Source organism: Variovorax raffinosi, assembly GCF_051216615.1.
Classification (GTDB): Bacteria; Pseudomonadota; Gammaproteobacteria; order Burkholderiales; family Burkholderiaceae_C; genus Variovorax.
Map to the genome: position 1 here is coordinate 54860 of NZ_JBPJZR010000020.1, position 54788 is coordinate 109647.

Sequence of the window (54788 nt, forward strand, 5' to 3'; positions counted from 1 at the left end):
GCAGCACAAGCCCCGGCCGCGCGACGAACCCGAAGCGCCCGTAGTAGGCCGGGTCTCCCAGCACCACGCATCCCGCGGCGCCCGCCTGCCGCAGGCGCTCCAGCGCGGACTTCATCAGCGCCGCCCCGACGCCCTTGCCCTGATGCCCGGGCAGAACGGAGATCGGCCCCAGCCCATGCCAGCCGGCCGTGCCTGAAGAAATCGACACCGGCGACACCGCCACGTGCCCCACGATCTGTTCTTCTTCGCCCACTTGCGCCACCAGCGACACCGTGAGCTGCCCCGCCCGTCGCAGCGCATTGACGATGAACTGTTCCGTATGGCTCGTGTGCGCCGCATTCGCGAATGCAGCCGTGGTGAGTTGCTCGATGGCCGCCGCGTCGCCAGGCCGCTCGTCGCGAATCAGCAGCGGCACGATGCGCCGCCGCGTGTCATCGTCGACCAGCGCGCGCAGGGCGCTGAACAAGGGCGTGGTGCCCGTGTGCTTCCTGCCGTAGCCGAGGTTGAAGGCGTAGTCGAAATCCTCGGGGTTGGCGCCCTGGTTGTGCTGCAGGATGGTTTCGAGCTTGTCGAGCGCCTTCACTGCCTTGGCTTCGGGGGAGGCGGCGTTTTCATACTCGTCCCACAGCGCCAGCAGCTCGCCGCGCAGCTTGCCGTCGAGCGGCGCCATCAGCGTGAGCAGGTCCGCGCGCTCGCGCTCGCTCTTGTCCAGATGGGCGCCCTGGCTCACCGCCGGAATGTCGCCGTGAATGGCTTCGCCCAGGTCGTGCACCACGCACAGCTTGAGCACCTTCAGCACGTCGAGCCCGGCCAGTTCTTCTTCGAACGCCATCGCCATCAGGCACAGCCGCCAACTGTGCTCGGCGGTGCTCTCGGCGCGGCCGGAGGAGGTGTGGCTGCTGCGCAGCACGTCCTTGAGCTTTTCCGTCTCGCGCAGAAAGGCGAGCTTGCCCTTGAGTTTCTCGATATTCATCGCGAGGGATCGTAGGGAGAGGGTGCGTGGCTGTCCACGCATGAGATATGCGCGTGTGGGGCGCCTCGGCGCCGTGCATGAATGGCCTAGGGTTTGCCCTAGATCCAGGGTCCGGCGGGCCGGACGGGCCGGTTGAGCCGCAGCCGGATCGTCGGCAACGGCATGCCCCTCGACCTGGCCCGGATCCTCATGAAATCAACGACTTGGCGCGTTTTTTCCACCTCCGGGCGCGTGGCATATCGATTGCTCAGTGACTGGGTCGCCCCATCGCTCGATGCGGGCGTCGGCATGCAGGCAAACAGCCGATGCCTGCAGCCGCCCCCTCACGCCGACCGGCAGGTACATGCCGCCAGCGTCTGAAATTCTTCAGGAGACATTCGTGGACCACACACCCGTACGCCAACCCTTCTACAAATCCCTGTACCTGCAGGTCATCACGGCCATCGTGCTCGGGGTGCTGCTGGGGCATTTCTATCCCGACACCGGCGCTTCGATGAAGCCGCTGGGCGACGGCTTCATCAAGCTGATCAAGATGATCATCGCCCCGATCATCTTCTGCACGGTGGTGGTAGGCATCGCCGGCATGGAAGACATGAAGAAGGTCGGCAAGACCGGCGGCCTGGCGCTGCTGTACTTCGAGATCGTGAGCAGCATCGCGCTGGTCGTGGGCCTCGTCATCATCAACATCGTGCGCCCCGGCGTGGGCATGAACGTCGACGTGAGCCAGCTCGACACCAAGGGCATCGCCGCCTACACCGGCCCGGGCAAGATGCAGAGCACGACCGACTTCGTGCTCAACATCATCCCCAACACGCTGGTCGACGCGTTTGCCAAGGGCGAGATCCTGCAGGTGCTGCTGATCGCCGTGATGTTCGGCTTTGCGCTGCACCGCTTCGGCGGCCGCGGCACGCTGGTGTTCGACGTGATCGAGAAGGGCTCGCACGTGCTGTTCGTGATAGTGGGCTACATCATGAAGGTCGCCCCCATCGGTGCCTTCGGCGCCATGGCCTTCACCATCGGCAAGTACGGCGTGAGCTCGCTGCTGCAACTGGGCCAGCTCATGGCCACCTTCTACGCCACCTGCCTGCTGTTCATCTTCGTGGTGCTGGGGGGCATTGCCAGGGCGCACGGCTTCAGCATCTGGAAGTTCATCAAGTACATCAAGGAAGAGCTGCTGATCGTGCTGGGCACCTCGTCCAGCGAATCGGTGCTGCCGCGCATGATGGCCAAGCTGGAGAACCTGGGCGCGAAGAAGTCGGTGGTCGGGCTGGTGGTGCCCACGGGCTACTCGTTCAACCTCGACGGCACCTCCATCTACCTGACGATGGCGGCGGTGTTCATCGCCCAGGCGACCAACACCGACATGACCCTCACCCAACAGCTCACGCTGCTGGCCGTGCTGCTGCTCACCTCGAAGGGCGCGGCGGGCGTCACGGGCAGCGGCTTCATCGTGCTGGCGGCCACCCTGTCGGCGGTGGGCCATGTGCCGGTGGCGGGGCTGGCGCTCATCCTGGGCATCGACCGCTTCATGTCCGAAGCCCGTGCATTGACCAACCTGATCGGCAACGGCGTGGCCACCCTCGTGGTCGCCAAGTGGACCGGTGACCTGGACACCGTGCGCATGCACCAGCACCTGAACCAGGAAAGCACGCTGGAAGCCAACGAGCCCGAGCGTGTGCTCGACGCCACCGACGCGCACATGCCCGCCGGCCCGGCAGCCGCGGCTGCTTCCCGCCAGGCCTGAGCCGGGGCTTGCGTGCCCGGCCCCGCGAAAGGGGCCATCGGGCTGCCACCGATGCGGGCGGCCCGACCTTGTGCAATAACGCTCCCATGATTTCAAGGGAGCCGGTCCGGCGTTTCGACATGCCTTCCGACAGCACAAAGGGATGGCGCGGCCTGCCGCGCTGGTGCGGCGCACTGGCCCTGGTGGCCGTGGCCGCCTTTGCCGGCCACCAGCTCGCCATGCAGGCCGGCCTGGCGCGCCTGCGCGAGGCGGCCGACCACCGGCTCGACATGCTCGCGACCGGGCTCGATGCTGATCTGGCCCGCTTCGACTACCTCCCCGCGCTGCTCGAAATGACGCCCATCGTGCCGGCGCTGCTCGGCACGCCCTCCGACCTGCATCTGCGCGATGCCGTCAATCGCTACCTCGACGGCGTCAACGCCACGGCGGGCGCCGAGATGCTCTATGTGATGAACGGCGCCGGCACCTCGCTGGCCGCATCAGACTGGGACAAGCCCGGCACCACGCTGGGCCAGGACCTGTCGTTCCGCCCCTACGTGATCGACGCGCTGGCACAGGGCAGGGGCCGCTTCTACGGCGTAGGCGTCACCAGCAACCGGCCGGGCTACTACCTGTCGTATGCGCTGCGGCGTGGCCAGCCCTCGCGCGGCGTGGTGGCCGTGAAGATCAACCTCTCCGAGGCCGAGCACGCCTGGCGCAAGCTGCCGGGCGACGTGGTGCTGATCGACCAGCGCGGCGTGGTGATCCTGTCCACGCGCGACGACCTCAAGTTCAGGCCGCTGCTTCCGCTCGACGCACTGCAGCGCGCCGAAGTGCTGCGCTCGCGCCCCTACGGCGACGCCAAGCTGCAGCCGCTGCAGTGGACGCAGAAAGAGGCGCTCGATCGCGACGTGCAGGTGATCTCGCTCGACGGCACGGACCAGCTCGCCACCGCCCGGACCCTGCGCGGCGCCCCGTGGCAACTCGTGGTGCTCGACGACCTGGCGCCGGTGCGCGTGGCCGCGCGCAACGCGGCCATCACCGCCAGCCTTGCGATGGCCGTGCTGCTGCTGCTCGCAGTTGCCCTGTGGCAGCGCCGCCGCGCGGTGCGCCAGAGGCTCGCCAACCAGGCCGCGCTACAGGCAGCGCACGACACCCTCGAATCGACCGTGGTGGCTCGCACCGCGCAACTGCGTGCCGCGCAGGGCGAGCTGGTGCATGCGGGCAAGATGGCTGCGCTCGGCCAGATGTCGGCTGGCGTGGTGCACGAACTCAACCAGCCCCTCACGGCCATGCGCACACTGTCGGAGAGCGCCGGCATCCTGCTCGACAGAAACCGCCTGGACGATGTGCGCGGCAACCTCGAACGCATCCGCCGCATGGTCGACCGCCTCGCGCGCCTGACCACGCAGCTCAAGACCTTCGCGCACAAGAGCGAACTGCCGCTGGAGCCGCTGCTGCTGTCCCAGGCCATCGCCGATGCGCAAGTGATCGTGGCCGAAGCCTCGAAAAAGCAGCGCATCGGCTTCGAGATCGACGTGCAGCCCGCCGCGCTCGGCGTCATGGCCGAAGAGGCCGCGCTGGGCAGCGTGCTCGTCAACCTCATGCGCAACGCCATCGACGCCATGCAAGACGCCCCATTGCGCACCCTGCGCCTGGAGGCACGGCAGAAAGACGGCCGCGTGATCCTGAGCGTGAGCGACACCGGCCCCGGCATCCACCCCGACGTGCTGCCGCGCCTGTTCGAGCCCTTCGTGACCGGCAAGCCCGCCGGGGCAGGGCTGGGCCTGGGGCTCGTCATCTCGGCACAATTGGTGCGGGCCATGGATGGCACACTGCGCGCGGCCAACCTCAAAGAAGGCGGCGCGTGTTTCGTGATCGACCTGCCCGCCGCCGTTGCCGAGACCCGCAACGCACCCGTTCCCTTTCTTTCCATTGCCCAACAGGAGTGACCCCCCAGTGAGCGAAGCCCCAGCCATCCGGGTGTTGCTCGTCGAAGACGACGAAGACGTCCGCATCAGCACGACCCAGCTGCTGACCCTGGCCGGTTTCGAGGTCGAATCCTTCGCGAGCGTCGAGCGCGCGCGCCCGCACATCGGCTTCGGTGTGCCCGCCATCGTGATCTGCGACGTGCGCCTGCCCGGCATCAGCGGCACCGAGTGGCTGCCCGAGCTGCGCGACACCGATGCCGAGCTGCCCGTGATCCTCGTCACCGGCCACGGCCACATCGCGATGGCCGTGCAGGCCATGCGCGAGGGCGCCTACGACTTCATCGAAAAACCCTTCAGCGCCGAACGGCTGGTGGCCATCGTGCGCCACGCCATCGAACGCCGGCAGCTCACGCTGCAGGTGCGCGCACTGCGCGACGCGCTGGAGAACTGGCAGGGCATCCAGTCGGTGCTGATCGGTCGCTCGGCCCAAATGCAGCAGGTGCGCCAGACCGTCAAGACCCTGGCCGAGACCTCGGCCGATGTGCTCGTCTACGGCGAGACCGGCACCGGCAAGGAACTGGTCGCGCGCTGCCTGCACGACCATAGCGCACGCCGCCGCCAGCACTTCGTGCCGCTCAATTGCGGCGGCCTGCCCGAAGCCCTGGCCGAGAGCGAACTGTTCGGCCACGAGGCCGGCGCTTTTACCGGCGCCAACCGCGTGCGCATCGGCAAGTTTGAATACGCCAGCGGCGGCACCCTGTTCCTCGACGAAGTCGAGAGCATGCCCATGGCCGTGCAGATCAAGCTGCTGCGCGCGCTGCAAGAACGCAGCATCGAGCGCATCGGCGCCAACAAGACCATTCCCTTCGACTGCCGCGTGGTCGCCGCGAGCAAAGAAGACCTGAAGGCCATGAGCGACCAGCAGAAGTTCAGGGCCGACCTGTACTACCGCCTGGGCGTCGCTTTCATCGAGCTGCCGCCGCTGCGCGAGCGGCGCGAAGACATCCCGCTGCTGTTCGAGCACTTCACCCTGCTGGCCGCCACCCGCTACGAGCGCGCCGCTCCGCTGCTGACCAGCGCGCAACTGGCCGACCTGATGGCCTACGCCTGGCCCGGCAACGTGCGCGAACTGCGCAACGTGGCCGACCGCTTCGTGCTGGGCCTGCTCGGTGAACGCCTGACACAGACGCGTGGCGTGGGCAGTAGCAGCAGTGCTGCTGCCGAAGGCGTGCCCGCCTTGCCGAACGGGCTGCCGCAGCAGGTCGCGTCTTTCGAGCGGGCGGTGATCGTTGAAGCGCTGCGCAAGCATCGGGGCGACCAGCCGGCGACAGCCACCGCGCTGGCGATCGCGCGGCAGACCTTGCATGACAAGCTGCGCAAGCTTGGGATTGCGGCGGACGAGTTCAAGTCCTGACGGGGCCTCCGCAGGCCTGCGTCAGCAGAGCGTTTCGACCAACCGCGCGGACGTGCCATCGGACAGCGTGAGCCGCGTCCACCGGCACAGGCTCTGCGCGATGGGCAGAAGCTGCGAATCGTTGGTGCCCGTGACGAACTCCAGAGAGGGCGGCGCGAGCGCATCGCGCCAGCCAATGTTTTCGAGCATCGCTTCCTTGCCCGCGATCTCCGGTGTGGCATAGCGCCAGAGCGAGCGGCCCAGAAGCGTGGAGAGCGGCGCGCCGAACTCGGCGGCCCTGCGCGCGGAGCAGGCCAGCAAGCGATGCGTGATGTCGCACACCAGATGCACCGGCCGCGGGCTCTCGTTGACCAGCCTTGCGAGCGCATGGTCGGCGGCTGCATCGAGCCGGGCCGACAACAGCGCCTCTGCGCGTGCGCGCTCGGCGGGCTCCATCGCCTGCGTGCCGGACTCCCAGCGCGAGATGGTCGATTGGTTGACGTTGAAGAGTTCGGCGGCGTGCGATTGCTTCACGCGGTGGAGCAGGCGCCAGCGCTTGAGGGCTGGGCCCAAGGCGGGGGTGATGAGGACGTCTTGCATATCAATGCGTAGTGGGCCAGTACCGTGCGACTGCGATCGATGGCGGGCTTTCGTCTAGAGTGTGTGATGTTCGCCGCGCAGGTGCTGGATATCAAGAGGGGCGGACAGTAGATGCCGCGCGCTTGACCGTGAAAATGCCAGCGGGGTGAAGCTGGCTGCTGATCCATGACGGAGCGAACCTCGATTCGACCCCTGGTGAAGCTTTGATGGAGTTGCGCGATGTTGCAGAAAAAACCGATGAGTGACGTTGAGTTGACTGCCTTCGAAGCGGGCCAGGACTTCGAGGCGTTGCTTGGCCAGTCGGCACGCGAGATGAGGGCTGGCAATGCGCGCAGCGTCTCCAGTCCCGTTGTTGTCGTGCGCAAAAAAACAAAGTCATCGCAACCCGATAAACGCGTCGAAGACGTTGACCACCATCACAGAAAAGATGGCTACGGAGTCGACTGAAAAGAACTGCGTCAAAGTCGATGCGAACCACAATTTGTTTGCTGCGCGGGGCTTCCGTCGGCGCGTTTCTCTTCTTACATTCAAGGCACTTCTGAAGGAGCCTAAATCTCTTGCTGAACGACCGCCGAGCCTCACGGCGGGACATCGAATGCACGCCGCAACGATGTCGATGTGAGGCAAAAAAGGCGACGGCCAAGGTGCGCTAACACCATGGCCGTCTGACCACCCAACGTGCAACAACTTGACAGGAGAGCACATCGAATGGCTAATCGAATTATCACCGGGCAAAACACGCCCACTTCCCCCGACGCAACCCAGGGGCCAGACGCGTCGGACACTCTTGAGAACAAGTTGACCCAACTGCGGTCCTTGCTGAACTGCTGCTACGGGGATGAACAGGAATTGTTTGAGGCGATTGGGGCGAGGCATCGGGGCAACATCATGTGGATCGCGGCTGACCTTCTGGCAGAGGCGATCGAACTCTCACAGACACTGCTGAAAAGACTCAGGGCACTGGACGGGCTGGAGACTTGAGTTCGACTCGAGATTGAGCCGTGATGCGGAAGGTGGCCGAGGCCGCCTGACCGCTCGAATCCCCGACAGCAGCGCCGGCGCCTCTGCTCTCTAGAATGCGGCGTCCGGCCCGCAGCATGCAGATCCGCGCCGATCCCTTCCAGAAATTCGAATGCCGATTCCCATCATTGATCTTTTTGCGGGCCCAGGAGGCTTGGGCGAGGGCTTTTCAGCTCTCAAGGACCACAAGCAGCAACCTGTCTTCGAAATTGGCCTCTCCATCGAGAAGGACGCCATTGCACACCAGACGCTCACGCTGCGTGCGGTGTTTCGGAAGCTTCGGGGTACGAAGGATGTGAGGCACTACTACAGCTACATCCGGGGCGAGATCGACGAGGCCACGTTCCGACGGCAGCCTGTTGTTGCCGAGGCCTTCGTTCACGCGGAGCGAGAAGCCCGCTGCCTGGAGTTGGGGAAGTCCGACGAGACCGGCATCGACGACGAAATTCGAGCGGCCCTCAATGGCCGTGATACATGGATATTGATCGGCGGGCCGCCGTGCCAAGCGTACTCACTCGCGGGGCGGTCGCGACGAGCGCATGACAAGAGCTTCCAGAAGGACGAGAAGCATTTTCTGTACAAGGAATATCTTCGGATCATTCAGGTTCATCGGCCGACCATTTTCGTGATGGAGAACGTGAAGGGGCTGCTTTCTTCGCAGCACTCCGGCAGTTCGATGTTCGAGAGGATCATTGAAGACCTGTCCAAGCCCGCTGATGGGGTGGAGTACGAGATTCGATCCTTCATCAAGAAGGGTGACAGCAACTCGCTGGAACCGTCGGACTTCATCATCCAAGCCGAGCACTACGGCATCCCACAGAGCAGGCATCGGGTGATCCTGCTTGGCGTAAGAAAGGATGTGGGAGCCTCGCGGCATGAGCTCTTGTCAAAGGTCACGAAACCTGTGACCGTAAAGCACGCAATCGATGACTTGCCGCGACTGCGAAGCCGGTTGTCGAAGGCCGATTCATTGGAGGCCTGGAGAAGTGCGGTACAGGTGGCTCCCTCATTCATGGAGGGATGGGAGGTGGAATACGAGTCGGATCTGACCGAGTTGATGCGTGTATCTGCTACCGCAGCGCGGAGTTTTAACATCGGTGAAGCCTTTGTTCAGAAGAGCTACAAAAAGCCGAAGCAACCGAGTGAACTTCAGCTCTGGCTGCACGATGAAAAACTGGACGGGGTTTGCCAGCACGAAGCGCGGTCACACATGGCATCCGATCTGGCCAGGTATCTCTTTGCCGCCAGCTTCGCTCAGTCGCAGGGCTATTCCCCGCGATTGGATTGCTTTCCGCCCAAGCTGCTGCCCAACCACAAGAACGCGGCGAGCAACAGCACAACCGGGGTCATTCCTTTCAAAGATCGATTCCGCGTGCAATGTGCGGGTGGGCCATCCACAACCGTGGTCGCGCACATCGCGAAGGATGGGCATTACTACATTCACTATGACCCTACTCAGTGTCGAAGTCTGACAGTGAGAGAGGCGGCCCGGCTTCAGACTTTTCCAGACAACTACTTCTTCGCGGGAAACCGGACCGAACAGTACACCCAAGTCGGAAATGCAGTGCCGCCGCTTCTGGCTCACAAGTTGGCCAAGATCGTTCGTGGCCTGCTCGCGAGGCTCAATCGCGAGACCAACCGACGCACTGGCTCGAGATTGGGCAAGACGCAGGAGCACTCCGAAAACGCGAGCTCCCCCAGATTCCAAGCCTCGCTGGATCTGGTGCAGGCGGAATAGTTATTCGACGACCCGCTCGGCTCCTGCCCCTTCAGCCACGGTCCGACAATGCGGAGAAAGTCGGCAAGGGAGCGCTTCAGCGCGGATTCCCAGACAACGGCCGCGCGCCGATCTTGCTCCCGGAGTAAGGATATTGGTGCATTCCGGCTGATGTTTCCCTCAAACTTCAAGCGCCGGAACTCGCTGCTCGCATTTGGCGATGCGCTGAACCTGCAGGTTGTACGGCGATGTCAAAAGCATCCGTGCACAAATGGGCTGCCCGATGCTTTAGCAAGAGCAAATTCGGGAGATCCTGGGAGTCCGCGTGCGTGCTCCTGCAACAAAATCCGGCGGCAAGCGTCGGAAGATCTAGCATTCGTCCATGCGAAACAGGTAGATGAGTTGGACGCGCTCTTACGCACTCAGGACGTGATCTTGCGCCAGTAAGCAGTCATGTTGGAGGCCGCCAAAACGTACCATGCCGAGGCGACTGCAGACCGCTACGACGCGCTGCGATACATCTCTAAGTTGAGGGGGCGTATTACGACGATCGAGGCCGCTTACCAGCGGCAGAGTGCTCGCAGCGCTGCCCTGGATGAGTTTCGCAGGATAGCCCTCGAAGAGATGGACGGCCAAGTGGAAACAGAAACCTCTCACTCCTATTGCCATGTACCTTCGGACCTGAGGCGCAGCAGCAACTTCATCAACTCCTTGGCTTGGCGATCGGTCGGAAGCCATTTGGGATTTGATGCGACACGCAGGAGCCCATCTTCACTCGGCGTTGTGGCCTTTGTCGCGACGGTGTGCAGCCGTAGCTTCGTCCAGTTGTCGGCTCCAAACGCAATCACCTCCTGCAGTGCATCCAGGCCAGCATCGATTTTGGCCTCGGACTTGGCCGAACGTCGCGCCGAAACCGCTTCCTCCGGGGCGACTAGCTCGGCTTCGAACTCTGCGATGAAAGACACGTTCGTTGACTTCATCCGTTGCCATGCAAGTTCCTTCTTGCACCATTCCGTCACGTTCTGTATTCCAGCCTCAGGTCGAATGATCACCCCATACGCCGCCTTCGCGATCAAGCGAAGCTGTTCTGCAAGTGCCGTCGAAATTTCCTGCGCTTTCCATGTCTTCTGGAAGTTGAACTTCGAGGCGTCAGCACGACTCTCGACCATGTGAGCGAGCTTGGCCAACGCGAAGGTGACGATGTTTGCCCGATAGCCGCCATCGTACCAATCCTCCTTCGGTACGATCCTCTCGAGGGTCCGGAACATCAGTGCCTTGACGACGAGCTGTCTGAAATACTCGTCGTGGAAGAGTTCGGGATCTCGTTCCCATTCGGCCGTGATGTGTTCGGCGAAGCGGATGAAGTTCTTCTGCGCGCCGCGACTGACCTCATGGGGAAGTTGGCGCCAAGAGTTCTCGAATTTCGCCAGATCTGTCTTCGTGATGATCTGCTCGCGCGGAGATTCGATCTCGAACCGTTTCCGTTCTCCGACGGAAAGCCGTCCCAGTTCAACTGCATACTGACCACGCGCCCGCTCATAGAACCAGAAGCTCTCGACCTGGGTGCCCTTTTTTGCGGGAGCCCTCAGTCGACGTGAGATTTTCTCGATCCGTCGATGAAATTCGTGATTTGCGAAGAAGTCTGCGTCCGATACCTTGTTCTGGGAGTTCGAGAAACGTGAGATTAGCGGAATGAAAGTGCCGGCGCGTTCGTCATCCACAACGGACAGCTTCATCTGAACCAGCACGTCGGATAGATCAAGATCACCTTTACGCCTGGCGTAGGACATGGACGCCGTCGTCTGCCCCCCGTTGACGATCTGAAAATCCGCGGCCGAGACGATGTGCTGACCGTGTGCCGCTTCGCTGATCAAGACGCTGGATGCTGTCGCTGCGATGCCATTGTTGTAGGCGAAGAACATGTCGGGCTCTCGCTGCAGCGTCTGTTGAATGCCCTTGTTAACTTTGCCTGTGGTGCTCAGGAACGCTCGCACGTTGCCTTCCAAGAGCCGGCTTCCATGCTTGTCGTAGATGTCGGCAAGTGCGGCGCCTGGTATGACGCATAGATACCCTTCGTACGAACCGGAGCTCATGCTTGCAGGAAGGCATGGCAGTCCGCCCAAGGGCAGGCTACTGAAATCGATGACTAGTTCGTCTCTGCCCGAACGGGACAGGTGGGCTCTGTGAAAGCGCGAGAGGTCCCAGATGTGGAATTCGACGGGGCAACCTCCTATAACTCCCTCCGGCCAGTCCTTGATCGTGGTGCTGAGTGGGCGGTCGCTGGCAAGGTATAGCCTGTAGCGCGACGTCTCTGTTGCCCGCGCACGGAGGTCTCGTGCAAGTCCGTGCTCCGGAGAGCTTTCTTCCGACATCTCGGCAACTGTGCCGGCGAGCGACTCCTCGACGAAAGCCTGCAACTCCGCGAAAAGCTTGCGAGCCTCAACCCCAGTGAGATTGCCCGGGAATTCCACCCCTGAGAAGTCCACGACCATCATGCGCGCTGACTGATCGGCTTCATCGAAGGCGTAGCCATCCACCGACAGCTTTCGGGATCCGGACTTCGAATGGCGGAAGAAGCACGGTGTGAAGTCGCTGAACTCCTCGGCTTCCTCCAGAAGCTCTCCGCAGAGTTCGACAAAGGCCGCGTAGCCAAGATTCTTGTCTGCGCTTGCACGCACAGTTGCGCGTGCAAGCAGCTCGCGGCGGAACTCTTCCGGTGAATCCATGGCTAAGCTTCCCAGGAAGTTTCGAAAGGTTCGAGGCTCTCGAGCAGCAATCGGTACTTTCCGGCCGATACCGCCTGAGGCAACTTGCTGCGCTGCAGTCTGGGGAATTCTGCAGTCACTGAAAACCAGCGCGTGCGAAGGAGACGAAATTCTTCCTGAGCGTACTCCGAGCGATCGGTGAAGCCTGCCTGACGCAGCAAGCCTTCGAAGGTGTCGGCGACTTCGGCATGATCGACGACTCGTTCTCGTACCATGGAAACAAGCGATGCAAGGCTGTATCCGCCCGTTCCTGCGGAGCAAGAAGCAAACTCGCAGACCGCCAGCGTCAGCGCATCGGAGGAGATGTCGAGCTGCTCGAGAGAGCTGATTCGTATCTCACTTGAGCCGTTGCGGATCGCCTTTACTTCCACGAATCCGCTGGGAAGCAGGAAGTCCTGCGGCGCGTCAAGTGGGCCGAGCCAACCCTGAATCGCCTGCTGGGATCCAAAGCGATGGATGGCTTTCGAAAGCACTGCCAGTTCTCCGAGCAGTCCCAACCTTGCTTCGGAGGACAGCAGGCCGTCTGGCCCGAGCGCCAGAAGTCTCTGCCATCGTGCCAGGAGTTGAAGAACGAAACCGCCTGCCTGCACTCCAGCTTTTGCCTTCATTCCTTGCTGCACGATCTCATCGCACATCGCCGCGAACATCGGCCGCAGGATGGGTTGCTTCAGGGATATTGAAGTGGCCCATTTTCCGTCTGCTCGCAGACCCACGCTGACATCCACTGCCGCGTAGGTGGGTACCGTGCCTGGGGTCTCTTCGGAAATGGCGAGTAGACCTACTCTTTCCTGCGAATCCAGTTGGGCAAACAGATCAAGAGGGTGATAGGGGGAAACTCGGCGATGGACAGGCAGGGGTAACGCACCCACCAATTCGGCCCACTGGCTCTCAATCATCGAGGTCTTCTCCATCGTCGTCGTCCTCGTCGATGGCGTGATCGCGCAACCAAGTGGTATTCACACGATAGGCCACCGTTTTCGTAAGCGTCTTGTCGTCAAACTGAGGAAAGCTCAGACCATACGCCACGAAAATGTCGTCTTCGGCCAAGCCTTGCCATACCTTTTCATCACCGGCGTGATGAGGAACGACCGCATAGATAAGAAGCAGGGGGCGCTCACGCCGGGCTCGAAGCATGTGATCGGCAACGTTCTTGCCTCTCGCCTTTGCTTCCGCGACCAGTTCATCCACAACGCTCTTCGGGATTCCCTCACGCTCCACGCCCCGCGAACCAACGCGGGCCTTTGCTCCTGAGATGAGCACAGTCTGATCACTGTCGGATGTGGTGACAACCCGCCGTACTGGATTCAGCTCGATCCCGCTGCCCAGAAATTTCCTTGTTTCCTGCTCACCCTGCGGAAAGACTACGTCCCAGAACTGAAGCGACTCTTCGGCAGTCTCGGCAATGAACTTGCCCAGTCCGAAGTCGGCCTTCTCGTCGTCGGCGACGTAGAGCTTGAAGTTATGTGGATGAACTTCGAATGAGTCAATGAACTTTGCAATCACCCCCTTGGGGACGTTCCGAGCGATTGGATTGCCCCACTCGGACTTGATGACTGGAATTTCATGATCAGCCAGCGACCTGATCAGGGTCTGCGTGGTACGCCCGTTCGCCCCATTCGATCTTGCACGGAGCTTGGTGGTCTCTGCACCTTCCGCACTCCAGGAGATCTGCTTGATCACCGTCTGCGATTTGCGCATCTTGTTGCGGGCCGTGACGATCAGGGTATCCGGATGCGAGCGAACCTTGAGTCCGAAATCCTTCGGTGTCAGATCGAGGCGGCGCATTCGGCGGACCTCATCCCTCAGTTCCTCGGTAGCTGACGCTACATGCGAGTACCACTGTTGCGCATCGGCAGTGATCCACAGTCGGCAGAGGTCGTCGTACCCCTTGCGATAACCGAACCATCGACCCATCTGAAGCAGTGTGTCGTAGGCTTGTGGATTCCTGTGAAAGTAACTGACGCACAGGCCCTCGAGCGTCAGGCCGCGAGAAAGACTGTTGCCGCCGACTGCAATGACGCGCAAGCCAGTATCCTCATGCTTGGCATAGTCAAGGCTGGCCGCGCCGGACTTCTGGTTGACCGACCTGACGACGATGGGGGCAGTGGCTTCGAAAAGCGCCGTGCGCACCTGCTCCCATGTGTAGCCACAATCCGTGTACTCGACGGCGAAGAGTTCGCACAGATCCTTCAGCACCGAACTCTGTTTCCAGGCATCGTCATTGAGCCTGCTGAAGTTGCGGATGTGCTGCTTCGCATGCTCCGTCACCGCATCGACCATGTCCCGAACGCCATCTTGGACGGTGGTGAACCGACTGACGTTGATGAGCATCGATCGGTGCGACGTCATGTCACCGCGCAGATCTCGGACGGCGTTCGCGATGAGGAACTGCAGCACCGCCGTGTGGAGACTGTCCGGCAACCGGTCGAGCGGCAGACTGTTCTTGTGCTTCAGCGGAAATACTTCCTCTGCATCCTCGAGATTCTTGATGAGTCCAGAATCAACGTCTTCGCCGAAGATGCGACTCGCCCCGACATAATTCGTTGGTGCATCGAGGGCGTAGATGAAATCCCTCGGAAACAGCTCTTCCTTGTGGAAGTCATCATCCGAGGTGTCCGGATCGATGAAGACGTTGGCGAATGGCGTGGCCGTGAAACCGACGTATGTACTGCGCGTGAAGATGTTGAGAAGGCCCCGGATGCTCCGATTGATCGCGGTGGGATCCTTGTCTTCATCGTTGGTGTTGACCGAAGCATTGTCGGCCTCGTCGTCGATGAGCAGCAGGCTCTCCCTGATCCTGCCGCTGGTGTCGGCGTTGTAAGCCTGCAGCCATGTGGCAAGGTTCTCGATGATGCTCTTGTGCTTCTTCACAACGAAGAGCACAGGCTCTTTTACGGCGCTCAGTGTCAGCTGGCGTGAGTTGAGGACATCCTTGTTGAAATCCCGTGTTCTTGATGTGAAAACAGCGGCGAATCGCTTCTGGTTGTCCAGCCCAGCTCCCACGGCGCGGGACTTCCAGCCGTCCTTGCCTTTGGTCGGCAGGAACTCCGAACTGTCCAGCCCCGCAAATCCTTCATCCAGACGTTTCTGTGTCTGACGCCTGAGGCTTTCCAGGCTACCTGCAAGCAAGACGATGACTTGGTAGCCGGCGTCTGCTGCCTTGCAACAGAGGGCGGTGTAGGTAGCGGTCTTGCCTGACTGCACGTCTCCGATCACCAGTCCTCGGCGCTTCCACTGATCTTCCGGTGCTGCGGGGTTGCCGCACAGATCGAGGATCGCGTCGGTGACCTTGTCGAAATTGCGGAGGACCGGAGATGGCCACTCCTTCTGAAGGTGATTGCTGAAACGGGTCCAGTAGAAAGGATCGATGGTTGCGCGCCGGGAATCAAGCCATGGCTTCAGATCTTCGGCCTTCAGTCCCGCTCCGATGTCCATGCTGACGCGTAACCGCGCCAGCAATTCCCTGAGGACGTCGTCCTGCTCGTCAACCGTGGTGCCCTGCCCAATGGACTGCAGAAACGGAGCAAGTTGTGTCATCCTTTCCTTCAGTTGGGGTTCCGTCGGTACAACATCGTCTTGAAACGATTTGACAACGTAGTCCGCCAGCATCTGGGCATTGCGCGAAAGTTTCATCTGAGCTTTTCCTTGATCTTCGTCGTCATTTCGGGATGCTTGTTGAACGGTTCCAGCAAGTGAAGACGTTCAAGCATTGCGTTTCTTGCTTCTGGAGAACTGGCCAGAACGGCGAGCAGATGCCCGGCGATTTCCAGCAGACGATCTTCGACTTCGTCGGCCTTTTCCAGAGGCGCGGTGCGTCGGTCCGAAGCCATGTCCGCGTAAACGGCGTCGAAGGGGAATGATTCTTCGATCATCTGTACGAAGCGTTCGAGCAGGGGAGCTGCATGCTCCGGCACTTCCCTTCGAAGGGCACCGAAAAGGTCATGTTGACGATTGACTTCGTACCGAACGTTCCGGTCGCGCAGCTCAAGCCTTTTCCAGGCAGGAACAAGATCAGCATCCCATCCGCGGTTGCCTCTGAAGGTGTAGACGCGCCGACTGCGGTCCGCAATGCGCTCGACGATCCTGGAGAGTCCCTGCCGCACTTTTTCGGGAGGATGAGCCGCGGATTTCTTGACATCGAGCGACCATAGATGGTCAAGAGAATTAGGGATGTCGACCATCACCCGCGCAAGCTTGGTCATCTCTTCCTGCTTCGCGAGTCTGAACCAGGTCCCCCATGTGATGAGACGTCGATTTCTGTAGACGTAGAAGCCTTGGTTTCGCCTCAGTCCCTCCTCACCCCCGGCGAGTGCAATCTCTTGAGCGCTCAACTTTGAGACGTGAGGCAGGATGTGTGCTTCGACACGTACCGCATCGTGTTCCACTTGAAGCGTCTCGGGCGGCAGAGCCTGTCTGCCTTTCGCGTTCATGAGAAACGGATCGAGAGCCCGCACTGGGAGGCCATTGATCGTGATCTTGAGCGCGGGGGATGTGCCTTGAAGGAACCTATGAAACACGAGGGCGAGATGGTCCCTCGCTCGATCCATCAAGCCCATCAGTGCGTTCTCTGAATTCGACTCGCCTGCCAAGGCCCTGTCCAGGTTTCGCCAGACTACTAATGTTCCAGCTTTCTGTTTCCGAAGGGGCGTGACGTGCGGTACAGCGTCGATGTCCTGAGAGTCCAGTTCAAGGAGCATCCAGTCCGCACAGTCGTCAAGGTCCCATGCGGCACCCGTGATCTGACCATGGGAAAGGGACACAACCGTCATGCGACGACATTGGGAGAGGCTGGCTGTCTTCAGACCCAAGCCGAACCTTCCCAGATCGTCGCTGTGACGTTCTTGCTGAGGATTGCGACTGCCGTGCCTCATCGCGGCGAACACCTGTTCGGCATCCATTCCAGTGCCGTTGTCACTGACGGCGACATACGCCGAGGAGGCCGCAGAGAACATCACGTCGACTTTCGTGGCTGCGGCCGCGATGCTGTTGTCGATGATGTCCGCCAGTGCGGTTTCGAATGAGTAGCCCATGGCCCGCATGGCTTCGAGCAGCGTCGGCGCCAGCGGAGGTGTGTACCGCTTCTTCAAAAAGACTCCTCCGATTTTTCTTGCCGTAACGTAACACAATGGTTACCAGCATTCCGAGATTCACTTACTTCTGGTGCCGAAATCGGGTGCGTCGACAAGGGAGGCAGTCTGCGATTATCTGCGCATGCGAGTTTCCCCAACTCCACAACGCAGTCGGATGATGGCAAGCATTCGCGGAAAGAACACGCGCCCGGAACTCTTGCTCCGTTCTGCAATGTTTGCCGCCGGATTCCGATACAGACTGCATGTGCGCGGTCTGCCCGGATCCCCCGATTTGGTGTTCCCGAAATACCGAGCAGTGCTTTTCGTTCATGGCTGCTTCTGGCATCGACATGACAACTGCCGGTACACCACGTCCCCGAAATCGAACGAGGATTTCTGGCGTGTGAAATTTGAAGGGAACGTCAGCCGGGACGCACGCAATGTCGCTCAGTTGATGGAGCAGGGCTGGCGCGTCGCCACCGTTTGGGAGTGTGCACTGAAGCGGTCGGTCGAGGACGTCACCCTCACGGCAGGAGAATGGCTACGAGGGAACGGTGCGACTCTGATTGTCGAGTGATTCCGCCTGAACCAGATCAAACTGAGCCTGATGCTCGCTTGGGATCGTCCTGTCGGGTGGATCCAGCTTCGCCCCAGGAGCAGACTTCGCTTTCCGTCTGTTTCCGCGGTTCAAGCCGGCAAGCGGTCACGTACGATCTTTACCAGCTTTTTTGCGAGGAGCGGAGGGGTTGCGTTGTCGACCTGGGTTTACTGTTCGGTCCGATTCCCGGCGAACAAGTAGTTGTTCGGCAAGGGCTGCTGCTTGGCAGTAGTGACCATCCTTGTCGATGTGCGAGACGATCGTGGTGGCCGAGTCGGTCGCGCGCTGCACTCGTTCTTGCCTTGAAATTACCTCTGCCAAAGAAAAAGCCCCGTTGCTATCGGCTTGATAGCAACGGGGCTTTTGATTTGGTGCCGGAGAGATGAATCGAACACCCGACCTTCTCATTACGAATGAGCTGCTCTACCGACTGAGCTACACCGGCGAAGCCTCAGATTATAGCCACGTCTTCAGGCCTTTTCGGCGTGGTACTGGGTCAAACGCTCAACTTCGTTACGTGAACCCAACATCACGCTCACGCGCTCGTGCAGCTTGGTGGGTTTCAGGTCCAGGATGCGTTGCTTGCCGTTGGTGGCCGCGCCGCCAGCCTGCTCGACCAGCCAGCTCATCGGGTTGGCCTCGTACATCAGGCGCAGCTTGCCGGCCTTTTCGGGCTCGCGCTTGTCCCACGGGTACATGAACACGCCGCCGCGCATCAGGATGCGGTGCACGTCGGCCACCATGCTGGCAATCCAGCGCATGTTGAAGTCCTTGCCGCGCGGGCCTTCCTTGCCGGCCAGGCATTCGTCGATGTAGCGCTTCATGGGCTCGTCCCAGTGGCGCATGTTGCTCATGTTGATCGCAAATTCTTTCGTATCCGCCGGAATCTGGATGTCTTCCTGCGTGAGCACAAAGCTGCCTTGCTCGCGGTCGAGCGTGAACATGGCCACGCCGTTGCCCACGGTCAGCACCAGGGTGGTCTGCGGGCCGTAGATGCAATAGCCGGCGGCCACCTGTTGCGTGCCGGGCTGCAGAAAGTCGCCTTCCTGCACGCCGGGGTGTTCGTCGGGCTTCTTCAGCACGCTGAAGATGGTGCCGATGCTCACGTTCACGTCGATGTTGCTGCTGCCGTCGAGCGGGTCGAACATGAGCAGGTATTCGCCCTGCGGGTAGCGGTTGGGCACCACGTAGATACTGTCCATTTCCTCGCTGGCCATGGCCGCGAGGTGGCCGCCCCATTCGTTGGCCTCAATGAGCACTTCGTTGGCGATGATGTCCAGCTTCTTCTGGATCTCGCCCTGCACGTTCTCGCTCTCGGCCGTGCCGAGCACGCCGCCCAGCGCGCCCTTGTTGACGGCCTGGCTGATGCTCTTGCAGGCGCGGGCCACCACTTCGAGCAGCAGGCGCAACTGGCCGGGAATGAGGCCGTCGGCGCGCTGTTGTTCGACGAGGTAGCGGGTGAGGGAAATCTTTTGCTGTGCCATAGGTTTCTGTTTCCTGGATGGGGTTCGGTTCGTTGGGTTCGACGTGTCGTGGTGCCGTGCCGTAGAGAGAGTGGGGCGCGTCAGTCGGCGGTGTTGTCGTCTTCGGGCCAGGGGGCGCCGAGGTCGTAGGCAATGCGCACCGCGATGTCGGCGGTCGCCTTGGTCAGCCCTGCCTGCAGCAACTTGCCCTGGTCGGCCAGCCAAAGCGCGCGGCGGGTGCTGCGCTGGGTGTTGGCGTCCTTGCCGCGCAGTTCCTGCTTGAGCGAAGGTCCGACAAGGTCCGACAGGCTCACGGTCGAGCGGTACGAATACTCGTGCCACAGCGTGCGCTTGTCGGGGGAGCCGATGCGCACGTTCGCGCGCACCACGGCTTCGTCCTCGTCGTCGGAAACATTGGCCCAGCCTTCGACCACGGTCTGTGCGCTGTCGGGGTTGAGCGGGCTGCCCCTGAACATGCTGGTGGCGGGCTCGCGGTAGGTGGCGCCCTTGTAGTTGGGGCTGGTGCGCAATGCCTTCTCCAGGCGCGGGCTGAGCAGGGGTGCCAGCTCGTAGTTGCCCATTACCGCCAGATAGAGGGCCGAGCGTGACTGGATCTCTTGCTGTGCCGAGGCCTGGTAGCTCTGGTTGGCCGCACCGGTCGCGCCGCCGAGGGCGATGGCGCCGAGGATGCCCACGCCGGGAATCGCCGACATGCCGGCGCCGATGACGCGCATGCGTTTGAAGCTGGCGTCGGGGTCGCTTTCCACCTCGACGCCGATGCTGGGCACGACCACCTGTACGGTCGAGCCGGGCAGGGAGGCGAGTTCCGATTTCTTGATCCACGGCTGGCGCGAGCTGCCGCCGGGGCCGCCCGCACAGCCGGCGAGCGCCGCGCAGAGCAGCAGCGCCGTCGCCAGCGCGAGCGTCGGCCGCTTCGGGTGGCGTCGCTCAGTTGCCAGCGAGTGCACGCGTGACCACCTCATGCGTGTCCTTGCTCAGGTCGGGCTTGGCGGCCACGCGGGCAATGGCTTCGCGCGCTGCGCTGCGATACGGCTCGGCCAGCTTGCTCCAGCGGTCGAGCGCGCGCGCAAGGCGTGCGGCCACCTGGGGGTTGATGGCGTCGAGCTCGATCACGCGGTCGCTCCAGAACACGTAGCCGGCCGCGTCGGGGCGGTGGAAGGCACCGGGGTTGGCGCTGCAATAGGCAAAGATCACGCTGCGCGCGCGGTTCGGGTTCTTGAGCGAGAAGTCCGGGTGCTTCATCAACTGCTTGACCAGCGGCAGGATGTCGCCGCCGCGGTCGCCTGCGCCGGCCTGCAGCGAGAACCACTTGTCGATGACCAGCGCTTCGTCCTTGAAGATGGCGTGGAAGCGCGCCAGCGCCTGCGCCGCGAGCGCTTGGCCCGACAACACCAGCGCGTTGAGCGCGTTGAAGCGGTCGGTCATGTTGCCCGCGTCCTTGAAGCGCTGCAGCGTCTTGCCGGGCCACACGGTGTCGCCCGAGGCGCGCGCCGCCAGGCACAAAAAGTTGAGCGCCATGCCGGCCAGCGCGCGGCGGCCCGACGAGGTCGGGTCGGGGCTGTAGGCGCCGGTGTCGTGGTTCTCTTCATACGCCCACTGCCAGTCGGCAAAAAGAGCGGTGGCCAGTTGCGCGCGCATGGCTTCGCGCACGAGGTGCACGCGCTGCGGGTCGACCACGTCGAGCTGCTCGGCGATGTAGGTTTCCGACGGCAGCGTGAGCACCAGTTCCTTGAAGGCGGCGTCGAGCTGCGGGTTGCGCAGCACGCTGCGCATGGCGTCGATGTAGGCGTCGTTCAGCACCGGGGTGGTGTCGGTCGCCAGTGCGGCAATGCCTTGCAGCGCGGCGCGCAGGCCCAGGCGCTGGCCGGCTTCCCAGCGGTTGAACGGGTCGGGGTCGTTGGCCAGCAGGGTGAGCAGCTGGGCGTCGGTGTACTCGAAGTCGAGGATCACCGGCGCGCTGAAGCCACGCAGGATCGAAGGCACGGGCTCGGCGTCGAGGCCCACGAAGGTGAGCTGTTCGCCGGCGCGCGACAGCACCAGCGTGCGCGTGCCGCGGGTCACTTCGCTTTCGCCTTCGAGCTGCACGGGCAGTTCGCGGCCGTTGGCATCGAGCAGGCCGATGTTCAGCGGAATGACGAAGGGTTCCTTGGTCGGCTGGCCCGGCGTGGGCGGGCAGCTTTGAACCACGCTCAGCGTGTAGCTGCGGTTCTGCGCGTCGTACACGCCGTGCGCGGCCAGGCGGGGCGTGCCGGCCTGGCTGTACCAGCGCTTGAACTGCGGCAGTTGGCGGGCCAGTTCCGAATCGGGGTTGGCATCGGCAATGGCCTGTGCGAAGTCGTCGCAGGTCACGGCCTGGCCATCGAAGCGTTCGAAGTAAAGGGTGATGCCTTTCTCGAAGCCCTTGCGGCCGACCAGCGTCTGCATCATGCGGACGACTTCGGCGCCCTTTTCATAGATGGTGACGGTGTAGAAGTTGCTGATCTCGATGTAGCTGTCGGGCCGCACCGGGTGGGCCATGGGGCCGGCGTCTTCGGGGAACTGGGCGGTGCGCAGCACGCGCACGTCCTCGATGCGCTTCACGGCGCGGGCCGAGGCGTCGGCGCACAGGTCCTGGCTGAACTCCTGGTCGCGGAAGACGGTCAGGCCTTCTTTCAGCGAGAGCTGGAACCAGTCGCGGCAGGTCACGCGGTCGCCGCTCCAGTTGTGGAAGTACTCGTGGCCGACCACGCTTTCGATGTTGCTGTAGTCGGCGTCGGTGGCGGTGGCCTGGTTGGCCAGAACGTACTTCGTGTTGAAGATGTTCAGGCCCTTGTTTTCCATCGCACCCATGTTGAAGTCGCTGGTGGCGACGATCATGAAGCGGTCCAGGTCGAGCGGCAGGCCGAAGCGGGCTTCGTCCCACAGCACCGAGTTGATGAGCGAGTTCATTGCGTGCTCGGTCTTGTCGAGGTCGCCGGCGCGCACGTACACCTGCAGCAGATGCTCTTTGCCGTTGCGCGCCTTGATGCGCTGCTCGCGCGCGACCAGCTTGCCCGCCACCAGGGCGAACAGGTAGCTGGGTTTCTTGAAGGGGTCGACCCACTTGGCGAAGTGGCGGCCTTCGGGCAGGTCGCCTTGTTCGACGAGGTTGCCGTTCGACAGCAGCACCGGATAGGCGGCCTTGGCGGCGCGCAGCGTCACGGTGTACATCGCCATCACGTCCGGACGGTCGAGGAAGTAGGTGATGCGGCGGAAGCCCTCGGCCTCGCACTGCGTGAAGAAGGTGTCTTCGCTCACGAACAGGCCCATCAGCTTGGTGTTCTTGATGGGGCAGCAGGTGGTGAAGATTTCGAGTTCGAAGGCGTCGGGCAGTCCGTCGATGACGAGCTGGTCGCCCTCCATGCGGAACGACGCGCCCTGGCCGTTGACCAGCACGCGCGCCAGGTTCAGCTCGTCGCCGTGCAGGCGCAGCGGCTCCACCGGCACTTCGGGGTTGCGGCGCATCTGCATGCGGTTGAGCACGCGGGTCTTGGCGGGGTCGAGGTCGAAGGTAAGGTCGACGGTGTCGATCCAGTACGCCGGAGCGGCATAGTCTTCGCGGCGAATGGCAATCGGTTGCCCTTGAGCGTCACGCAGCATCATCGAGTGTCTCCAGAAAATTCGAATGGGCAAGTTCGTTGTAGTCACGAACCGCGGCAATCACATGGGGGCCGGCAAGCTCGGCGGCGGTATGGGTGCTGCACACGGCCACGGCACGCATGCCGCCACGGCGGGCGGCTTCGATGCCGAAGGGCGCGTCTTCGAAGACGATGCAGCGCTCGGGCGCAACGCCGATGCGGCGCGCGGCTTCCAGAAAGATCGCGGGCGTGGGCTTGCCGCTGAAGCCATCGTCGCCACCGACGATGGCGAGCGGCAAAGGGTCCATCTTCAGGCGCGACATCGCAAATTCGATGTTGTGCTTGTCGCCGGCCGTGCCCACCGCGATCTTCAGCCCGCGTGCAACGGCGGCCTTGGCGAAGGCGGTAAAGCCCGCGACTTCGGTGAAGTTGTCGCTGAACATGGCACGGTAGATCTCTTCCTTCTCGTGCACCAGGGCCTGGCACTCCTCGTCGGAAAGTTCGCGGTCGAACAGCTCGCGCATGCACTCGGTGCCGGTGCGGCCCGTGGTGCGCGCCAGGATGTCGCTCACGTCGAGCTTCAGCCCGTGGCGCGCCACGAATTCGACCCACGAACGCGCATGCCAGGGCATGGAGTCGATCATGGTGCCGTCCATGTCGAAGATGAAGGCTTCGACCTTGCCGTGCGTCAGGCTCATTGGATTTACACGCCTTGCTTCAAAGAGGCTTCGATGAACACATCGAGGTCGCCATCAAGCACCTTCTGCGTGGCCGAGACTTCGACGTTGGTGCGCAGGTCCTTGATGCGGCTGTTGTCCAGCACGTAGCTGCGGATCTGGTGGCCCCAGCCCACGTCGGTCTTGCTGTCTTCCAGCTTCTGCTGTTCTTCCTGGCGCTTGCGCATCTCGTGGTCGTACAGGCGCGAGCGCAGGCGCTTCCACGCCACGTCGCGGTTGCTGTGCTGGCTGCGGCCGTCCTGGCACTGCACCACGATGCCGGTCGGGATGTGCGTCAGGCGCACGGCCGAGTCGGTCTTGTTGATGTGCTGGCCGCCCGCGCCGCTGGCACGGAAGGTGTCGGTGCGCACGTCGGAAGGGTTGATGTCGATCTCGATCGAATCGTCGATTTCCGGGTACACGAAGATGCTGGCAAAGCTCGTGTGGCGCCCGCCCGACGAGTCGAACGGCGACTTGCGCACGAGGCGGTGCACGCCGGTTTCGGTGCGCAGCAGGCCGAAGGCGTAGTCGCCCTCGACCTTGATGGTCGCGCCCTTGATGCCGGCGGTGTCGCCGGGCGTCTCGTCTTCGATCTGCGTCTTGAAGCCCTTGCGCTCGGCGTACTTCAGGTACTGGCGCAGCAGCATGCTGGCCCAGTCGCAAGCTTCGGTGCCACCGGCGCCGGCCTGGATGTCTACGAAGGCGTTGAGCGGGTCGGCCGGGTTGTTGAACATCCGGCGGAATTCGAGCTGCTTGATGTCGGCTTCGAGCGTGGCGGCGTCATCGGCGATGGACTGCAGGCCGTCCATGTCGCCGTCTTCCTTCGACATTTCGAAGAGTTCGGTGTTGTCCGAGAGCCCGTTGGTGAGCCGGTCGAGCGTGACGACCACGTCGTCGAGCGACTTCTTCTCCTTGCCCAGTTCCTGGGCTTTCTTCGGGTCGTTCCAGACGTTCGGGTCTTCGAGCGATGCGTTGACTGTCCTCAGTCGTTCAGCTTTGGCATCGTAGTCAAAGATACCTCCGTAAATCGACCGTACGGACGCTCAGGTCCGCGAGCATTGCGCCGATTTGGTTGATTTGTTCTGCGTCCATGGGGTGTCCTGACTGTGTTCGGGGAAACCGGGCATTTTCTCATGCTCCGGCGACCGGCCGAGGAGCGCCCCCGTATTGCGCCTTCCCCCTCTGGGGGAAGGTTGGGATGGGGGCTGCTCCCGCATTCAGCGCGGCGCTTGGGTTGGCGCCGTCGTGCCCCCACCCCGGCCCTCCCCCGGGAGGGGAGGGAGAAAGTCATCAATCAGAACGCGGGGACCAGCGAACCCTTGAACTGCGTTTCGATGAAGCTCTTCACCTCGGGCGACTGGTAGGCCGCCACGAGGCGCTTGGCCCAGGGCTTGTCCTTGTCGGCGCGGCGCACGGCGATCAGGTTGGCGTAGGGGCTCTTCGCCGCTTCCTTGATCACGGCGTCCTTGTTGAGCGATAGGCCGGCCTTCTCGGCGTAGTCGTTGTTGATGGCGGCAATGGTCAGGTCGTCGAGCGAGCGCGGCAGTTGAGCGGCGTCAAGCGCCACCAGCTTCAGCTTCTTGGGGTTGGTCACCACGTCGAGCGGGGTGGCGGTGTTGTTCTTCACCGCGTCGGGCTTGAGCGTGATGAGGCCGGCCTGTTGCAGCAGCAGCAGGGCGCGATTGCCGTTCGACGGATCGTTCTGGATGCCGACCGAGGCGCCGTCAGGCAACTGGTCGATCGACTTGATCTTGCGCGAGTAGAAGCCCAGCGGTGCGGTGATCGTCAGGCCCACGGGCACGATGTCGAAGCCGCGCGCCTTGTTCTGGTTGTCCAGGAAGGGCTGGTGCTGGAAGGCATTGGCGTCGAGGTCGCCCGAGGCCAGCGCCGCATTGGGCAACTGGTAGTCGTTGAACACCACGACCTGGATGTTCAGGCCGTCCTTGGCGGCGACCTTCTTGACCACTTCGAACACCTGTTCGGCGCTGCCGACGGAGACGCCGACCTTCAGGGTGTTCTTGTCCTGCGCGAAGGCCGGGCTGCCGGCGAAGAGGGCGGCGGCCAGCGTGGCAAGGGCGAGGGTGCGGCGGCGGAAAGTGGTGTGCATGGTGACGCGAAATCAAAAAAATGAAGGCGCGAATGTGGCACCGCAGCACGCGATTGGGAACGAACGAATAGGCATATCGATATGGCGTGTATGGCTCGCGTTCGGGTTTTCTTATGTCTTTGCGTATATAAACACCATCCTTTTTCTTCGTTCCCTTTTGCCGCTTTTGTTTTCATACTCGGCACCTTTTTCGCGAACCTTCGTGTCCGGTTTTCCTGCTGGCCGCGCTTCTTCCCAATGAGCCAATCTTCGTCCGACGCGGGCCGCGACAACGCGGCGCCGGTCATCCGTCTTCAATCGGTGCAGAAGTCCTTTGCCCTGCCCAGCGGCGAGGTGTTCGACGCCGTGCAGTCGCTCTCGCTCGACATCCACCAGGGCGACGTGTTCGGCCTGATCGGCAAGAGCGGCGCCGGCAAGTCCACGCTGCTGCGCCTCATCAACCTGCTGGAGCGGCCCGATGCGGGCAAGGTCCTTGTCGGCGGGCGCGACCTCACCACGCTCTCGCGCAGCGAGCTGCGCGACACGCGCCAGAACATCGGCATGATCTTTCAGCAGTTCAACCTGCTGCAGAACGCCACGGTGTTCGACAACGTTGCCTTCCCGCTGAAGATCCACGGCCGCCACTCCAAGGCTGAGATCAACACCCGGGTGCGCGAATGCCTCGACCTCGTCGGCCTGGCCGAGAAGATCGACACCTACCCGGCCCAGCTCTCGGGCGGCCAGAAGCAGCGCGTGGCCATTGCCCGCGCGCTGGCGCCGCGCCCGCAGGTGCTGCTGTGCGACGAGCCCACCTCGGCGCTCGACACCGAAACCACCCGCTCGCTGCTCGAAACGCTGCGCGACATCAACCAGAAGATCGGCGTGACCATCGTGATCGTCACGCACGAGCTGTCGGTGGTCGAGGTGCTGTGCCGCAACGTGGCCATTCTTGAAAAAGGCCGGCTGATCGAACAGTTCGCCGTCGATGCGCCGGGGCCCGAGCGCAAGACCGCGCTGGGCCGCGAAATCGACGAGCTGGTGCGCCGCCGCGAACGGGACGTGCGCGAAGCCCGTGAATCCGCCGCACCCGGTGCCTCGCTGAACCTCAATGCCCAGGAGCCGGCTTATGTTTGAAAACATCGCTCCCATCCTCCCCGAGCTGTGGGTTGCCACGGGCCAGACTTTCATGATGCTGGCCATCGGCCTGTCGGCCGCGGTGCTGATCGGCGGGCCGCTGGGCATCCTGCTGTTCTTGCTGGGCCCCGGCCAGTCGCTGGAAAACAAGCCGGCGTTTCTTGTGCTGAACTGGATCGTGAACACGGTCCGTTCCTTCCCCTTCATCATCCTGCTGGTGGCGCTGGTGCCGTTCACGCGGGTGATTGCGGGCACCTCCATCGGGCCGCTGGCGGCCGCGGTGCCGTTGTCGTTCGCGGCCATTCCTTACCTGGCGCGCCTGGTTGACCAGTGCCTGCGCGAAGTGCCGCGCGGCGTGATCGAGGCGGCGCATGCCATGGGCGCTTCAGAAATGCAGATCGTCTGGCGCGTGCTGTTGGTCGAGGCCCGCTCGGGCCTGGTGCTGGCGCTGACCGTGCTGGCCGTGAGCTTTCTCTCGTACTCGGCCGTGGCCGGCGTGGTGGGCGGCGGCGGCATCGGTGACCTGGCGATCCGCTACGGCTACTACCGCTTCCAGACCGACGTGATGGTGCTCACAGTGGCGCTGCTCGTGGTGCTGGTGCAGATCCTGCAGTTCGTGGGCAACACCACGGCGCGCCGGCTCGACAAGCGTTGATCCTTTCTTTCCCCTTCTTCTTCTTCTTCTTCATCTTCATCTTCATCTTCTTCTCTCTGCTCATTTCATGAAAACCGCATTGCTGCGCCGTTCCGTTCTCGCCCTGTCCCTCGTTGCGCTGTCGTTCGGCGGCCTCTCGCTGCAGGCCCACGCGCAGGACCCCGCCAAGAAGAACCTCGTGATCGGCGGCACCGCCGGCTCCAACGCCGACCAGCTCAAGGTCGGCATCATCCCGATCCTTGAAAAGAAGGGCTACAAGGTCAAGCTGGTCGAGTTCAACGACTACGTGCAGCCCAACCTCGCGCTGGCCCAGGGCTCGCTCGACGCCAACTTCTTCCAGCATCAGGTCTACCTGAAGAAGTTCGCGGCCGACCAGAAGCTCGACCTTGCCGAACTGGTGCAAGGCCCGATCGCCCCGATGGGCGTGTACTCGACCAAGCGCAAGACGCTGGCCGACGTGAAGGAAGGCGACCGCGTGACGCTGCCGAACGACCCGAGCAACCTGGCCCGTGCGCTGGTGCTGCTGGAGCAGAACAAGCTCCTCACCATCAAGACCGGCATCGACCCGCTGCGCGCGTCTGAAAAAGACGTGGCCGAGAACCCGAAGAAGCTGAAGTTCATTCCGCTCGAAGCCGCGCAACTGCCGCGTTCGCTGGGCGACACCGAGTACGCCATCGTCAACGGCAACTTCGCGATCTCGTCGGGCCTGAAGCTCACCGAGGCCGTGGTGCTCGAAAAGACGCCTGACTACTACCTCAATGTGGTGGCAGTGAAGACGGCCGACAAGAACACCCAGTGGGCCAAGGACATCGCCGACGCTTACCGCTCGAAGGAATTCAAGGCGGTGGTCGACAGCAAGTTCCAGGGCTACGCCAAGCCCAGCTTCCTGCAGTAAACACACTCACCAAGCAAGGACGCCCACATGCCCGTGCTCGCCGTATTCGATGCCCAAGGAAGCTGGCGCGACACGCATGTGTGCGACGGCTGGATCACCGAACACCTGGCGCAGCAGGGCGTGAGCTGGGGGCGCGGCAAGGCCACGGGGCAGCGCGCGCTCGACAGCGCGGGGCTGTTCTATCTGTCCACTGCCGAGGGTTACCTGGGCATGTTGTTCGAGGCGGGCGAGTGGGTGAGCTTGCCGTCCGACAGGCCGCATTTCTTCGATGCGGGCGAGGCGGAGTCTTTCGACGGCCTGCCGGCTGCGTTGCCGCTCTTCGAGGCTTTTGTCGAAGAAGTGCTGTCCATGACGGGCAACGACGCTGACGAAGAGTGATGTGGCGCGGCTCTTGCGGTCTGCGCTAGGGCCTCTCCGATGCTTGCTGGGTTGGTCGTGCGGTGCGGTGCGGGTTCATTCGGAGCGAGTGCGAATGACACCAGGAGCTCCCCTCCGCGAATGTCCCCCGCTTCGCTCCTCCTTTATTTCGCTGCGGGGAGCACCTGGTGCCATTCGCACAGGGACGCGCTGCTGGTGAATCGCGGATCAACGACTGCTCTGTCCAACGCTCGCGCCGACACGGTGCTCTTTTTCGCGAAATAAAGGAGGAGCGAAGCTGGGGACATTCGCGAAAAAGAGCACCGTGTCGGCGTGAGCGTCGCCCCGAACAGCAGCACCCGAGCAGTCAGGCCGCCAGCCGCTGCGCCGCCCGTCCGCCGGGCCGTGCCAGCCCCAGATGGTCACGCAGCGTGCGCCCCTCGTACTCGGTGCGGAAGATGCCGCGCTTCTGCAGGATCGGCACCACGCCGACCACGAAATCCTGCAGCCCATGCGGCAATGCATCGGGCATCAGGTTGAAGCCATCGGCTGCGCCGCCCTTGAACCAATGCTCGATGTCGTCGGCGATCTGCTCTGGCGTGCCGACGATCACACGGTGACCGCCGCCGCCCGCCAGTTCGCGGATCAACTGACGCACCGTGTAGCCGTGCGTACGGCCCGCCGCCACCACCGCGTTGAAGAAGGTGTGATTGCCGTTGCCATTTCCGGGCAACGGCAGGTTGTCGGGCAGGCGCTCGTCGAGCTTCAACCGGTCGGGTGTGATGCCCAGCGTGCCTGCGAGGCGCGTGAGGCTGTAATCCCACGGAATCAGATCGACCAGTTCGTCGCGCCGGCGGCGCGCTTCCGCTTCGGTGCTTCCGACGATGGTGGTGAGCCCGGCCAGCACCTTCACCGCATCGGGGCCGCGGCCCAACTCGGCCGCGCGGGTCTTGAGGGCGCGCGCATAGGCCAGCGATTCCTCGAAGGACTGCGACGCCGAGAACACCGCCTCCGCATGGCGTGATGCCAGCTCGCGTCCATCCGCTGACGCACCGGCCTGCACCAGCACCGGATGGCCTTGCGGTGGGCGCGGAAGATTCAGCGGCCCCTGCACCGCGAAGTGCTCGCCACGGTGCGCAATCGCGTGCACCTTCTCCGGGTCGATGAAGCGGCCCGTGGCCTTGTCGCCGATGAAGGCGTCGTCTTCCCAGCTGTCCCACAGCGCCTTCACGATGTCGGTGAACTCCGAGGCGCGGGCGTAGCGCTTCGAATGGTCGGGCGTGGCGTCGAGGCCGAAGTTGCGCGCCGAGGGCAGGTCGGCGGTGGTCACCACGTTCCAGCCTGCGCGGCCGCCGCTCACATGGTCGAGCGTGGCGAAGCGCCGCGCGATGTTGTAGGGCTCGTTGTAGCTGGTCGATGCGGTGGCGATCAGGCCGATGTGCGTGGTGGCCGCGGCCACGCAGGCCAGCAGGATGGTGGGCTCCAGCGCGGTGATCGGCCGGAAGTGGATCTGGTCGACGATGGCCGCGTTGTCGGCCAGGAAGATCGCATCGAGCTTGGCCGCTTCTGCAATCTGCGCCGTGCGGATGTAGTGCTGGATGTCGGCAAAGGCCCACGGGTCGCTCTCGGGCAGGCGCCAGGCCGAAGGCACGAAGCCCGAGTGCAGGATGTTGACGTTCAGGTGCAGTTGCCTGCGCGGGGCGGTTGTGCTGGTGCTGCTCATTGACTTACTTGGCGAAGTAGTCAGGCAGCCGATAGCCCGCCCACACGGGGTTGGCCTTGAAGAACTGCTGGAACTCGGCCGACTGGTAGGCGGCCACGATGTCTTTGGCGAACTTCGCGTTCTCGTTGCTGCGCTTGACCGCCACCACGTTCACGTAGGGCAGCGTCATGTCTTCGAGCTTCAGTGCCTCGGTGAGCTTCAGGCCCGAGGCCACAGCGAAGTTGCCTTGCACGGCCGCAAGGTCAGCATCGGCCAGCGAGCGCGGTGCCTGCGCGGCATCGAGTGGCACCAGCTTCAGGCGCTTGGGGTTGCTGGCAATGTCGCGCTCGGAAACGCTCAGCGGACTCACGCCCGGCTTGAGCGTCACCCAGCCGATGGCCGCGAGGATGTTGAGCGCGCGCGCCGCGTTCACCGGATCGGCCGGCAGCGTGACCGTGGCGCCATCAGGTACCGTGTCGAGCGACTTGTGGCGCTGCGAGTACAGGCCCATCGGCGGCGTGGGCACATGCACCACCGGCACGAGGTCGAAGTTCTGCTGCTTGTTGGTGGCGTTGAGGTACAGCGAGTGCTGGAAGATGTTGGCGTCGATCTGCCCGCGCTCGACCGCGTCGTTGGGCTGCACGCCCTGGCTGAACTCGACGTACTTGACGGTGTAGCCGAGCTTCTTGAGTTGGGGCTCGATGCCGTTCGTGAAGGCATCGCGATAGGGGCCGGGCATGAAGCCGACACGCAGGTCGGCGGCGTGGGCGGAAACGTGAAGGAGCAGGCTCAGTGCAAGGCCGCCGAGCAGTGGCACGGACCAGCGCGCCAGCGAGGGCGCGCGCGAAGAAAAACGCATCAAGGGCAACTCCGGAGGGTGCAGCAAAGGGAGTTGCGCACTCTAGGTGGCGGTGTGCGCCCGACGAACGAAGATTTGCGTGCTTGGTTATCCGCTGGACGGATATCGCGCCAAGTTTGTACGATGCCGCCATGACCCAGCACATCGGAATCGTCGGCTGCTCCGCCGAAGGCGCGGCGCTCTGCTATCAAACCATCTGCGTGGAGGGCGTGAAGCTGCTCGGCCCGCATGCGCACCCTGAAGTCTCGATGCACACGCCGTCGCTGTCGGACTACATGGTGCACATCTACCGCAATGACTGGCAGGGCGTGGGCGAGGTGATGCTCGCCTCGGCGCACAAGCTCGCGAAGATCGGCGCGGACTTTCTGGTCTGCCCCGACAACACGATTCACCAGGCCTTGCCCTTCATCGAGGCGCGCTCGCCGTTGCCGTGGCTGCACATCGCGGGCTGCGTGGCCGACGAAGCGGCGCAGCGCGGCTTTCGGCGCATCGGCCTCACCGGCACGCGCTGGCTGGTCGACAGCGAGGTCTATCCCGAGAAGCTTTCGGCGCGCGGGCTGGAATACGTCCGCCCCTCCATCGAGGAGCGCGACGAGATCGCCCGGATCATCATGGACGAGCTGGTCTATGGCGTGTTCAAGCCCGAGGCGATCGCGACCTTCCAGCGCGTCATCCAGCGCATGAAGGACGAAGACGGCTGCGACGCCGTCGTGCTCGGCTGCACCGAGATCCCGCTGATCATGAGCGACGCGAATTCGCCGCTGCCTACGCTGGACTCCACCCGCCTGCTCGCGCGGGCGGCGCTGCGCCGGGCGACTGGTGGCGGCTAAGCTCGTGCGCGTCTTCGCGCTTTGCCTGGCGACGGTGTGCCTGCTGCTCGCGAGCGCGTGCACGACGCCTTCGGCCGGCCATGGCGGTGCCGCTGTCTTCCCGCTTTCGTCGTGGGAGATCATTCCCCCCGCGCAGCTCAGTACCGCATGCAACCGGCAGCTCGATGCAGCCCGCGAGTACCTGAGGACACTGGACACAACCGCCGTGATGGCGGTGCAGGACGGTCGCGTGCTGTTCAGCAACGGCCCGCTGGACACCGTCAGCATCGTGTTCTCCGTGCGCAAGAGCCTGCTGTCGATGATGTACGGCAAGTACGTGGCGGACGGCACCATCGACCTCGACCGGACACTGGCCGACCTGGGCATCGATGACCTCGGCGGCCTGCTTGCAAGCGAGCGCGAGGCGCGCCTGCGCGATCTGCTGACCGCGCGGTCCGGCGTCTATCACGCGGCGGCCAATGGCGGGGACGATCTTGCGTTCGCGCCCGCGCGCGGATCGCAAGCGCCCGGCAGCTACTTTCTGTACAACAACTGGGACTTCAACGCCGCAGGAACCGCCTTCGAGAAGTTGACGGGCCGCAGCATCTACCGGGCCTTCGCCGACGATCTGGCGGCGCCGCTGATGCTCGAGGATTTCAATGTGGCCCGCCACAAGCGCAGCGGCGACAGTGCGAAGTCCGCGCACCTGGCGTACCCCTTCTTCCTGTCGACGCGGGACATGGCGCGCCTGGGCTACCTGATGCTTCGCCAGGGCAACTGGCGTGGGCAACAACTGGTGCCAGCCGCATGGGTCGCGCAGATCACGCAGCCGGTGACAACCTCCGCGCAGATGCATCCGCCCCATGTGGCGCGGCGCGGTTTCGGCTATGGCTACCTGTGGTGGCTTCTGGAAGAGCCGCCGGACTCCGCGTTGAGCGGGGCGTACATGGCGTGGGGCGTGCACGGCCAATACATCCTGGTGATTCCGAAGCGGAACATGGTGATCGCGCACAAGCGCCAGGTGCCGGTGGCAGGCAACTGGAACCCGAGCACGGTGGTGCCGGGCGACTTCCTGCGCGCGGCAAGGATGATTGCGACGGCTCCCTGCGGCTGAGCCTGCGCGCCCGCGGCGGCGGCGTTCAGGTCGCCAGGAAGTCCTCGATCATCCGCGCCACCTGTTGCGGTTGGTCGTGGTGCAGCATGTGGCCCGCATCGTCCAGCCGCTCGATGCGCACCGAGGGCACGGACTTCAGGCGCTCGTGGAATTCATCGAGCGTGAAGCGGTTCTTCCACCAGCCTTTCAGGCTGTCGTCGGAGGCCTCGACCATCAGCAGCGGCGCCGTGATGCGCGCATAGAGCGCCAGTGTTTCGTCGACGCGGAAGATGTGGGCGTTGACGATCTTGTGCGCCGCTTCGCCGAGGATCTGCCAGCGCATGCCGCCGTCGGGCTGCGCGTGGCCGGCCGACCAGTGGCTGGCCAGCCAGTCGGCCTTGTCCTGCGACAGGCGCGGGTTGGTCTTCATGAGCCGGCGCGCCACGCCGTCCACCGCCGAGTAGCCGGCCAGCGCCATCTCGCCGCGGTGCAGGCGCTTGAGTTCGTCGATCCACTGGCCGTAGCGCGCGGGCGCTTCGTCGGGCCTGCGCATGGGCATGCCGAAGCCTTCGAGGTTGACGAGGCGGCGGATGCGTTCGGGCCGCACGCCCGCGTAGTGCATGGCGACGTTGCCGCCCATGCTGTGGCCGACAAGGTCGATCTGCCGGGGGCTTTCGCCCTCGCGCACTTCGCCCACGTAGTGGTCGAGCAGCCATTCGAGATCGGCGAGGTAGTCGGCCAGCCAGTAGTTGTCGACGCCGCCGCCATCCGTGAGGCCGAAGCCGCGCCAGTCGGGCGCGATGATGAAGCGGTCTTGCGCCATGGCATCGACCACGAACTGCCAGGAGGCGGCCACGTCCATCCAGCCATGCACGAGCACCAGCGGAGGGCGCGCGTCCGAGGGCTGGCCCCACAGGCGCACGTGGTAGCTGAGATTGCGCACGGGCACGAATTCGCTGCGGGAGGGGCGGAGGGCTTGGTACATGGCGACCGATGATAAGGACGCGCCTGCATCGGCGCAGTCCGGCACAGGACAGACAGGCGTCGTCGGGCTTTTCGGATGCGGCCAGCACATGGCCGGGCAGGGCGGTAGCATCCCGCGCATGAAAAAGATCCAACTCGGTCAAAGCGACCTGCACGTCACCCCGATCTGCCTGGGCACGATGACCTTCGGCGAACAGGTCGACGAGCCCACTTCCCATGCCATCCTGAGCCGCTCGCTCGAACGCGGCATCGACTTCATCGACACCGCCGAGATGTACTCGGTGCCCACGCGCAAGGAAACCTACAGCGTCACCGAAACCATCATCGGCAACTGGTTCACCGCCAACCCCGGCGCGCGCCGGAAGCTCGTGCTCGCCACCAAGGTGGCCGGCCCGTCGCGCGGCATGCCCTGGGTGCGCGAAGGCAGCGGCATGACGCCCGAGGACATCGAGGCCTCCTGCAATGCCAGCCTGAAGCGGCTGAAGACCGACGTCATCGACCTGTACCAGATCCACTGGCCCGAACGCCATGTGCCGTTGTTCGGCAACATGTACTACGACCCGGCCAAGGAAACATCGAAGACGCCGATCCACGACCAGCTCGAAGCACTGGGCAAGCTGGTGAAGGCCGGCAAGGTGCGCACCATCGGTCTGTCGAACGAAACGCCGTACGGCGTTCATGAATTCGTGCGGCTGGCCGAGCAGCACGGGCTGCCGCGCGTGGCGTCGGTCCAGAACGTCTACAACCTGATCGGCCGTGGCCACGAGAACGCGCTGGACGAGACGATGCACCGGCTGGGCGTGTCGTTGCTGGCCTACTCGCCGCTGGCCTTCGGCCTGCTGACCGGCAAGTACGATCAGAGCGGCATCGAAGGACCGGATGCGCCGAAGGGCGCCCGCATTTCGAGCTACGAGTCTGTGCGCAAGCAGCGCTGGGGCCGCCCCGATTCGCTGCGCGCGGCCAAGCGCTACAACCAGCTGGCACGCGACAACGGCCTGACGCCGACGCAGCTTGCGCTGGCGTTCTGCTACACGAAGTGGCAGGTGGCGAGCACGATCATCGGCGTGACGTCGGTGGCGCAACTGGAAGAAGACCTGGACGCGTACGGCACCACGCTGTCGCCCGAGGTCCTGGCCGAGATCGACAAGATCCGCTGGGAAATTCGCGACCCCGCGGCCTGATCGATCAGCGCGCGCATTCGCCGCTGGCGGCGGCGAGGGCCAGGGCGGGCAGGCTCAACAGGCCCATGTTGTTGCCCTTGAACTGGCCTTTCATGCAGTCGCCACGGGCTGCGCCTGCAACGCTGGCACCCAGGCGGGATTCGAAGGCTGAACCCGCCGGGGCACTGATGTCCTGATTGGCGCGGTCGGCGAACGAGCGTTGACGGGCCACGTCACGCAAGGCGCGGCGGGTGGCTTCGGAGTTCAGGATCAGCGGGGCGGGCGAGGGGCCTGCTGCCTGCGTCGGCGCTGCGGGGTCCACCGGCGCGGCGGGCGCGTTGGGCGATGCGGTGATGGCGTCGCTGCGAGTCGCAAGTGGCGTGCGTCTGGCCGGCGCACGTGGCGCAACGGGCGTTGGCGCGGCTCGCGAGGCGGCTGTCGGCGCCGCGGGAGGTTCGGCCTTCAGCACAGGCGCGATCTGCACGACTTCCATCGCAATGCGTTTCGCCGTGCCGATCCGTCCGACGTGCGGCTGCGAGGCCACCAGCATCAGCCAAAGCACTGCTGCATGCATGGCCACCACGGCCAGCACCAGAGCCATCAGGCCGCGACGCGGCATCAGGGCTCGGAGGTGGGCGAAGAAGGCTGCCACTCGAGCAGGTCGCCAGGCTGGCACTGCAGCGCTTCGCAGATGCGCTCCAGCGTATCGAAGCGCACGCCGCGCACCTTGCCGCTCTTGAGCAGCGACAGGTTCTGCTCGGTGATGCCCACATGTTCCGCCAGCTCGCGCGAGCGCATCTTGCGCCGGGCGAGCATGACATCGAGGTTCACGACGATGGGCATGGCGCGTTCAGACGAAGCCCGCGTTGTCGTCGGCCAGGCGCCGGGCCTCGGCCATCACCCGCGCGATGGCCACGAGCACCGCGCCGAACAGGATGTGCAGGCAGTCGAACCACGCGATGGTGATGGACATGAAGCGATGGCCCGGCGGGTTGCCGATGCTGAGCGCCACGGTCATGAGGCCACGCGCGAGCGGCAACAGCAGCGCGAGCAGCAGCACCGCCCAGGCAAAGCGCACCAGCGCGTCTTGCGCGGTCTTGCCGAAGACCCGGCCGTGCCCGTACTCGCCGAACAGCCGCCACAACTGCCGCAACGCATACAGGCCGCCGCCGACCGGCAGCAGGCTGACAAGGGCGGTGCGCCAGCGCGCCGGGCCATCGGCCGGTGGCGTGGGCAGGCCGAGGAAGCTGCCCACGCCGAACATGTCGAGCCACGGGCGCTCGAACGCCAGCAGGAGCAGGGGCTGCACCACCAGCAGGACGACGCCCGCAAGAATCAGCACCTGCACGACCTGGGCGTGTCGCTTCAGGTAGAACGAAGGCGTGGCCGGCAGGGCTGGCGTATGCTGCATGTTCGGGTCGTTATTTAATGTAAAACGACCAAAGTTTATCGTAAAACAATAAGTAATTTCTGAAGACGGACTGCCAGCAAGATGGCCAAGAAAAGCACCCACACCTCCGAGACGCCTGCGACGCAACTGCTGCGTGCCCACAAGATCAGCTTCACCGAGCATCCCTACGAGTACATGGAGCACGGCGGCGCGCAGCGCGGCGCCGAGATGCTCGGGCTCGATCCGTTCACCGTCATCAAGACGCTGGTGATGCAGGACCAGGACGCCAAGCCGCTGATCGTGCTGATGCACGGCAACCGCACGGTGTCGACCAAGAACCTCGCGCGGCAGATCGGCGCGAAATCGGTCGAGCCCTGCAAGCCCGAAGTGGCGCAGCGCCACAGCGGCTACATGGTGGGCGGCACCTCACCGTTCGGCACGCGGCGCGAGATGCCGGTCTACATCGAATCGACCATCCTCGAGCTGCCGGGCATCGTGCTCAACGGCGGCCGGCGCGGCTACCTCATCGGCATCGATCCGCAGGTGTGCGTGACGCTGCTGGAGGCCAAGCCGGTGCAATGTGCGCTGGCAGAATAGCCGGCGCCATGAACCCATCGCCCTCCGATTTCTTTCCTTCGCGCATCGCCGGCAACCCGGGCCAGGGTGCGACGTTCGAGATCTCGTTTCGCAACGACGAGCGCACGTGGGCCGAAACCATCGACCTGACGGCGCTGCTGCTTGAAGCGCTTGCCGCGCGCGGCCATGTCGGCAAGCGGGAGCGCGAGGGCTGGATCGTGTTGCCCGACGGGCTCTGGCTGCTGCCGCAGATACTGAGCCTGTCGGTTCCCGCAGGCGGCCACGCGAGCAGTTCCACCACCATCGAGGTGGCGCACGAGCGGCTCCTGCCGAACGGCACTTTCGAGTTCCAGCATTCCAACGGCGGCACGGCGGGCGAGTCTCTCTCCAGCGGATTCGACCTGTGGGCCCAGGTGGACCTGGTCGTGTTCCAGGACGCCTTGCGCAGCCAGCTCGCCCATTGCACATCGATGGGCCTGAACTGGGCCGTCGAAGAGGGCGCGCGGAGCGGGCGCGAGCGGCGCGTGCTGTTCGGCCCGGTGGCGAGCCGTGCGATGCACGCGGCCACGGAAGACGAAGAGCATCCGTTCTGCCCCTGCTGCCTGTTCACCAACACCTGGGAAGCCTTCCAGCCACTGATCGAATCGGACGGTGTGTTCGGCTTGCGGCTCTACGCAGCACGCGATGCCCAGGGCGAAGTGCAGGCCGACTGCCGCGTCAACGGCGAAGACTGGCCGGCCGGCGCCGATGCCTTGCGCGCCTATGTGCGGCAGTGGCCCGATCGCGGGCTGGAGTTTCGCAAGCAGTACGTTGTGATCCAATCGCCGCCCGAGACCTGACGACGGCACGCCCTCGTCACCAAAGAAAAACAACCATCCCCGCGGAGCGCCGTCTTGAGCTTTCATTTGCCATCCCTCATCGCCATCGTGGCGTCGTACCTGATCGGCTCGCTGTCTTTTGCGGTCATCGTGAGCAAGTCGCTCGGCATGGCCGATCCGCGCAGCTACGGCAGCGGCAACCCCGGCGCCACCAACGTGCTGCGCTCGGGCAACAAGGGCGCGGCGCTGGCCACCTTGCTGCTCGATGCGCTCAAGGGCTGGCTGCCCGTGTTCCTGATCCATCAATTCGGCGCGCAGTGGGGCCTGGGCGAGGGTGTCGCCGCGCTGGCGGGCCTCGCGGCCTTCCTGGGCCATCTCTACCCGGTGTTCTTCGGCTTCCAGGGCGGCAAGGGCGTGGCCACGGCGGCCGGCGTGCTGGTCGGCATCGCACCGTGGCTGGGGCTGGCGACCGGCGTCACCTGGCTGATCATCGCGGTGTTCTTTCGCTATTCGTCGCTGTCGTCGCTGGTCGCGGCCTTCTTTGCACCGGCCTACTACCTGATCGGCGGCAACATTGCGTGGCCGCTCGACCGCACGGCGCTGATTGCGCTCATCATCATGAGCTTGCTGCTGATCTGGCGGCACCGCGAAAACATCCGCCGGCTCGCGGCCGGCACGGAGTCGAAACTCGGCTCGAAGAAAAAGGCTTGATTGAAGAACACCATGGCAAACATCACCCGCTTCCACGTCGGCCCGCGTCTGTCCGAGACGGCCGTGCACAACGGCACCATCTACCTTGCCGGGCAAGTGCCCGACGACACCACGCAGGACATCCGCGGCCAGACCGCGCAGGTGCTCGCCATGGTCGATCGCCTGCTGGCCGAGGCCGGCAGCGACAAGTCGCGCATTCTCATGACGCAGATCTTCCTGGCCGACATCAACGACATCACTGCCATGAACGAGGTGTGGGACGCGTGGATTCCGGCCGGCAACACGCCGCCGCGCGCCACGGTGCAGGCCAAGATGGCCAATGCGGCCTACAAGATCGAGATCGTGGTGACGGCCGCGCAGGCTTGACACCAGGGGTTCAATACCGCTTTTCGAGGACCATCTGGTCCGCGTCCCGGCGCATCGAGAAGCGGTTGATGAAGCTGTTGCCCAGCAGCACGTAGGGCATCGGCTCCTGCGACACGACAGCGTCGATGTCGTAGACCTCCACATCGCCCACGCGCACGGACTGCAGCCGCAGCCTGTAGCCCTGGGCCGTGCCGTTGGCGGTGCCTATCTGCACCGGCCGTCCCTTGCTGAAATCGAGCCCGATGCGCTGCGCATCGGCCGCCGACAGCGCGATCGACGTGGCGCCGGTGTCCAGCATGAACGTGACCGTGCGGCCGTTGATGGTGCCCGGCGTCATGAAGTGGCCGCGGCTGTCGGCCGACAGCACGATGCGGCTGCCGCCACTGGAGCCGCCGCCGTTGCCGCCGATGCTCACCGGCGTGTCCATGCGCAGCGTGGTGCGCTTGCCTTCCAGCTCGACCACCGCCTGCTCCGATTGCAGCGACACCAGCTTCACGCCCTGGAAGCTCTCGCCGACCGCCACGGTCTTGGGCGGCGCGCCGTTCACGATCAGGATCGCGCGGCTGCCGATGGTGCCGGTCAGCGTGACCGAGCCGGCGGCATTCGCCATCGCAACGGCGGTCAGAAGATGCGCTGCGATGACGATGGACTTCATGGAATCAGTCGCGGAAGTTGTTGAACGAGAGGGGCATGTCGGGCACGTCCTTCTTGATCAACGCCATCGCGGCCTGCAGGTCGTCGCGCTTGGCGCCGGTGATGCGCACCGCGTCGCCCTGGATCGCGGCCTGCACCTTGAGCTTGCTGTCCTTGATGATGCGGGTGATCTTCTTGGCCTGCTCGCTCTCGATGCCGCTCTTGACCTTGATGACCTGCTTGACCTTGTCGCCGCCCATCTTCTGGACGTCGCCCTTGTCGAGAAAGCGCACGTCGACGTTGCGCTTGGTGAGCTTGGCGCGAAGAATGTCTTCGACCTGCACGAGCTGGAACTCGGCGTCGCCGATCATGGTGATCTCTTTGTCCTTGAGATCGACGGCAGCGGCGGTGCCCTTGAAGTCGAAACGCGTCGCGATTTCCTTGGCGGTGTTTTCGACCGCATTTTTCACTTCGGGCAGATTGGGCTCGCAGACGGTATCGAATGACGGCATGGGCTCTCCTGGATGCACTGGGCTGAATGCGACAATTCTCCCATGATCGTGGAGTCCAACGTCCCTCTGCAGCCGTACAACAGCTTCGGCATCGTCGCGCGCGCGCAGCATCTGGCGCGCATCACCGACGAGGCCGACCTGGCCGCGCTGCGTGCCGATCCGCAGTGGCGCGACGCGCCCCGCTTCGTGCTGGGCGGCGGCAGCAACATCGTGCTCACCGGCGACGTCAAGCCGCTGGTATTGAAAATCGAAATCAAGGGCCTGCGGCTGGTGGAAGAAACCCCGCGCGCCTGGATCGTGGAGGCCGGCGCCGGCGAAATCTGGCACGACGCGGTCGAATGGATGGTGCGCAGCGGCTATCCGGGGCTGGAAAACCTGGCCCTCATTCCCGGCACGGTGGGCGGCTCGCCGGTGCAGAACATCGGCGCCTATGGGGTCGAGCTGCAAGACCGCTTCGATTCGCTCGACGCCTTCGACCTGGAAACGGGCCGCAGCTTCACGCTCGATGCCGCGCAATGCGCCTTCGGCTACCGCGACTCGGTGTTCAAGCATGTGCGCAGCGGGCCGAACGACTTCGGCCTGGCGGGCCGCGCGGTGATCACCCGGGTGCGCTTTCGCCTGCCCAAGCCGTGGAAGGCCGTGGTCGGCTACCTCGACCTGGAACGCAAGATGGAAGAGGCCGGCAACTTCACGCCGGATGCGCAGGACATCTTCGACTGGATCTGCGCCATCCGCCGCGCCAAGCTGCCCGACTGGCGCGTGCTGGGCAATGCCGGCAGCTTCTTCAAGAACCCGACGGTCACGCCGGAGCAGTGCGCCGACATCATTGCGCGCGACCCGAAGATCGTTCACTACCCGATGGACGACGGCAGCATCAAGCTGGCGGCCGGCTGGCTCATCGACGCCTGCGGCTGGAAGGGCAAGTCGGTGGGCAATGCCGGCGTGTACGAGCGGCAGGCGCTGGTGCTGGTCAATCGCGGCGGCTCCGCCAACCCGGTGACGGGCGGCGAAGTGATGACGCTGGCCAAGGCCATCCAGACCAGCGTGTACGAGCGCTTTGGCATCCGGCTGGAGCCGGAGCCGGTGGTCGTCTGACCCGCTGACCCGCCGGCGCATGGATCTCGACTTCCTGCCCCTGAATTTCCGGCGCCGCATTTGGGCGCTGGTGTGGGCCCGGCGTGCGGTGCCCTTCGTTGCGCTGGTGGCCGTGTTCCTGGGCTCGCACCGCTGGGGCGTGGTGGTGGCGCTGATCGTGGTGGCGGTGCTGTTCTCGGCGGTGCTCAAGTTCCTTGAAACCAGCCTGCGGCGCCAGTTCATCCGCGAGGCGCGCTTGCCCCCGTTCCTCATCGGCAAGCTGCGCGAGGCGCACCCGCAGCTCAGCCGGCGCGACGCTGAACTGGTGCTGCGCGGGCTGCGCCAGTTCTTCATGTCCCATCTGCGCAGCGATCGCAAGTTCGTCGCCATGCCCTCGAAGGTGGTCGACACGGCGTGGCACGAGTTCATCCTGCACACGCAGGGCTACCAGAGCTGGTGCAACGCGGCCTTCGGCGGCATGTTGCACCACAGCCCTGCCGAGGTGCTGGGGCGCGACCCCAAGCGCAACGACGGCCTGCGCCGCACCTGGTACTGGGCCTGCAAGGAAGAGAGCATCGATCCGCGCAACCCGGCGCGGCTGCCGCTGCTGTTTGCGCTGGACATCAAGTTCGCGATTGCCGGTGGCTTTCAGTACGTGCCCGATTGCCGGGCGGTCGAGCGGCACATCGGCTCGGATGCGCAGTGCGGCACCAGCTTCGGGGAGTCGTCATCGTCGGACGGTGGCAGCTCGGGAGATGCCAGCGGCTTCGGCGGCAGCGAATCGAGCAGCAGCAGCGGTGACGGCGGCTCCAGTGATGGCGGCGGCTCGTCCGGCGACAGCGGTGGTGGATGTGGAGGCGGCTGCGGCGGAGGTGGCGGGGACTGACTGACTGACGCCGTCGGTCATAAATCAAGCCACCAATAATGACAAACGGGCCCCGAGGGGCCCGTCGTCGTTTCTGCCCCGAAGGGCAGCGTGGCATTCAGCCGGTCAGCTCGCGTCGCCGTCGTTGGTCAGCTTCGGCAGCGATGCGCCTTCGCTCGCCGTCAGCAGGCCGGTGCGGGTGTAGATCGCCAGCTTTTCGCGCGTGTCGACGATGTCGAGGTTGCGCATCGTGAGCTGGCCGATGCGGTCCAGCGGCGTGAACGCGCCCTCGACCTTTTCCATGCTCAGGCGCTCTGGCTTGTACGTGAGGTTGGGCGACTCGGTGTTCAGGATCGAGTAGTCGTTGCCGCGGCGCAGCTCGACCGTCACTTCGCCGGTGATGGCGCGCGCCACCCAGCGTTGCGCCGTCTCGCGCAGCATGATCGCTTGCGGGTCGAACCAGCGGCCCTGGTACAGCAGGCGGCCGAGGCGGCGGCCGCTGTCGCGGTACTGCTCGATCGTGTCTTCGTTGTGGATGCCGGTCACGAGGCGCTCGTAGGCAATGAACAGCAGCGCAAGGCCCGGGGCTTCGTAGATGCCGCGGCTCTTGGCTTCGATGATGCGGTTCTCGATCTGGTCGCTCATGCCCAGGCCGTGGCGGCCGCCGATGCGGTTGGCTTCGAGGATCAGCTCGACCAGGCTCGGGAAGCTCTTGCCGTTCAGCGCGACCGGCACGCCTTCTTCGAAGCGCACCGACACAGTTTCGCGCTTGACCTCGACTTCGTCCTTCCAGAACGCGACGCCCATGATGGGCTGCACGATCTGCATGCCGCTGTTCAGGTGTTCGAGGTCTTTGGCTTCGTGCGTGGCGCCGAGCATGTTCGAGTCGGTCGAGTAGGCCTTCTCGGACGACATCTTGTAGGCGAAGCCGGCCTTCTGCATGAACTCCGACATTTCCTTGCGGCCGCCGAGTTCGTCGATGAAGACCTGGTCGAGCCAGGGCTTGTAGATCTTCAGTGCGGGGTTGGTGAGCAGGCCGTAGCGGTAGAAGCGCTCGATGTCGTTGCCCTTGTAGGTGCTGCCGTCGCCCCAGATGTTGACGTCGTCTTCCTTCATGGCCGACACGAGCATCGTGCCGGTCACCGCGCGGCCCAGCGGCGTGGTGTTGAAGTAGGTGACGCCCGCGGTGGTGACGTGGAAGGCGCCGGCCTGCAGTGCGGCGATGCCTTCGTTGGCGAGCTGCACGCGGCAGTCGATCAGGCGGGCGTTCTCGGCGCCGTAGAGCATCGCCTTGCGCGGAATCTCGTCGTAGTCGGGCTCGTCGGGCTGGCCGAGGTTGGCGGTGTAGGCGTAGGGAATGGCGCCCTTGTTGCGCATCCAATGGAGCGCCGCGCTGGTGTCCAGGCCGCCGGAAAAGGCAATGCCGACCTTCTGGCCGGCGGGAACGTTTTGGAGAATGGTCGACATGTCAGGTCCCGGTTCAGCCGAAATGGCAGATGTAGCTGTAGGGCTCGCCGGTCACCCGGATCTGGAAGCTCGAATTGCCCGGCACGTTGAACTTCTGGCCGGGGCCGGAGGCGACCCATTCGGTGGTGCCTGCGAGCAGGTATTCGCAGCTGCCGCCAGCGCCTTCCATGATTTCAGGGGCGCCGGTGTTGAAGGTGAGGGTCGACGGGAGAATCACGCCGACCGATTTTTTCGTGCCGTCCGCGAGCGTGAGGTTGTGGCTCACGCACTTGCCGTCGAAGTACACATTGGCCTTGGTGGCCACTGCGGCGCTGTTGATTGTGTCGGTAATCGTCGTCATTGGGTGGCGCCGGCGCCTGGGCGGTCGGCTGATCGAGGACGCACCGCACCGGCGGCGCACCCGTCAAGGGTTGGAAAAGTCCTCGATTTTAGGGGGTCGACGAACCCCCGCCCGCTCAGTGGTGCCAGCCGCCGCGGAAACCGCCGTAGCCGCGGTAGCCGTAGCCACCGCCGCGGTAATAGCCGCCGCCCCAGCCGCGCGAATAGCCCAAGTTCAGCGAAATGCCGACCGGCGGGTAGGCGGCATAGGGATAGCCGTAGCCGTACGCATAGCCGGGATCGACATAGACCGGCGCCGCATAGACGGGGGCCGGCTGCACATAGACAGGGGCCGGCTGCGCATAGACGGGAGGCGGGCCGCCTGCGCCGACCACCACGCCCGGTTCGGGCACCACGTTGTCCCAGGGCGAGCCGCCCGCCTGCTGGTACTGCTGGCCGTTGTTGGCTTCGACCGGGTAGCCCTGCATTTGCGATTGCGGCGCGACCGGCGAGGTGGTCACGCCATACGCGCTGGCCTGGACCGAGATGGTCGAGCCCGGCCGGGTGGCGGTGCGGGTGGTGTACTGGCGGCCGTTGTATTCGTAGGTGACGTTGTAGTTGACGTCGCTGCCGGTCGATTCGCGGATCGGCGTGGCCGAAATCACCCGGGCCTGGACGTACTGCGCCTGCTGGGCATGCACGAGGCCGGCTCCGCCCGCGAACGCGCCGGCCACGGAAAGGCCGGCAAGGGTGCGAAAAAGATGTTTGTTCATGGTGTATCTCTCCTGCGGATCCCGATTGGAGGCCGGGCAGCGAGGCGGGTTCCGGGGTTTACACGGCGTTGACAGCCCAGGCGTCGGCGTCGAATCCAGTCGTAACGCCGGTTTTGGCGCCCCAGTTGACCACCGGCCGCTTGATCAGGCTGGGGTTGGCCAGCAGCACGGGGCGGGCCGATGCCGCGTCGATCACCGCGTTGCGGGTGGCGTCGTCCAGCTTTCGCCAGGTGGTGCCCTTGCGGTTGACCAGGGCCTCCCAGCCGGGCTTCTTCAGCCATTGGTCGAGCTCGGCCTCGGGCACGCCCTGTTTCTTGAAATCGTGGAAGGTGTAGGCCACGCCATGTTCATCGAGCCAGGCGCGGGCGCGCTTGACGGTGTCGCAGTTCGGAATGCCGTATAGGGTTGTCATGCCCGCCATGATGCCCCGGCCGGCGGGTCGGCGACAATGCCGGCCTCCATGGAAACCCTTAACGACTGGCTCGCGCGCGCCGAGCACCTTCATCCCGACAAGATCGAGCTCGGGCTCGAACGCGCCAAAGAAATGGCGCAGCGCCTGGGCCTGCGTTTCGGCTGCCCCGTCATCACGGTGGCGGGCACCAATGGCAAGGGCTCGACCTGCGCGATGCTCGAGTCGATCCTGACGCACGCGGGCTACCGCACGGCCGTTTTCACCTCGCCGCACCTGGTGCGCTTCGAGGAGCGGCTGCGGCTCAAGGGCGAGTCGGTCGATGCTTCCAAACTGATAGCAAGTTTCGAAGTGGTGGAAAAGGCGCGTGGCGACATGGGCCTGACCTACTTCGAGTTCACCACGCTCGGCATCCTGCATTGCATGATCGAGGAAAAGCCCGACGTGGCGATCCTCGAAGTCGGCCTTGGCGGCCGGCTCGACGCGGTCAACATCATCGATGCCGACTGCGCGGTCATCACCAGTATCGACCTGGACCACATGGCATACCTCGGGCCCGACCGCGAGAGCATCGGCTTCGAGAAGGCCGGCATCCTGCGCGCCGGCAAGCCAGCCATCGTGAGCGACCCGATGCCGCCGCAAAGCGTGATCGACCACGCGAACGCCATCGGCGCCGACCTGTGGCGCTTCGGCACCGATTTCAACGTGTCGGGCGACAAGCAGCAGTGGGGCTGGTCGGGCCGCGGTCGGCGCTACAGCGGGCTGGCCTATCCGGCGCTGCGCGGCGCCAACCAGCTCATCAATGCAGCGGGCGTGCTCGCGGCGCTCGAGTCGCTGCGGCCACAGTTGCCGATCACGGCGCAGGCGGTGCGCAACGGGCTGGCAATGGTCGAGCTGCCGGGCCGCTTCCAGATCGTGCCGGGCGAGCCCACGCTGGTGCTCGACGTGGCGCACAACGCGCATGCCGTCGCCGCGCTGGCCGAGAACCTCGATGCGATGGGCTTCTATCCCACGACGCACGGCGTGTTCGGCGTGATGGCCGACAAGGACCTCGCGCCGATCCTGGCCCGCATCGGGCCGATGATCGACCGCTGGTACTTCACCGACCTGCCCACGCCGCGTGCCGCCAAGGCCGCCGATCTGCTGGCTGCCTGGCAGGCGCAGAACAAGCGCACCGACGCCTCGGGCAGCGTGCACGCAAGCCCGATGGACGCGTTGCGCGCAGCCATCGAGCACGCAGACCCCGCTGATAGAATCGTCGTCTTCGGATCGTTCTTCACAGTGGGTGGCGTGCTCGAAAACGGCACTCCCCGGCTGCAAGCCAAACACCTGCTGCCGGGCGGTTGATCGCCGGGCTGTCCACACCTCTGGCATCACCTCGCTGCACTCCTTCAGGGATCGAACTTCATGGCGTTTTTCAAGTTCCGCACGCGCGGCCCGCAAGGCAACGAAGGACGTGGCGCCCCGGCCGCAGTTCCCGCGGAAAGTGTCGAAACCATGCGTCGTCGTGCGCGCCACCGGCTGCTCGGCGCAGCAGTGCTGGTGCTGCTGGGCGTGATCGGGTTTCCGCTGCTGTTCGATACCCAGCCGCGTCCTGTGTCGGTCGACATTCCGATCGAGATTCCCGATCGCAACAAGGTCAAGCCGCTGCCGGTGCCCGCCACGCCGGCACCTGCCGTGAGCACCGCACCTGCCGCGCCCGACAACGGCTCGCGCGTTGCAGCCGCATCGTCGGCCGGCGGCATGATCACCGAGACCGCTGACGGCACCGTGATCGATTCCGGCAAGCCGGTGGCCAGCACCTCGCCGGTGGCACCGCCCGTCGAGCGCAAGCCAGACCCCAAGCCTGAACCGAAGCCCGAGCCCAAACCGGAGCCGAAGCCCGAGCACAAGCCGGAACCCAAACCCGAACCCAAGCCCAAGCCGGAACCCAAGCCCGCAACGCCCAAGCCGGCCGCCGTGGACGACGGTGCCCGCGCCCGCGCGCTGCTCGAAGGCAAACCGATCGCCGCGGCCGTGCCCGCAACGCCCAAGCCAGCCGCTGCCGCCGATGAAGGTGCAGGTCGCTTCGTGGTCCAGGTCGGCGCGTTCGCCGATGCCGACAAGGCGCGCGAAGTGCGCCAGAAGCTCGAGAAGGCCGGCCTGAAGACTTATGTGAACGTGGCGAAGACGGCCGATGGCGAGCGCACGCGTGTGCGTGTCGGCCCGTTCGGTTCACGCGCCGAGGCGGACAAGGCCGCCGAGCGCGTCAAGGGCTTGTCTTTGTCGGCCGCGATCCTCACCTTGTAATCGCCACTGCCTGCTGCCGTGGCCTTGCTTGACTGGATCGCCGTCGCGCTCATTGGGGTGTCGATGCTGTTCGGCTTGGTGCGCGGACTGGTGTTCGAGGTGATTTCCCTGATCGGCTGGGTGGCCGCCTTCATCGCCGCCCAGTGGCTGGCTTCCGGTGTGGCGGCGTGGCTGCCGTTCGGCGAACACGACGCCACGTGGCGCTATCCGCTGGCCTTCGTGCTGGTGTTCGTGGGGGTGGCGTTCGGCGTGGGCCTGGTGGCCTCGCTCACGCGCAAGCTGATTACCGTGGTGGGGCTGCGGCCCGTAGACCGGATTTTGGGAGCAGCGTTCGGTGCAGCGCGGGGTGCGGTGGCCCTGCTCGTGCTGGCGGTCGTTGTTCATTTGCTGGTGTTGAGCGACAGTGCCTGGTGGCATGAGTCGCGCAGCGCCATTGTTCTCGATGCGGCATTGCAGGGCCTGAAACCCGCACTGCCCGAAAAGTTGGCAAGCTACCTGCCCTGAGAGGAATCGTTTCATGTGTGGAATCGTCGGCGTTGTCAGCAGCGCACCCGTCAACCAGTTGCTCTATGACGCACTGCTGCTCCTGCAGCATCGCGGCCAGGACGCGGCCGGCATCGTGACCTTGCTCGAACGCAAGTTCTTCATGCACAAGGCCAAGGGCATGGTGCGCGACGTGTTCCGCACCCGCAACATGCGCGCGCTGCCGGGCAACGTGGGCCTGGGCCAGGTGCGCTACCCGACTGCGGGCAACGCGTACAGCGAAGAAGAGGCGCAGCCCTTCTACGTGAACGCGCCTTTCGGCATCGTGCTCGTGCACAACGGCAACCTGACCAACGCGCACGCACTGCGCGCGGAGCTGTTCTCCACCGATCACCGCCACACCAACACCGAGAGCGACTCCGAAGTGCTGCTCAACGTGCTGGCGCACGAACTGGAGCGCTCGTCGCGCGGCGTGCCGCTGCATCCGGCCGAAGTGTTCGCCGCGGTCAAGAACATGCACAAGCGCCTGCGCGGCTCGTACGCCGTGGTCGCGCTGATCGCAGGCCACGGCCTGCTCGCCTTCCGCGACCCCTACGGCATTCGTCCGCTGTCCATGGGCCGCAGCGCCGACGGCACGGTAATGGTTGCCAGCGAGTCGGTCGCGCTCGAAGGCTCGGGCCATGTGTTCGAACGCAACATCGATCCGGGTGAAGCGGTGTTCGTCGACCTGGAAGGCAAGGTCCACTCGATGCAGTGCGCCGAGTCGCCCACGCTCAACCCCTGCATCTTCGAATTCGTCTACCTGGCTCGGCCCGACTCGGTGCTCGACGGCATCTCGGTCTACCAGGCACGCCTGAACCTGGGCGAAACGCTGGCCAAGCGCGTGGTCTCGACCGTGCCACCGAACCAGATCGACGTGATCATCCCGATCCCCGAATCGAGCCGCCCGAGCGCCACGCAACTCGCGCATCTGCTGGGCGTGCCGTACCGAGAAGGCTTCGTGAAGAACCGCTACGTCGGCCGCACTTTCATCATGCCGGGGCAGGGCGTTCGCAAGAAGTCGGTGCGCCAGAAGCTCAACGTGATCGCGAGCGAGTTCAAGGGCCGCAACGTGCTGCTGGTCGACGACTCGATCGTGCGTGGCACCACCAGTCGCGAGATCGTGCAGATGGCACGCGACGCCGGCGCCCGCAAGGTCTACCTGGCCAGTGCCGCGCCGCCGGTGCGCTACCCCAACGTCTACGGCATCGACATGCCGACCAAGGACGAACTGGTGGCGCACGACCGCACCATCGAGGAAATCCGCGAACTGATCGGCTGCGACGCTCTGATCTATCAGGACGTCGACGCGATGAAGCGCGCCATCGGCTCGCTCAATCCCAAGCTCAACGGCTTCGATGCTTCGTGCTTCGACGGCGTGTACGTGACGGGCGACATCGACACCGATGCCATCTCGCGCATGAACGGCAACCGTCCCCGCGTCGAAGAGACCGAAGAAGATTCCTCGCGCCTTGCGCTCCCCAACCCGAGTGAGTGAGAGCTGAATTGAACGACGAACGAACCCTGCCGCCCGGACTGCACCGCGACACGCTTGCGCTGCGCACGGGGCTCGCGCCGAGCCAGCACGGCGAGCACTCCGAAGCGCTCTTCCTCACGAGCGGCTTCGTGCAGCCTGATGCTGAGACCGCCGCGCGCCGCTTTGCCGGCACCGAAGCGGGCTTCACCTACTCGCGCACCTCCAACCCCACGGTCGCAAGCTTCGAGCAGCGCCTTGCGGCGCTCGAAGGCACGGAAGCGGCCATCGGTGCCTCTACCGGCATGGGCGCGATCCTCATGATGTGCATGGGCCTGCTCAAGGCCGGTGACCATGTGATCTGCTCACGCTCGGTGTTCGGCTCCACGCTGAACCTGTTCGGCAAGGAGTTCGCCAAGTTCGGCGTGGAAACCACCTTCGTCTCGCAGACCGATGTGGCGGAATGGCGCGCGGCCCTCAAGCCCAACACCAAGCTGCTGTTTGCAGAAACGCCGACCAATCCGCTGACCGACGTGTGCGACATCCAGGCGCTGGCCGATCTGGCGCATGGTGTTGGCGCACTGCTGGCGGTCGACAACTGCTTCTGCACGCCTGCACTGCAGCGCCCGACCGAACTCGGCGCCGACCTCGTCATTCATTCCGGTACCAAGTACCTCGATGGCCAAGGCCGCGTGATGGCTGGCGCGATCTGCGGTCCGTCGAAGCTCATCGTCGACGTGTTCGGCCCGGTGGTTCGCACCGCCGGAATGGCGCTGTCGCCGTTCAACGCATGGGTCGTGCTCAAGGGCATGGAAACACTGGGCATCCGCATGCAGGCGCAAAGCGCGAATGCATTGGCCGTTGCGCAATGGCTCGAAAAGCAGCCCGGCATTGCCCGCGTGTACTACCCAGGCCTTGCGTCGCATCCGCAGCACGAACTGGCCATGCGCCAGCAATCGGGGCAGGGCGGGGCGGTCGTGTCCTTCGACGTGGTCGGCGACACGCCGGAAGCGGCGCGCGCCAATGCCTTCCACGTGATCAACAGCACGCGCGTGGTGAGCATCGCCACCAATCTGGGCGACACCAAGACCATCATCACGCACCCCGGCACGACGTCGCACGGGCGCCTGACCGAGGTGCAGCGACAGGCTGCCGGCATCGGCCAGGGCCTGATCCGTCTCGCGGTCGGCCTCGAGTACATCGACGACATCACGGCCGACCTGCAGCGCGGCCTGAGCACACTGAATTCCTGAATCGATTTTCATGACCGGCAAAGTTCGCACCCGCATCGCACCGTCTCCCACCGGCTTTCTTCACCTGGGCACGGCCCGCACGGCGCTCTATTCGTGGGCCTATGCGCGTCACCATGGTGGCGAGTTCGTCCTGCGCATCGAAGACACCGACGTGGCCCGCTCCACGCAAGACTCGACCGACCAGATCCTCGCCTCGATGCACTGGCTCGGCCTCGACTACGACGAGGGCCCGATCTACCAGATGCAGCGCCTGGAGCGCTACCGCGAAGTCATCGCGCAGATGCTCGCGGCCGGCACGGCCTATCACTGCTACTGCACGCCGGCCGAGCTTGAAGAGATGCGAGAAGCGCAACGCGCGCGCAACGAGAAAACGCTGTACGACCGTCGCTGGCGTCCGGAGCCGGGCAAGGTGCTGCCGCCCGTGCCCGAAGGCGTGCCGCCGGTGGTGCGCTTTTGCAATCCGCCCGAAGGCGACGTGACGTGGAACGACCTCGTCAAGGGCGAGATCACCATCAACAACCGCGAGATCGACGACCTCATCATCCTGCGGCCCGACGGTGTGCCCACCTACAACTTCGCGGTGGTGGTCGACGACTGGGACATGAACATCACGCACGTGTTCCGCGGTGACGAGCACATCAACAACACGCCGTGGCAGATCAACATCTTCCGCGCACTGGGCGCACCGCTGCCTGCGTTCGGCCATGTGCCCGTGATTCTTGGAGACGATGGACAGAAGCTTTCCAAGCGCCGCGGTGCAGTGAGCGTGACGGCGTATGAAGAGAACGGCTACCTGCCTGAAGCAATGCTGAATTACCTCGCGCGCCTTGGCTGGAGCCACGGCGACGATGAGCTGTTCACGCGCGAACAGATGGTTAGTTGGTTCGACGGTTCGCACTTGTCGAAGAGCCCGGCGCAGTGGGATGCGGCGAAGCTGGCGTGGGTCAACGCGCAATACATCAAGGCAAAGACCGGCGATGAACTCGCGCCTCTTGTTGCAGCGCAGTTGCAAAAGCGCGGCATCATCGCCGACGAAAGACTGCCGGCGATTTGCGCGCTGTTCAAGGACCGTTGCGAGACCACGGTGGCACTCGCCGACTGGGCCGCAGCGTTCTATGCAGACATCGAAGTGAGCGAAGCCGATCGCGCGCAGCACATCACCGATGCAGTGAAGCCTGCGATCGCAACGCTCGCAGAAAAATTGATGACGGTGACCTGGGATCGACCCTCAATCGCAGTTATCATCAAGGAAGTGCTCGCGACACACACGCTGAAAATGCCAGTGTTAGCGATGCCAGTACGAGTGCTTGTGATGGGAACATCGCAGACACCGTCCCTCGATTCAGTCCTCGAAATTTTTTCCCGCGAAAAAGTTATCGAACGATTGAAAAAGGCCTGAAATTTCGGGCTATAATTTGAGGCTCGACACCCACAGGGGGTATAGCTCAGCTGGGAGAGCGCTTGCATGGCATGCAAGAGGTCATCGGTTCGATCCCGTTTACCTCCACCATCAAAGTGTCGAGAAGAGAAGAAGTGCTGATCGCAGCACGGTTCCTAAGGTTTTGACCCTATCGTCTAGAGGCCTAGGACACCACCCTTTCACGGTGGCTACCGGGGTTCGAATCCCCGTAGGGTCGCCAGTTTCACGCAAGTGAAGCAGGCACAAGTCGTCAGCACTTGGCTCCGCAAGGAGTGAACGTTGTCTACCAGGAGTGGTAGTTCAGTTGGTTAGAATACCGGCCTGTCACGCCGGGGGTCGCGGGTTCGAGTCCCGTCCACTCCGCCAGTCAGAAACCCTTGCAGCTCAATGAGTTGCAAGGGTTTTTCACTTTCTGGCGGGCCAAAATTCATGGCAGCCACTTTGCTCGGATTCCAGACTTTGGAGTCCGTCTCAAGAGTGGGTCTGAAGTCCGCTAACCTGCTGCGTATGGGCGAGTTTCTTTCCTTCTGGTTGACGCGAATTGCTGGAGCAGTCTTCGAGTACAGGCTGCTGAAGAGCGACGACCAAGGATTCAGGGTTGGCCTCATTGCTGCCGGTCTCGTCATCGTTGGCTGCTTGATCGCGATGTCGATCTACGCGTAAGCACCTGAGCACCATTCCCAAGCCGCCCTGAGCAATCACGGCGGCTTTTTCTTTTTGGGTTGATGGTTGTCAGACCTGCCCATGAGTTCGGTCAGTTGCCTACGAGCGGCAGCTTCTTGCTGTACCTGGTGTGATTGATCTGCACCGCTCTTCGCTTCATGGCAGCGGCAAGGGCAGCTCTTGCCTCGAAGTCGGGCTCGGTGATCGTCAGCGTGTCGTCTGCATTGATGCGCGCTGTCGCGAATGCACCGATCAGCATCTAGGTGGCGTCCGCTTCCGGATGTACGAAAGCGATCGCCTCCTGGCAAGCCGGCCTTCGGACCTCAAAAAAATGAGGCTCTCACCGGAATCCGCATCAGCCTTGGCGCCACGCGCGTTGCCTGATGCGAAAGGTCTTACCGGGAGCGCCTGCCAACGCGCTAGAACGCGTGGCGAATTCCGAATTCGATCCCCTTGGAAGTACCACCTGGACCATTCAGATCATTCGCGTTCAGTCCGAAGCTGGACACAGCGAAATCCGACGAACCCTTGTTGGTCACGCGAGCATAGGTGCCGTAGATCTGGGTGCGCTTCGACAGATTGTGGCCATAGCCGATGGCCAGCTTGCGATAGTCGTTCGGGCTCTTCTTGCGGTCGTAGCTGCTGTAGGCCGCGCGCAGTTCACCTACGCCGACAGGCACAGTCACCCCGAGCAACCAGCCCAGTTGCTTGGTGACGACCGGCCCGGAAAGCGCCTTCTCGTGGGCCACCGCAAATGACAGCCTGGCTACGCCGAAGTCGTACGAAGCTCCCAGGTTGGTGGCCGTCAAGCCGCCGCTGGCTGCATCGGCGCCCGTCGAATACTTGCCGCTGGACACCGATACATTCACCTTGCCCTTGGCGTAGCCCAGGCGCAACCCGTTGTAGTTGCCTGCCTTGGATTTGACGGTCGACGCGTTCTCTCCGAAGGCGTGTTGAAACTGCCCATAGAAGCCACCGAGATTGGCCGGAAGAAAGTAGCTGACGGCATTGCTGTTTCGAAGAAACTTTCCCCCGTTGATGCCGCCCGGTGCATTTGCCAGCTGTGCATCCAGTTCATTTCCGCCCACGCCGTTGCCGCCCCAAGGGTCGAACAGCGTCGTGTTCCAGAACGTCGGCGTGAAATCGCGTCCGATGCGGATCTCTCCGAATTTCCCGGACAGGCTGACGGTCGAGCGTCGCGCGAAGTTGTACGCAGAGGTTTGATCGGCGCCCATGCCGACGTCGTTGTGGAGCTGCCCCTCCAGGTGAAAGCTGGCGGCCAGTCCTCCTCCCAGATCCTCCGTGCCGCGAAAGCCCAGGCGACTGTAGCTCTGGCCGCTGTTGGTCAGCCCGGTCCTGTGTCCGTTGCTTCCGGATATGCGGGCAACGCCGACGTCGACGACGCCGAACACTGCCACTGAAGACTGGGCCATCGTCAGGCCTGGTGGGCTCAGCACCGCGAGGGCAAGCATGGTTTTCTTCATTTTTGTGTCTCCAAATAGTGATTGGTATACCTAACTGACAATAAAAATACCAAGCGCAATGTATTGGATTCAGAAATCCGTCGCAAGCGGTTTTTCGATCAATCGTGGAAACGGCTCTCAGGCTTGGAGGACCGTGATGTGCTGTGTCAGAGGTGGCCGGAAGAGAGTGTTCGGTGCGTCGAAAGAGGCACCCGTATCGGGGGAAACACCTATCGGACGGAAAATCTTGTCATTTTTGGTATTTTAAAATGTACATTAGGTATACCAAATATCGAGAGAAGACAAATGCACATGTTTCGTCGAGTCGTCGGTCTTGCCATTGCGGCGATCTCCCTGAGCGCGGGTGCTCAGACCTGGCCCCAGCGACCGGTCACCATCGTGGTGCCGTACGGCGCTGGGGGTAACACGGACCTGATCGCGCGAATGGCAGCAGTACACCTGGCCGATGCCCT

54 protein-coding genes, 4 tRNA genes and 1 pseudogene (2 of these 59 running past the window's edge) are annotated in these 54788 nt (G+C 63.9%); 31 read left to right on the forward strand and 28 right to left on the reverse strand.

The window, feature by feature from the left end:
* Positions 1-415, reverse strand: partial view of a GNAT family N-acetyltransferase gene (locus ACSFB7_RS35530; protein ID WP_435477091.1) — the 5' portion only. Its footprint begins 98 nt before the window's first position; 415 of the gene's 513 nt are visible here — the first part of the coding sequence; it begins with the start codon at positions 413-415; its stop codon lies beyond the left edge, outside the window.
* Positions 416-973 (reverse strand): annotated as a pseudogene (locus ACSFB7_RS35535) (HD domain-containing protein); the annotation flags it as partial.
* A gap of 343 nt (positions 974-1316) precedes the next feature.
* Between ACSFB7_RS35535 and ACSFB7_RS35540 the strand changes: the two are divergent.
* The 3 genes from ACSFB7_RS35540 to ACSFB7_RS35550 all read left to right on the forward strand — a co-directional run bounded on the left by ACSFB7_RS35540 (position 1317) and on the right by ACSFB7_RS35550 (position 6041).
* Positions 1317-2717, forward strand: a complete 1401-nt coding sequence (locus ACSFB7_RS35540) for a dicarboxylate/amino acid:cation symporter (protein ID WP_435477032.1) — start codon at positions 1317-1319, stop codon at positions 2715-2717.
* A gap of 86 nt (positions 2718-2803) precedes the next feature.
* Positions 2804-4648: a sensor histidine kinase gene (locus tag ACSFB7_RS35545; protein ID WP_435477033.1), complete on the forward strand. Its 1845-nt coding sequence runs from the start codon at positions 2804-2806 to the stop codon at positions 4646-4648.
* Between the two features lie 7 nt (positions 4649-4655).
* Complete coding sequence (locus ACSFB7_RS35550; protein WP_435477034.1) at positions 4656-6041, forward strand: sigma-54-dependent transcriptional regulator; 1386 nt, start codon at positions 4656-4658, stop codon at positions 6039-6041.
* A gap of 21 nt (positions 6042-6062) precedes the next feature.
* Here the strand turns inward: ACSFB7_RS35550 and ACSFB7_RS35555 are convergent, their stop codons facing one another.
* Positions 6063-6620 (reverse strand): helix-turn-helix domain-containing protein, encoded by a 558-nt coding sequence (locus ACSFB7_RS35555; protein ID WP_435477035.1) that lies wholly within the window; start codon positions 6618-6620, stop codon positions 6063-6065.
* A gap of 219 nt (positions 6621-6839) precedes the next feature.
* Here ACSFB7_RS35555 and ACSFB7_RS35560 point away from each other — a divergent pair, with 219 nt between their 5' ends.
* The 3 genes from ACSFB7_RS35560 to ACSFB7_RS35570 all read left to right on the forward strand — a co-directional run bounded on the left by ACSFB7_RS35560 (position 6840) and on the right by ACSFB7_RS35570 (position 9378).
* Positions 6840-7067: a hypothetical protein gene (locus ACSFB7_RS35560; RefSeq protein WP_435477036.1), complete on the forward strand. Its 228-nt coding sequence runs from the start codon at positions 6840-6842 to the stop codon at positions 7065-7067.
* A gap of 261 nt (positions 7068-7328) precedes the next feature.
* Positions 7329-7601: a hypothetical protein gene (locus tag ACSFB7_RS35565; RefSeq protein ID WP_435477037.1), complete on the forward strand. Its 273-nt coding sequence runs from the start codon at positions 7329-7331 to the stop codon at positions 7599-7601.
* Positions 7602-7752: 151 nt separating this feature from the next.
* A complete protein-coding gene (locus ACSFB7_RS35570; RefSeq protein WP_435477038.1) occupies positions 7753-9378 on the forward strand; it encodes a DNA cytosine methyltransferase in 1626 nt (541 codons plus the stop codon).
* A 638-nt stretch (positions 9379-10016) separates the two neighbouring features.
* Here the strand turns inward: ACSFB7_RS35570 and ACSFB7_RS35575 are convergent.
* The 4 genes from ACSFB7_RS35575 to ACSFB7_RS35590 are packed head-to-tail and all read right to left on the reverse strand — an operon-like array spanning position 10017 to position 17209.
* Positions 10017-12083, reverse strand: coding sequence for an AIPR family protein (locus ACSFB7_RS35575; protein ID WP_435477039.1), 2067 nt, complete (start codon positions 12081-12083; stop codon positions 10017-10019).
* A gap of 2 nt (positions 12084-12085) precedes the next feature.
* Complete coding sequence (locus tag ACSFB7_RS35580) at positions 12086-13033, reverse strand: PD-(D/E)XK motif protein (RefSeq protein ID WP_435477040.1); 948 nt, start codon at positions 13031-13033, stop codon at positions 12086-12088.
* On the reverse strand, positions 13011-15755 hold the full coding sequence (locus tag ACSFB7_RS35585; RefSeq protein ID WP_435477041.1) for a Z1 domain-containing protein: 2745 nt from the start codon (positions 15753-15755) through the stop codon (positions 13011-13013). The genes ACSFB7_RS35580 and ACSFB7_RS35585 overlap by 23 nt, the downstream gene beginning before the upstream one ends.
* Positions 15752-17209, reverse strand: coding sequence for an ATP-binding protein (locus ACSFB7_RS35590; protein ID WP_435477042.1), 1458 nt, complete (start codon positions 17207-17209; stop codon positions 15752-15754). The genes ACSFB7_RS35585 and ACSFB7_RS35590 overlap by 4 nt, the downstream gene beginning before the upstream one ends.
* 124 nt (positions 17210-17333) lie before the next feature.
* On the opposite strand from ACSFB7_RS35590, the gene ACSFB7_RS35595 reads away from it, so the two are divergent.
* Positions 17334-17768 carry a very short patch repair endonuclease gene (locus ACSFB7_RS35595; RefSeq protein WP_435477043.1) on the forward strand — a complete coding sequence of 145 codons (435 nt, stop codon included), beginning with the start codon at positions 17334-17336 and terminating at the stop codon, positions 17766-17768.
* 390 nt (positions 17769-18158) lie between these two features.
* Here the strand turns inward: ACSFB7_RS35595 and ACSFB7_RS35600 are convergent.
* From ACSFB7_RS35600 to ACSFB7_RS35630, 7 genes are all read right to left on the reverse strand, one after another.
* Positions 18159-18234, reverse strand: a tRNA-Thr gene (locus ACSFB7_RS35600).
* Positions 18235-18259: 25 nt separating this feature from the next.
* Positions 18260-19273 carry a class 1 fructose-bisphosphatase gene (locus tag ACSFB7_RS35605; RefSeq protein WP_435477044.1) on the reverse strand — a complete coding sequence of 338 codons (1014 nt, stop codon included), beginning with the start codon at positions 19271-19273 and terminating at the stop codon, positions 18260-18262.
* An 80-nt stretch (positions 19274-19353) separates the two neighbouring features.
* Positions 19354-20235, reverse strand: a complete 882-nt coding sequence (locus ACSFB7_RS35610) for a hypothetical protein (RefSeq protein WP_435477045.1) — start codon at positions 20233-20235, stop codon at positions 19354-19356.
* A complete protein-coding gene (pepN, locus tag ACSFB7_RS35615) occupies positions 20201-22894 on the reverse strand; it encodes an aminopeptidase N (protein WP_435477046.1) in 2694 nt (897 codons plus the stop codon). Before pepN ends, ACSFB7_RS35610 begins: the two co-directional genes overlap by 35 nt.
* On the reverse strand, positions 22881-23567 hold the full coding sequence (locus ACSFB7_RS35620; RefSeq protein WP_435477047.1) for an HAD family hydrolase: 687 nt from the start codon (positions 23565-23567) through the stop codon (positions 22881-22883). The genes pepN and ACSFB7_RS35620 overlap by 14 nt, the downstream gene beginning before the upstream one ends.
* Before the next feature lie 5 nt (positions 23568-23572).
* A protein-coding gene (prfB, locus tag ACSFB7_RS35625) for a peptide chain release factor 2 (protein ID WP_435477048.1) occupies positions 23573-24677 on the reverse strand; the annotation gives its coding sequence in 2 pieces (ribosomal slippage) (positions 23573-24595 and positions 24597-24677; 1104 coding nt in all).
* A gap of 202 nt (positions 24678-24879) precedes the next feature.
* Entirely contained in the window at positions 24880-25692 is an 813-nt protein-coding gene (locus tag ACSFB7_RS35630; RefSeq protein WP_435477049.1) for a MetQ/NlpA family ABC transporter substrate-binding protein, read from the reverse strand.
* Positions 25693-25929: 237 nt separating this feature from the next.
* Between ACSFB7_RS35630 and ACSFB7_RS35635 the strand changes: the two genes are divergently transcribed.
* From ACSFB7_RS35635 to ACSFB7_RS35650, 4 genes are all read left to right on the forward strand, one after another.
* Positions 25930-26805: a methionine ABC transporter ATP-binding protein gene (locus ACSFB7_RS35635; RefSeq protein WP_435477050.1), complete on the forward strand. Its 876-nt coding sequence runs from the start codon at positions 25930-25932 to the stop codon at positions 26803-26805.
* Positions 26798-27460, forward strand: coding sequence for a methionine ABC transporter permease (locus ACSFB7_RS35640; RefSeq protein WP_187111325.1), 663 nt, complete (start codon positions 26798-26800; stop codon positions 27458-27460). Before ACSFB7_RS35635 ends, ACSFB7_RS35640 begins: the two co-directional genes overlap by 8 nt.
* 67 nt (positions 27461-27527) lie before the next feature.
* On the forward strand, positions 27528-28355 hold the full coding sequence (locus tag ACSFB7_RS35645) for a MetQ/NlpA family ABC transporter substrate-binding protein (RefSeq protein ID WP_435477051.1): 828 nt from the start codon (positions 27528-27530) through the stop codon (positions 28353-28355).
* A 27-nt stretch (positions 28356-28382) separates the two neighbouring features.
* A complete protein-coding gene (locus tag ACSFB7_RS35650) occupies positions 28383-28733 on the forward strand; it encodes a hypothetical protein (RefSeq protein ID WP_435477052.1) in 351 nt (116 codons plus the stop codon).
* A 346-nt stretch (positions 28734-29079) separates the two neighbouring features.
* On the opposite strand, the gene ACSFB7_RS35655 is transcribed toward ACSFB7_RS35650, so the two are convergent.
* Positions 29080-30435, reverse strand: a complete 1356-nt coding sequence (locus tag ACSFB7_RS35655) for an LLM class flavin-dependent oxidoreductase (RefSeq protein ID WP_435477053.1) — start codon at positions 30433-30435, stop codon at positions 29080-29082.
* Between the two features lie 4 nt (positions 30436-30439).
* Entirely contained in the window at positions 30440-31273 is an 834-nt protein-coding gene (locus ACSFB7_RS35660) for a MetQ/NlpA family ABC transporter substrate-binding protein (RefSeq protein ID WP_435477054.1), read from the reverse strand.
* A gap of 131 nt (positions 31274-31404) precedes the next feature.
* Between ACSFB7_RS35660 and ACSFB7_RS35665 the strand changes: the two genes are divergently transcribed.
* A complete protein-coding gene (locus ACSFB7_RS35665) occupies positions 31405-32103 on the forward strand; it encodes an aspartate/glutamate racemase family protein (RefSeq protein ID WP_435477055.1) in 699 nt (232 codons plus the stop codon).
* Positions 32093-33196 (forward strand): serine hydrolase domain-containing protein, encoded by a 1104-nt coding sequence (locus ACSFB7_RS35670; RefSeq protein ID WP_435477056.1) that lies wholly within the window; start codon positions 32093-32095, stop codon positions 33194-33196. The genes ACSFB7_RS35665 and ACSFB7_RS35670 overlap by 11 nt, the downstream gene beginning before the upstream one ends.
* Before the next feature lie 25 nt (positions 33197-33221).
* On the opposite strand, the gene ACSFB7_RS35675 is transcribed toward ACSFB7_RS35670, so the two are convergent.
* A complete protein-coding gene (locus ACSFB7_RS35675) occupies positions 33222-34160 on the reverse strand; it encodes an alpha/beta fold hydrolase (protein ID WP_435477057.1) in 939 nt (312 codons plus the stop codon).
* Between the two features lie 118 nt (positions 34161-34278).
* On the opposite strand from ACSFB7_RS35675, the gene ACSFB7_RS35680 reads away from it, so the two are divergent.
* The gene (locus tag ACSFB7_RS35680; RefSeq protein WP_435477058.1) at positions 34279-35340 is read left to right on the forward strand and encodes an aldo/keto reductase; all 1062 of its coding nucleotides are present in this window, start codon (positions 34279-34281) and stop codon (positions 35338-35340) included.
* 4 nt (positions 35341-35344) lie between these two features.
* Here ACSFB7_RS35680 and ACSFB7_RS35685 read toward each other — a convergent pair whose 3' ends face one another.
* The 3 genes from ACSFB7_RS35685 to ACSFB7_RS35695 are packed head-to-tail and all read right to left on the reverse strand — an operon-like array spanning position 35345 to position 36730.
* On the reverse strand, positions 35345-35938 hold the full coding sequence (locus ACSFB7_RS35685; RefSeq protein WP_435477060.1) for a hypothetical protein: 594 nt from the start codon (positions 35936-35938) through the stop codon (positions 35345-35347).
* Complete coding sequence (locus ACSFB7_RS35690) at positions 35938-36162, reverse strand: helix-turn-helix domain-containing protein (protein ID WP_435477061.1); 225 nt, start codon at positions 36160-36162, stop codon at positions 35938-35940. Before ACSFB7_RS35690 ends, ACSFB7_RS35685 begins: the two co-directional genes overlap by 1 nt.
* Positions 36163-36169: 7 nt before the next feature.
* Entirely contained in the window at positions 36170-36730 is a 561-nt protein-coding gene (locus ACSFB7_RS35695) for a DUF2975 domain-containing protein (protein WP_435477063.1), read from the reverse strand.
* Positions 36731-36811: 81 nt separating this feature from the next.
* Here ACSFB7_RS35695 and ACSFB7_RS35700 point away from each other — a divergent pair, with 81 nt between their 5' ends.
* The 4 genes from ACSFB7_RS35700 to ACSFB7_RS35715 are packed head-to-tail and all read left to right on the forward strand — an operon-like array spanning position 36812 to position 39180.
* The gene (locus tag ACSFB7_RS35700; RefSeq protein ID WP_435477064.1) at positions 36812-37306 is read left to right on the forward strand and encodes an aminoacyl-tRNA deacylase; all 495 of its coding nucleotides are present in this window, start codon (positions 36812-36814) and stop codon (positions 37304-37306) included.
* Positions 37307-37314: 8 nt separating this feature from the next.
* Complete coding sequence (locus ACSFB7_RS35705) at positions 37315-38124, forward strand: DUF6348 family protein (protein ID WP_435477065.1); 810 nt, start codon at positions 37315-37317, stop codon at positions 38122-38124.
* A gap of 54 nt (positions 38125-38178) precedes the next feature.
* Entirely contained in the window at positions 38179-38814 is a 636-nt protein-coding gene (plsY, locus tag ACSFB7_RS35710; RefSeq protein WP_435477066.1) for a glycerol-3-phosphate 1-O-acyltransferase PlsY, read from the forward strand.
* Positions 38815-38826: 12 nt separating this feature from the next.
* A complete protein-coding gene (locus tag ACSFB7_RS35715; protein WP_435477067.1) occupies positions 38827-39180 on the forward strand; it encodes a RidA family protein in 354 nt (117 codons plus the stop codon).
* 10 nt (positions 39181-39190) lie between these two features.
* On the opposite strand, the gene ACSFB7_RS35720 is transcribed toward ACSFB7_RS35715, so the two are convergent.
* Positions 39191-39835: a retropepsin-like aspartic protease family protein gene (locus tag ACSFB7_RS35720; protein ID WP_435477068.1), complete on the reverse strand. Its 645-nt coding sequence runs from the start codon at positions 39833-39835 to the stop codon at positions 39191-39193.
* Between the two features lie 4 nt (positions 39836-39839).
* Positions 39840-40325: a YajQ family cyclic di-GMP-binding protein gene (locus ACSFB7_RS35725; protein ID WP_435477070.1), complete on the reverse strand. Its 486-nt coding sequence runs from the start codon at positions 40323-40325 to the stop codon at positions 39840-39842.
* Positions 40326-40367: 42 nt separating this feature from the next.
* On the opposite strand from ACSFB7_RS35725, the gene murB reads away from it, so the two are divergent.
* Positions 40368-41420, forward strand: coding sequence for a UDP-N-acetylmuramate dehydrogenase (murB, locus tag ACSFB7_RS35730; protein ID WP_435477071.1), 1053 nt, complete (start codon positions 40368-40370; stop codon positions 41418-41420).
* Positions 41421-41439: 19 nt separating this feature from the next.
* Entirely contained in the window at positions 41440-42285 is an 846-nt protein-coding gene (locus ACSFB7_RS35735) for a glycine-rich domain-containing protein (protein WP_435477072.1), read from the forward strand.
* Positions 42286-42390: 105 nt separating this feature from the next.
* Here ACSFB7_RS35735 and argG read toward each other — a convergent pair whose 3' ends face one another.
* The 4 genes from argG to ACSFB7_RS35755 all read right to left on the reverse strand — a co-directional run bounded on the left by argG (position 42391) and on the right by ACSFB7_RS35755 (position 45234).
* Positions 42391-43731, reverse strand: a complete 1341-nt coding sequence (gene argG / locus ACSFB7_RS35740; RefSeq protein ID WP_435477073.1) for an argininosuccinate synthase — start codon at positions 43729-43731, stop codon at positions 42391-42393.
* Between the two features lie 13 nt (positions 43732-43744).
* Positions 43745-44071 carry a pyrimidine/purine nucleoside phosphorylase gene (gene ppnP, locus ACSFB7_RS35745; protein ID WP_435477074.1) on the reverse strand — a complete coding sequence of 109 codons (327 nt, stop codon included), beginning with the start codon at positions 44069-44071 and terminating at the stop codon, positions 43745-43747.
* Between the two features lie 115 nt (positions 44072-44186).
* On the reverse strand, positions 44187-44822 hold the full coding sequence (locus tag ACSFB7_RS35750; protein ID WP_435477075.1) for a hypothetical protein: 636 nt from the start codon (positions 44820-44822) through the stop codon (positions 44187-44189).
* 58 nt (positions 44823-44880) lie between these two features.
* A complete protein-coding gene (locus ACSFB7_RS35755; protein WP_124459253.1) occupies positions 44881-45234 on the reverse strand; it encodes an ArsC family reductase in 354 nt (117 codons plus the stop codon).
* A gap of 36 nt (positions 45235-45270) precedes the next feature.
* Here ACSFB7_RS35755 and folC point away from each other — a divergent pair, with 36 nt between their 5' ends.
* From folC to ACSFB7_RS35805, 10 genes are all read left to right on the forward strand, one after another.
* Positions 45271-46578: a bifunctional tetrahydrofolate synthase/dihydrofolate synthase gene (folC, locus tag ACSFB7_RS35760; protein ID WP_435477076.1), complete on the forward strand. Its 1308-nt coding sequence runs from the start codon at positions 45271-45273 to the stop codon at positions 46576-46578.
* A gap of 60 nt (positions 46579-46638) precedes the next feature.
* Positions 46639-47520 carry an SPOR domain-containing protein gene (locus ACSFB7_RS35765; RefSeq protein WP_435477077.1) on the forward strand — a complete coding sequence of 294 codons (882 nt, stop codon included), beginning with the start codon at positions 46639-46641 and terminating at the stop codon, positions 47518-47520.
* A gap of 18 nt (positions 47521-47538) precedes the next feature.
* On the forward strand, positions 47539-48024 hold the full coding sequence (locus tag ACSFB7_RS35770; RefSeq protein WP_435477078.1) for a CvpA family protein: 486 nt from the start codon (positions 47539-47541) through the stop codon (positions 48022-48024).
* Between the two features lie 13 nt (positions 48025-48037).
* Positions 48038-49540, forward strand: a complete 1503-nt coding sequence (purF, locus tag ACSFB7_RS35775; RefSeq protein WP_435477079.1) for an amidophosphoribosyltransferase — start codon at positions 48038-48040, stop codon at positions 49538-49540.
* A gap of 8 nt (positions 49541-49548) precedes the next feature.
* Complete coding sequence (locus ACSFB7_RS35780; RefSeq protein WP_435477080.1) at positions 49549-50769, forward strand: O-succinylhomoserine sulfhydrylase; 1221 nt, start codon at positions 49549-49551, stop codon at positions 50767-50769.
* A 10-nt stretch (positions 50770-50779) separates the two neighbouring features.
* Positions 50780-52168 carry a glutamate--tRNA ligase gene (gltX, locus tag ACSFB7_RS35785; protein ID WP_435477081.1) on the forward strand — a complete coding sequence of 463 codons (1389 nt, stop codon included), beginning with the start codon at positions 50780-50782 and terminating at the stop codon, positions 52166-52168.
* A 35-nt stretch (positions 52169-52203) separates the two neighbouring features.
* A tRNA-Ala gene (locus ACSFB7_RS35790) sits at positions 52204-52279 on the forward strand.
* A 54-nt stretch (positions 52280-52333) separates the two neighbouring features.
* Positions 52334-52409 (forward strand) — tRNA-Glu (locus ACSFB7_RS35795).
* Positions 52410-52478: 69 nt separating this feature from the next.
* Positions 52479-52555: transfer RNA gene (locus tag ACSFB7_RS35800), tRNA-Asp, on the forward strand.
* A 63-nt stretch (positions 52556-52618) separates the two neighbouring features.
* On the forward strand, positions 52619-52852 hold the full coding sequence (locus tag ACSFB7_RS35805) for a hypothetical protein (protein WP_435477082.1): 234 nt from the start codon (positions 52619-52621) through the stop codon (positions 52850-52852).
* Positions 52853-52943: 91 nt separating this feature from the next.
* Here the strand turns inward: ACSFB7_RS35805 and ACSFB7_RS35810 are convergent, their stop codons facing one another.
* Together ACSFB7_RS35810 and ACSFB7_RS35815 are read right to left on the reverse strand one after the other, a co-directional pair.
* The gene (locus tag ACSFB7_RS35810; RefSeq protein ID WP_435477083.1) at positions 52944-53111 is read right to left on the reverse strand and encodes a hypothetical protein; all 168 of its coding nucleotides are present in this window, start codon (positions 53109-53111) and stop codon (positions 52944-52946) included.
* A 160-nt stretch (positions 53112-53271) separates the two neighbouring features.
* Positions 53272-54336, reverse strand: a complete 1065-nt coding sequence (locus tag ACSFB7_RS35815; protein ID WP_435477084.1) for a porin — start codon at positions 54334-54336, stop codon at positions 53272-53274.
* Between the two features lie 63 nt (positions 54337-54399).
* On the opposite strand from ACSFB7_RS35815, the gene ACSFB7_RS35820 reads away from it, so the two are divergent.
* A protein-coding gene (locus ACSFB7_RS35820) for a Bug family tripartite tricarboxylate transporter substrate binding protein (RefSeq protein ID WP_435477085.1) crosses the window boundary here: on the forward strand, positions 54400-54788 show its beginning. The gene runs 796 nt beyond the window's last position; 389 of the gene's 1185 nt are visible here — the first part of the coding sequence; its start codon is at positions 54400-54402; the stop codon falls past the right edge of the window.

Excerpts from the sequence above, each read along its gene's own strand:
- ACSFB7_RS35765 (WP_435477077.1), top strand. The coding sequence starts at position 46,639 with ATGGCGTTTTTCAAGTTCCGCACGCGCGGCCCGCAAGGCAACGAAGGA.
- ACSFB7_RS35560 (WP_435477036.1), top strand. The coding sequence starts at position 6,840 with ATGTTGCAGAAAAAACCGATGAGTGACGTTGAGTTGACTGCCTTCGAA.
- ACSFB7_RS35565 (WP_435477037.1), top strand. The coding sequence starts at position 7,329 with ATGGCTAATCGAATTATCACCGGGCAAAACACGCCCACTTCCCCCGAC.
- ACSFB7_RS35645 (WP_435477051.1), top strand. The coding sequence starts at position 27,528 with ATGAAAACCGCATTGCTGCGCCGTTCCGTTCTCGCCCTGTCCCTCGTT.
- ppnP (WP_435477074.1), bottom strand. The coding sequence starts at position 44,071 with ATGACGACGATTACCGACACAATCAACAGCGCCGCAGTGGCCACCAAG.
- ACSFB7_RS35635 (WP_435477050.1), top strand. The coding sequence starts at position 25,930 with ATGAGCCAATCTTCGTCCGACGCGGGCCGCGACAACGCGGCGCCGGTC.
- ACSFB7_RS35690 (WP_435477061.1), bottom strand. The coding sequence starts at position 36,162 with ATGCCCATCGTCGTGAACCTCGATGTCATGCTCGCCCGGCGCAAGATG.
- ACSFB7_RS35655 (WP_435477053.1), bottom strand. The coding sequence starts at position 30,435 with ATGAGCAGCACCAGCACAACCGCCCCGCGCAGGCAACTGCACCTGAAC.
- gltX (WP_435477081.1), top strand. The coding sequence starts at position 50,780 with ATGACCGGCAAAGTTCGCACCCGCATCGCACCGTCTCCCACCGGCTTT.
- ACSFB7_RS35640 (WP_187111325.1), top strand. The coding sequence starts at position 26,798 with ATGTTTGAAAACATCGCTCCCATCCTCCCCGAGCTGTGGGTTGCCACG.
- purF (WP_435477079.1), top strand. The coding sequence starts at position 48,038 with ATGTGTGGAATCGTCGGCGTTGTCAGCAGCGCACCCGTCAACCAGTTG.
- ACSFB7_RS35620 (WP_435477047.1), bottom strand. The coding sequence starts at position 23,567 with ATGAGCCTGACGCACGGCAAGGTCGAAGCCTTCATCTTCGACATGGAC.
- ACSFB7_RS35595 (WP_435477043.1), top strand. The coding sequence starts at position 17,334 with ATGCGAGTTTCCCCAACTCCACAACGCAGTCGGATGATGGCAAGCATT.
- ACSFB7_RS35610 (WP_435477045.1), bottom strand. The coding sequence starts at position 20,235 with ATGAGGTGGTCACGCGTGCACTCGCTGGCAACTGAGCGACGCCACCCG.
- ACSFB7_RS35695 (WP_435477063.1), bottom strand. The coding sequence starts at position 36,730 with ATGCAGCATACGCCAGCCCTGCCGGCCACGCCTTCGTTCTACCTGAAG.
- ACSFB7_RS35685 (WP_435477060.1), bottom strand. The coding sequence starts at position 35,938 with ATGCCGCGTCGCGGCCTGATGGCTCTGGTGCTGGCCGTGGTGGCCATG.
- ACSFB7_RS35540 (WP_435477032.1), top strand. The coding sequence starts at position 1,317 with ATGCCGCCAGCGTCTGAAATTCTTCAGGAGACATTCGTGGACCACACA.
- ACSFB7_RS35750 (WP_435477075.1), bottom strand. The coding sequence starts at position 44,822 with ATGAACAAACATCTTTTTCGCACCCTTGCCGGCCTTTCCGTGGCCGGC.
- ACSFB7_RS35665 (WP_435477055.1), top strand. The coding sequence starts at position 31,405 with ATGACCCAGCACATCGGAATCGTCGGCTGCTCCGCCGAAGGCGCGGCG.
- ACSFB7_RS35715 (WP_435477067.1), top strand. The coding sequence starts at position 38,827 with ATGGCAAACATCACCCGCTTCCACGTCGGCCCGCGTCTGTCCGAGACG.
- ACSFB7_RS35585 (WP_435477041.1), bottom strand. The coding sequence starts at position 15,755 with ATGAAACTTTCGCGCAATGCCCAGATGCTGGCGGACTACGTTGTCAAA.
- ACSFB7_RS35705 (WP_435477065.1), top strand. The coding sequence starts at position 37,315 with ATGAACCCATCGCCCTCCGATTTCTTTCCTTCGCGCATCGCCGGCAAC.
- pepN (WP_435477046.1), bottom strand. The coding sequence starts at position 22,894 with ATGATGCTGCGTGACGCTCAAGGGCAACCGATTGCCATTCGCCGCGAA.
- ACSFB7_RS35575 (WP_435477039.1), bottom strand. The coding sequence starts at position 12,083 with ATGGATTCACCGGAAGAGTTCCGCCGCGAGCTGCTTGCACGCGCAACT.
- ACSFB7_RS35555 (WP_435477035.1), bottom strand. The coding sequence starts at position 6,620 with ATGCAAGACGTCCTCATCACCCCCGCCTTGGGCCCAGCCCTCAAGCGC.
- ACSFB7_RS35815 (WP_435477084.1), bottom strand. The coding sequence starts at position 54,336 with ATGAAGAAAACCATGCTTGCCCTCGCGGTGCTGAGCCCACCAGGCCTG.
- ACSFB7_RS35725 (WP_435477070.1), bottom strand. The coding sequence starts at position 40,325 with ATGCCGTCATTCGATACCGTCTGCGAGCCCAATCTGCCCGAAGTGAAA.
- ACSFB7_RS35755 (WP_124459253.1), bottom strand. The coding sequence starts at position 45,234 with ATGACAACCCTATACGGCATTCCGAACTGCGACACCGTCAAGCGCGCC.
- murB (WP_435477071.1), top strand. The coding sequence starts at position 40,368 with ATGATCGTGGAGTCCAACGTCCCTCTGCAGCCGTACAACAGCTTCGGC.
- ACSFB7_RS35735 (WP_435477072.1), top strand. The coding sequence starts at position 41,440 with ATGGATCTCGACTTCCTGCCCCTGAATTTCCGGCGCCGCATTTGGGCG.
- ACSFB7_RS35700 (WP_435477064.1), top strand. The coding sequence starts at position 36,812 with ATGGCCAAGAAAAGCACCCACACCTCCGAGACGCCTGCGACGCAACTG.
- ACSFB7_RS35680 (WP_435477058.1), top strand. The coding sequence starts at position 34,279 with ATGAAAAAGATCCAACTCGGTCAAAGCGACCTGCACGTCACCCCGATC.
- ACSFB7_RS35570 (WP_435477038.1), top strand. The coding sequence starts at position 7,753 with ATGCCGATTCCCATCATTGATCTTTTTGCGGGCCCAGGAGGCTTGGGC.
- ACSFB7_RS35675 (WP_435477057.1), bottom strand. The coding sequence starts at position 34,160 with ATGTACCAAGCCCTCCGCCCCTCCCGCAGCGAATTCGTGCCCGTGCGC.
- ACSFB7_RS35545 (WP_435477033.1), top strand. The coding sequence starts at position 2,804 with ATGATTTCAAGGGAGCCGGTCCGGCGTTTCGACATGCCTTCCGACAGC.
- ACSFB7_RS35580 (WP_435477040.1), bottom strand. The coding sequence starts at position 13,033 with ATGGAGAAGACCTCGATGATTGAGAGCCAGTGGGCCGAATTGGTGGGT.
- folC (WP_435477076.1), top strand. The coding sequence starts at position 45,271 with ATGCCGGCCTCCATGGAAACCCTTAACGACTGGCTCGCGCGCGCCGAG.
- ACSFB7_RS35630 (WP_435477049.1), bottom strand. The coding sequence starts at position 25,692 with ATGCACACCACTTTCCGCCGCCGCACCCTCGCCCTTGCCACGCTGGCC.
- ACSFB7_RS35805 (WP_435477082.1), top strand. The coding sequence starts at position 52,619 with ATGGCAGCCACTTTGCTCGGATTCCAGACTTTGGAGTCCGTCTCAAGA.
- ACSFB7_RS35605 (WP_435477044.1), bottom strand. The coding sequence starts at position 19,273 with ATGGCACAGCAAAAGATTTCCCTCACCCGCTACCTCGTCGAACAACAG.
- ACSFB7_RS35660 (WP_435477054.1), bottom strand. The coding sequence starts at position 31,273 with ATGCGTTTTTCTTCGCGCGCGCCCTCGCTGGCGCGCTGGTCCGTGCCA.
- argG (WP_435477073.1), bottom strand. The coding sequence starts at position 43,731 with ATGTCGACCATTCTCCAAAACGTTCCCGCCGGCCAGAAGGTCGGCATT.
- ACSFB7_RS35650 (WP_435477052.1), top strand. The coding sequence starts at position 28,383 with ATGCCCGTGCTCGCCGTATTCGATGCCCAAGGAAGCTGGCGCGACACG.
- ACSFB7_RS35810 (WP_435477083.1), bottom strand. The coding sequence starts at position 53,111 with ATGCTGATCGGTGCATTCGCGACAGCGCGCATCAATGCAGACGACACG.
- ACSFB7_RS35720 (WP_435477068.1), bottom strand. The coding sequence starts at position 39,835 with ATGAAGTCCATCGTCATCGCAGCGCATCTTCTGACCGCCGTTGCGATG.